A 57,671-nucleotide genomic window follows, 5' to 3' on the forward strand; every position below is an offset into this window, starting at 1 on the left:
GTGCATGCCCTTGCCCATGAACGAGTAGGCACCGGCGGCCAATGCGATGTCTTTTCTCAGGGCGGATTGCTCATTGAATGGCGCCAGGAGGCAGTGGCTCAAGCCGTAATTTTTGAGTGATTGCCGGGCTTGATCGGTGTGGTTTGCGTCGGCAAGTGCGAGGTATGGGCCTAGTGCGCCGAGTAGGAAGATGAACGGGTGTCGCATGAGTTTTTGACTTCCTGTCGATCATGGTTAGCCAGTGTAACTGCATGATAGCGAAGCCCCTCACCCTAACCCTCTCCCGGAGGGAGAGGGGACTGACCGAGTCGGCTGGGTGAGGTACGCCGACTTGCGACTTCTGCAGCGTACTTTGCCCGGCCACGCTTGAGATCGCGGTGGTCTTTCAGGTCGACGTAAGCCGAGAGATCACCACAATCAGTCCCCTCTACCTCTGGGAGAGGGCTAGGGTGAGGGCCCGCATTTGCCCGCTCAGCCGCCAACCCCTGACTTGCCGCGCGGTAAAAGGTAAACTTTGCGCCCTTCGCAGGAGCAGCCATGAATTATCGTCACGCCTTCCATGCCGGCAATCACGCCGATGTGTTCAAACACCTGACCTTGACCCGTCTCATCGCCCTGATGTCGCGCAAGGAGCAGCCGTTTGCCTATCTCGACACACACGCCGGCATCGGTCTGTATGACTTGCAGGGCGATCAGGCCAATCGCACCGGCGAGTACCTGGAAGGCATCGCGCGTTTGTGGGAGCAGCCGGATCTGCCGGCGCTGACCGCCGACTACATGAAGGTGCTGCACGAGATGAACCCGGATGGCCAGTTGCGCTATTACCCGGGTTCGCCGGAGCTGGCGCGACGCCTGACGCGGCCGCAGGATCGGCTGATGCTCAACGAGAAGCACCCGGAAGACGGCGTGCTGCTCAAGGACAACATGGCCGGTGATCGTCGGGTCAAGGTGCATCTGGGTGAGGGCTGGCACGTGCCGCGGGCGATGTTGCCGGTGCAGGAGAAGCGTGCGGTGATGTTGATTGATCCGCCGTTCGAGCAACTCGACGAGATGCAACGTTGCGCGGCGTCGTTGAAAGAGGCGATTGGCCGGATGCGCCAAACGGTGGCGGCGATCTGGTACCCGGTGAAGGACCAGCGTGCGCTGCGTCGTTTCTATCAGGATCTGGCCGGGACCGGTGCGCCGAAGTTGCTGCGGGTTGAGTTGCTGGTGCATCCGCTGGACACGCCGAACAGTCTGAATGGCTCGGGGATGGCGATTGCCAATCCGCCGTGGGGGCTTGAGGAAGAATTGCGTGAGCTGCTGCCGTGGTTGTCGAAGAAGCTTGGGCAGACCCAGGGCGGGTGGCAGATGGACTGGTTGATTGCCGAGAGCTGATTAACGGCAAGATCAAAAGATCGCAGCCTGCGGCAGCTCCTACAGTGGAATGCGTTTTCCCATGTAGGAGCTGCCGCAGGCTGCGATCTTTTGCTTTCAGGCTTTAGTTACCCGCCAAACTCGCTGGCATGCACACGCCGGTGCCGCCAATCCCGCAATAGCCTTCAGGATTCTTTGCCAGGTACTGCTGGTGATACGCCTCGGCGAAGTACACGGTCGGCGCCTGTTCGATTTCGGTGCTGATTTCACCCAGACCGGCCTTCGACAGTTCAGCCTGATAGGTCGCCTTGCTCTTCAGCGCCGCATCCAGATGCGCAGGCGAGGTCGCGTAGATCACCGAGCGGTACTGCGTGCCGATGTCGTTGCCCTGACGCATGCCCTGCGTCGGGTTGTGCAGTTCCCAGAACATCGCCAGCAACTCTTCGTAGCTGACTTTATCCTTGTCATACACCACCAGCACCACTTCGGCGTGGCCGGTGAGGCCCGAGCAGACTTCTTCATAGGTCGGGTTCGGCGTGAAACCACCGGCATAACCGACCACCGTGCTGACCACGCCTTCACGCTGCCAGAAGCGGCGCTCGGCGCCCCAGAAGCAACCCAGACCGAAAATCGCAAAGTCGACGTCCTGGAAAAACGGGCCAAGCAGCGGGGTTTCTTCGAAGACGAAGTGCTTTTCAGGCAGGGTCATCGCGGTTTCGCGGCCAGGCAGAGCTTGTTCTTTAGTCGGGAGCACGTTTTTGTTCACCAGAATTTCCGAGCGCAGAACCATGATCGTTCCTCTCAGTCAGGATGGGATGTAAAAAGTCAGACCGCCAGTGTGCCCAATGATGCCCGACTCCGCACTACCCAATGTAGGAGCTGCCGCAGGCTGCGATCTGTTGATCTTGTCTTTAAAAAACAGGATCAAAAGATCGCAGCCTGCGGCAGCTCCTACATGAGGGGGGCGGGGGTTAGAGGCAGAGTGGGCCGCGCGGGTAGCGCTTGAGGGCCTGGATCAGTTCGGCGCCGGGGATTGGCCGGTCGAACAGGTAGCCCTGGCCGACGTCGCAGCGGTGCCGGCGCAGGAACGCCAATTGCTCGGCGGTCTCGATGCCTTCGGCCACGACCTTGAGCTTCAGGTTGTGTGCCATGGCAATCACCGCAGAGGTGATTTCCATGTCGTCCTGGTTGTCGGGGATTTCGTGGATGAAGCTGCGATCGATTTTGATGATGTCGATCGGGAATTTCTTCAAATAGCTCAGCGACGAATAACCGGTGCCAAAGTCATCCATGGCCAGGGTCAAACCCAGACGCTTGAGCTGATCGAGCTGCAAGTGCGTGTCTTCGGTGGCTTCGAGCAGCAGGCCTTCGGTCAGTTCCAGTTCGAGCAGATTGGCCGGCAGCGCTTCTTCCTTGAGGATGTTGGCGATAGAGGCGACCAGGTCCGGGTCGGAGAACTGCTTCGGTGAGAGGTTGATCGCCACTTGCAGATTGCCCATGCCCGCAGCGGTCAGCGCTTTGCTCATGCGGCAGGCCTGGCGCGCGATCCACTTGCCGATCGGAATGATCAGGCCGGTCTCTTCGGCGACGCTGATGAACTGATCCGGGCGGATCATGCCGCGTTCCGGGTGGTTCCAGCGCAACAGCGCTTCCATGCCCAGCAGACGACCGCTGCGCAGGCACAGTTTGGGCTGGTAGAACACGTCCAGCTCATTCTGGGTCAGGGCGCGGCGCAGGTTGTTCTCGACGAACAGTTTGTAACTGGCCTCGGCGTTCAGCGCCTCGGTGAAGACTTGCACCTGATGTTTGCCGTTGGCCTTGGCCTTGTGCAGCGCCAGACCGGCGTTGCGCATCAGGGTTTGCGGGTCGCGGCCGTGCAGCGGCGCGCAAGCCAGACCGACCGAGCCGGTGACGCTGATCAACTGGTTATCGACGAACATTGGTTTATCCAGCGTCGCCAACAATTGGTTGGCGATCTGCTGACCGGTCGCCAGATCGGTGTCGTCGAGCAGCACGGCAAATTCGTTACTGGCGAAACGCGCGAGGCTGCCGCTCGGACTAAGGCTGTTGCGCAGACGTCGGGCCAGGCTGATCAGCAGTTTGTCGCCGGTCTGGTGGCCGAGGCTGTCGTTGATCCGCTTGAAGTTGTCGATGTCGACCAGCAGCAGGCTGATCGGGGTATCGCTATCGCGGGCGAAGCGTTCGTCCAGATTGCGGATAAACGCCGGGCGGTTACCGAGGTTGGTCAGGTTGTCGGTGTAGGCCAGGCGCTCGATACGCTGCTGCGCCAGTTTGGTCTGGGTGATGTCTTCGTAAATGCCGATGTAGTGCGTCAGCTCACGGTTATCGCCATACACCTTGGAGATCGACAACTGGCCCCAGTACGGTTCGAGGTTCTTCCGGCGGCTCTTGAATTCGCCCTGCCAACTGTTGCTCTTGGCTAGCGCCGAGGGCGCGTCGAACAACAGTTCGCTGAGGTTCTCCAGGGCCGGCAACTCGGACAGGCGCTGACCGTGGACTTCCTCGGTGGTGTACTGGGTGATCGCGGTGAAGCTCGGGTTGACGTACTCGACCACGCCGTCGCAATTGACCAGCAAAAACGCGTTGGCGCTTTGCTCGACCGCACGCTGGAACAGGTGCAGGGCGCTGGTGGCGGTGCGGCGGTTGTGATTGTTGATGACTTGCGCGAACTGGTCGGCCAGCTCGCCGGCAAAGGCGATTTCATCGGACTGCCAGGCGCGGGTGACGCCGGTCTGCTCCAGGCACAACACGCCGACCACTTGGCCGTCGACACGGATGCTGGCGTCGAGCATCGCGTTGACGTCGCGCGGGCGCAGCGCCTCGGCCATCTCGCGAGTGCGCGGGTCGCGCATCGCGTTGTGCGCGTCGATCGCACGGCTGCTGTGCAACGCTTCCATGTAGTCGGGGAAACTGCTGATGTCGATCACGTCCGGCAGCAGGTATTCCTGCGTCGCGCGGTGGTACGCCGAGATCGGCACCAGTTGCTGGCCTTCGAGATTCCACAGGCTGGCGCAGTCGATTTCATAGATATCGCAGGCGCAGCGGGTGATCAGTTCGGCGGCTTCTTGCAGCGAATTGTGCGTGCTGTAGCGCTGACGGGCGAGCAGCAGAATCAAGTCCTGCTGGGCGCGCACGCGTTCCAGATGTTGCAGTTGCTCTTGCTGGGCGCGCTGGTTCAGCTCCAGGGCGATTTGCAGACGTGAATTCTGTGTTTCAAGGTCGACGGAAGGCAACGGCGACGCTTCATCCAGCGCCTCACCGACGGCCAACAAGTAGCCGCGCAGCAAATGGCGGTTATGTTGTTTATAGGCTTCGCCGAGTTCAAGGATGCTCAGTGCGCCGGCCGGGGTGTGCAGGGTGTAGCGCACCAGATAATGCGGGCTGGCGCCGAGTTGTTGCTGGATGGTGTCGTGCAGCTGATAGCGCGCTTCCGGCTCCATCAGGCTGGCGTAGGGGGCGCCGACCAGAGCGCACAGCTCGACAGCCGGTTGCCCGAATTGGCGTTCGCAGTTGGGGTCGAGGAACAGCATTGCCCAACTGGCTTCATTCAAGCGCTCGAAACGCAGCATGCCGAGCCGCGAGGGCACAGGCAACTGCGTCACTACCTCGGCCGCCATACGGCTGGCGGCATCGGGTTGGCTCTTCATGAAGGGAACTCGCTTGGAAATATGCTGAACGCGCCGGGCTCTCGCCCTCTTAAACGTTGCCTGCGGCAAGGTTGCATCATTGCGGCACTGACTGACAAGAGACATGAAGGCCAAGTGCTATAAGAATGTGTCGGCTGCGCTGAACATTTCTCCAGCGTGGGGGTGAAAAGAGCAAAAGATCGCAGCCTGCGGCAGCTCCTACAGGGCAACGGACCCCATGTAGGAGCTGCCGAAGGCTGCGATCTTTATGGCTTAGCGAAGCTTTATGGCAATTGACTGCAATTGTTTGCCATCACGATCATGGTAATTGATCAAAATATGATCAGCCTCAACCACCATGTGCGCAAAGTTATCCTCACTGATCACTTCGCTGGTCAATTCATGCGAATAGTCGCCTGCCGCCGTGCGTACCAGCGGTTGATCGAGGACAAACGTCGACGCCTTGGCGTACGGCAACAGTTTGCTGTTGCACAGCGGCGAAGACACCACGGTGTGAATTTCGAAATCAGCATCTTCGCTATGACTCAGCCGCGACGTCAGCGAACCGTGCACATCACCGGAAACCACCACGACATTTTTGATGCTGTGCGTGCGCACCGTTTCCAGCAGGCGCAGGCGCTGCTGGGCAAAGCCTTGCCAGGCATCGTCGCCATTCAGTTGGCGATCCGGGAAGAACATCACGCTGGTCACGACGAATTTGACCCGCGCCGTGCTATTGATCAGCCAATCGCACAAGGCCTGTTCCTGGGCTTCATCGAGGATGCGTGGTTCATCGCTCGACAGGTCGCGTCGGGTGCGCGTGTCGGTCACAAACCATTCGATATCGCCTTCGCTGAATTGATACCAGTAGTGCTCAAGCGAAGCATGATCAAGTTGCCCGTTAGTTGTCAGTGCGTACGCCGGGCTGTGGCTGACTTGATATAACTCATATGCGGCCATGGCATTGCGATATAACTCATCGTCTGCAGCGTCTGCATTCGCCGGCCAGTTGTCTTCGATTTCGTGATCGTCGAGGATCATGTAAGTTGATGTGCCGGACATCAGTCGTTGTATGCCTGGTTGCGAAAACGCTGCACGGTACTTGCACAGAATGTCTTTATAACTTCGGTCGGGGGCGATCAGGTTCAAGTCATCGGCATAAATCTGGTCACCGCTCATGACCGTTGCGCTGATCGGTGGTTGTGCGCCCTCGATCAATTGATTGATCGACGTGAAGATCCGGTCTCCCAGTAATGGCAGGATCGGTACGCCTGCTGTCAGTCGCAGATAGCGGCAAGATCCAAGAATATAAGCCCGTGCCTGCAAGGGCTTGCTGCATCGAGTGCGCAAGCGATAGAGCTCGCGGGGCCATTGCAGCGGCAGTTCTGCAACGCTGTCGACGGTGTGTACCGGGCTCATCGGGCAGAACCAGCCGGTTTGAAACTCATACTCGGTGTCCTCCTGCAAATCATTCAAGATGAACACGTCGGATAGATCGCGTGATTCATCAAGTTTGATAAACAGGGCGTTTGACCATTGCGCTGTATTACTGGCCCGATAACGCAGGCCGGCAAAGACTTGCAAGTTTTTTTGCAGTTCGCCACGGATAAATATGCGTGCGTGGTTAGTTGTCGTGTGGCCGATTATCGGGCCGACAGTGGGTTTTAACATGTTCGAATCCATTCGAATGAGTGACAAAGAATATATAAGTGGCAGACAAATAAGTAAGTTGTTCTGGTGGTGGCAAGACTAGTTGTCGGTGGGATAAAAAGAATGGCGCGAAGTTGACTGGAGCTGTAGCCGAAGTCAGCGGCTTATGTGGGAAAAGCCCCCGTCAGTAATCTTCAGGCAAAAAAAAGCCCCGCCAAACTGACGGGGTTGAGGTACGAGCGTGTGGCGCTCGAAAACGTGAAACGCAAGCGGCCCGCCGTTGCCGGAGGGCCGCTGGGGATTACAGCAGGATGGTGCGGATGTCCGCCAGCAGGCCGCCCAGGCGCTGGGTGAAGCGTGCGGCAGCGGCGCCGTTGATCACACGGTGATCGTAGGACAGCGACAGCGGCAGCATCAGTTTCGGCTGGAAGGCTTTGCCGTCCCAGACTGGCTGGATGGTTGCCTTGGAAACACCGAGGATCGCCACTTCCGGCGCGTTGACGATCGGCGTGAAGCCGGTGCCGCCAATGTGGCCGAGGCTGGAAATGGTGAAGCAGGCGCCTTGCATGTCGTCAGCGGTGAGCTTCTTGTCGCGGGCTTTGGCGGCCAACGCAGCGGCTTCGGCTGCCAGTTGCAGCAGGCTCTTCTGGTCGACGTTCTTGATGACCGGTACCAGCAGGCCATCCGGAGTGTCGACGGCGAAGCCGATGTTCACGTATTTCTTGCGGATGATCGCTTTGCCGCTTGGCGCCAGCGAACTGTTGAAGTCCGGCAGCTCCTTGAGCATGTGCGCGCACGACTTGAGCAGCAGCGGCAGGATGGTCAGCTTGACGCCGGCCTTCTCGGCAACGGCTTTCTGCGCCACGCGGAACGCTTCCAGCTCGGTGATATCAGCCGAATCGAACTGAGTCACGTGCGGGATGTTCAGCCAGCTGCGGTGCAGGCTCGATGCGCCGATCTGCATCAGGCGAGTCATCGGCACTTCTTCGATTTCGCCGAAACGGCTGAAATCGACGACCGGAATCGGCGGGATGCCCGCGCCACCGGTTGCGCCAGCAGCAGCGGCGGGGGCTTCCTTGGCCTTCTGCATCATCGCTTTGACGTAAACCTGCACGTCTTCTTTCAGAATACGACCGTGCGGGCCACTGGCACCGACAGCGTTCAGCTCGACGCCGAACTCACGAGCCAGTTGACGCACGGCTGGGCCGGCGTGAACTTTGGCGCCCGGCTTGGCAGGGGCGGCTGGAGCGGCAGCGGGTGCAGGCGCAGCGGCAGCCGGAGCAGCAGCGGCAGGAGCACTTGGAGCAGCAGCGGCGGCAGCCGGAGCCGGGGCAGCAGCAGGGGCCGCGCCTTTGACTTTCAGCTTGAGGATCAGGTCGCCGGTACCGACTTCGTCATCCAGCTTGATGGAAACACTTTCCACCACGCCAGCGGCAGGCGATGGAATTTCCATGCTCGCCTTGTCGGATTCCAGGGTGATCAGCGACTGGTCGGCTTCAACGGTATCGCCAGCCTTGACCAACACTTCGATGATCTTGGCTTTGCCGGCCGAGCCGATGTCCGGAACGTGGATGTCCTGAACGCTGTCAGCAACCGGAGCGGCTGGCGCGGCCGCCGGAGCAGGCGCAGCGGCAGCGGCCGGAGCAGCAGCCTGAGCCGGAGCGGCCGCAGCAGGGGCCGCAGCACCCGCCACTTCCAGATCCAGAATCAGGTCGCCAGTGCCGACTTCGTCGTTGAGCTTGACGCTGATGGCCTTGACCACGCCAGCGGCAGGCGACGGGATTTCCATGCTCGCCTTGTCGGATTCCAGCGTGATCAGCGATTGATCAGCTTCGACGGTGTCGCCGACCTTGACCTGAATCTCGATGATCTGCGCCTTGCCCGAAGAACCGATGTCCGGCACGTGCACTTGCTGAACCGAAGCGGCAGCAGGGGCAGCGGCTGGCGCGGCAGCAGCAGGAGCGGCGGCCGGTTTTTCTTCAGCCTTTTTAGCCGGTGCAGCAGCCGGAGCAGGGGCCGCTTCAGCGGCGCCCTCGACTTCCAGCTCAAGCAGTTCGTCGCCTTCTTTCAGACGGTCGCCCAGCTTCACTTTCAGGCTTTTGATGACGCCGGCTTTCGGGGCCGGCACTTCCATGCTGGCCTTGTCCGATTCCAGGGTCAGGATGCTCTGGTCGGCTTCGATACGGTCGCCGACCTTCACAAACAGTTCAATTACTTCACCTTCACCGCTGCCGATGTCAGGTACGCGAATGAGTTCGCTCACAAAATGTCTCCTCAGCAGTCCAGTGGGTTGCGTTTTTCCGGGTCGATGCCGAACTTGGTGATGGCTTCAGCCACAACCTTAGGTTCGATATCACCACGGTCAGCCAGTGCTTCCAGGGCTGCCAACACCACGAAATGACGGTCAACTTCGAAGAAATGACGCAGTTTCTTGCGGCTGTCGCTGCGGCCGAAACCATCGGTGCCGAGGACTTTGAATTCCTTCGACGGTACCCACTGACGGATCTGCTCGGCGAACAGTTTCATGTAGTCGGTAGAGGCGATGACCGGACCTTTACGGCCGTTCAGGCACTCTTCGACGTAGCTCAGCTTAGGCTTCTGGCCCGGCTTCAGACGGTTGCTGCGCTCGACAGCGAGGCCGTCGCGACGCAGTTCGTTGAAGCTGGTAACGCTCCACACGTCAGCGCCAACGTTGAACTCTTCACGCAGGATCTTCGCCGCTTCACGGACTTCACGCAGGATGGTGCCGGAGCCCATCAGCTGTACGTGGTGCGCCGCATCGCGGGTGTCTTCTTCGAGCAGGTACATGCCTTTCTTGATGCCTTCTTCGGCACCGGCCGGCATGGCTGGCTGCTGGTACGACTCGTTCATCACGGTGATGTAATAGAAGATGTCCTGTTGCTCTTCGGTCATCTTCTTCATGCCGTCCTGAATGATCACCGCCAGCTCGTAGCCGTAGGTTGGATCGTAGGTGCGGCAGTTCGGGATGGTCGCGGCCAGCAGGTGGCTATGACCGTCTTCGTGTTGCAGGCCTTCACCGTTCAGGGTGGTACGGCCGGCGGTGCCGCCGATCAGGAAGCCACGGGTACGGCTGTCGCCAGCGGCCCAGGCCAGGTCGCCAATACGCTGGAAGCCGAACATCGAGTAGAAGATGTAGAACGGCAGCATCGGCTGGTTGTGGCTGGAGTACGAAGTACCGGCAGCGATGAACGAGCTCATGGCGCCTGCTTCGTTGATGCCTTCTTCAAGGATCTGACCTTTCTGGTCTTCCTTGTAGAACATCACCTGGTCTTTATCGACTGGCTCGTAGAGCTGGCCGACGGACGAGTAGATGCCGAGCTGACGGAACATGCCTTCCATACCGAAGGTACGGGCTTCGTCCGGGATGATCGGAACGATGCGCGGGCCGATTTCCTTGTCCTTGACCAGTTGCGCGAGGATTCGCACGAAAGCCATGGTGGTGGAAATTTCACGGTCGCCGGAACCGTCAAGGATGGCCTTGAGAGTGTCCAGGTCCGGAGTCGGTACGCTGAAGCTTTGTGCGCGGCGCTGTGGAACGAAACCGCCCAGTGCAGTGCGACGCTCGCTGAGGTAGCGGGCTTCGGCGCTGTTTGGCTCTGGCTTGAAGAACGGCAGGTTCTCCAGCTCTTCGTCCTTGACCGGGATGTCGAAACGATCGCGGAACAACTTCAGGCTGTCGACGTCGACTTTCTTGGTGTTGTGCGCAGTGTTTTTCGCTTCGCCGGCACCGGTGCCATAACCCTTGATGGTCTTGGCGAGGATAACGGTAGGTTGTTCTTTGTGGTTGACCGCTTCGTGGTACGCCGCATAGACCTTGTACGGGTCGTGGCCGCCACGGTTGAGTTTCCAGATCTCGTCGTCGGACAGATCAGCAACCATCGCCTTGAGTTCTGGCGTGTTGAAGAAGTGCTCGCGAACGAACGCGCCGTCTTTGGCTTTGTAGTTCTGGTACTCGCCGTCGATGACTTCGTCCATACGACGTTGCAGGATACCGTCGACGTCTTTGGCCAGCAGTGGGTCCCAGAAACGGCCCCAGATGACTTTGGTCACGTTCCACTGAGCACCGCGGAACACGCCTTCGAGTTCCTGGATGATCTTGCCGTTGCCGCGAACCGGGCCGTCGAGGCGCTGCAGGTTGCAGTTGATGACGAAGATCAGATTGTCCAGCTTCTCGCGGCCGGCCAGGGAGATCGCGCCCAGGGATTCCGGCTCGTCGCACTCGCCGTCGCCCAGGAAGCACCAGACTTTCTGTTTGCCCGGCTGGATGAAGCCGCGGTGTTCCAGGTACTTCATGAAGCGTGCCTGGTAGATCGCCTGGATCGGACCCAGACCCATCGATACGGTCGGGAACTGCCAGAAGTCAGGCATCAGCCAAGGGTGCGGGTAGGACGACAGGCCCTGACCGTCGACTTCCTGGCGGAAGTTGTTCATCTGGTCTTCGGTGATGCGGCCTTCCATGAACGCACGGGCGTAAACGCCTGGCGAGGTGTGGCCCTGGAAGTAGATCAGGTCGCCGCCGTGTTCGTCGGTCGGGGCCTGGAAGAAGTAGTTGAAGCCGATGTCATACAGGGTCGCACTGGAAGCGAAGCTGGAGATGTGACCACCGAGGTCGGAATCTTTCAGGTTCGTACGCATTACCATGGCCATCGCGTTCCAGCGCACCAGCGAGCGAATGCGGCGTTCCATGAACAGGTCGCCAGGCATGCGTGCTTCGTGGGTTACCGGGATGGTGTTGCGGTAAGGCGTGGTGATGGCGTAAGGGAGCTGCGAACCGCTACGGGTTGCGAGTTCACCCATACGGGTCATCAGATAGTGAGCACGGTCTTCGCCTTCTTTGTCGAGAACCGATTCCAGGGCGTCCAGCCATTCCTGGGTTTCGACGGGATCGAGGTCTTGCATGGCTTGCTCCAGGGCGGAAAGGCTTCCAGAATCGGTTGCCTGAGTTTGCGACTGGCCTTGTGGGCAGACGATTTAAAATTCTTGGATTGCCGACAGGTTGTTCCGGCGGCGTGTAGTTTTACTACAAATCTTCCGGCATTTCAGCCTTTCGGATGTATAGACGAGTAGTAAAACTACAGATGAAAGGCTTGTGGCCTCCGACTGCGTTGTGAGAATAATCGTTAAGGTTGGTCGATTACCATCCGTAAAAGGTGAAACTTTGATGCTGGATGCTAAAGAAGAAGAAATTTCAGCTATTTCTAACTTTTGTTCGACAGTCCTTCACGTAGCGGGTTTTCAACATTCACTACAAGCGGCCATTTACACGCCGATCAAGGATAGACCATGACCCTGCCCGTGCTTGCCGAACTGCCTGCCATTCTCCTGCCGTTGGTCACTCGATCCGAGCAGTCGTTCCGTACGGCCGTCGCCGAGCTGGAAAACGATCACGGCTTCGCCAACTGGACGCCAGAGCGCTGGGCGCAGTTCGCCCGCGTCACCGCTGCCAGCGAGTTTGTCATTGAACAGAGCGTTCGTGACCCTTTGATGTTGCTTGCGCTGGTGCAGTCCGGCGAACTCGACCGACCGTTCGCACCGGGTGAATTGTGTGCGCAGATTTCCTTTGCGGTGAACGCGGCACAGACCGAAGACGAACTCGGTCGCGCCCTGCGTCGCCAGCGTGCACGCCATCAAGTGCGGATCATCTGGCGTGATCTCAACCGTCAGGCCGATCTGGTGCAGACCTGCCGCGACCTCTCGGACATGGCCGACGCCACCATCGACCAGGCTTATCAATGGCTGTACAGCCGCCATTGTGAACAATTCGGTACGCCAACCGGCCGCCGCAGCGGTGAGCCGCAGCAAATGGTCATCCTTGGCATGGGCAAGCTTGGCGCGGTCGAATTGAACCTGTCTTCCGACATCGATTTGATTTTCGCCTACCCCGAAGGCGGCGAGACTGTGGGCGTGAAGCGCTCGCTGGATAATCAGGAATTCTTCATTCGTCTTGGCCAGCGCCTGATCAAGGCGCTGGATCCGATGACCGTCGACGGCTTTGTGTTCCGCGTCGACATGCGCCTGCGCCCGTACGGCTCGTCCGGCGCGCTGGTGCTGAGCTTCAATGCGCTGGAGCAGTATTACCAGGATCAGGGCCGCGACTGGGAACGCTACGCGATGATCAAGGCGCGGGTAGTGGCTGGTGATCAAGTCGCGGGTGCGCAGTTGCTCGACATGCTGCGCCCGTTCGTTTATCGGCGATACCTGGACTTCTCGGCGATCGAGGCGCTGCGCACCATGAAGCAGTTGATCCAGCAAGAAGTGCGGCGCAAGGGCATGGCCGACAACATCAAGCTGGGTTCCGGCGGGATTCGTGAGGTCGAGTTTATTGCTCAGGCCTTCCAGTTGATCCACGGTGGCCGCGACTTGAGCCTGCAACAGCGTCCTCTATTAAAGGTGTTGAGCACGCTGGAGGGGCAGGGTTATCTGCCGTCGGCGGTGATCAGCGAATTGCGTGAAGCCTACGAATTTCTGCGTTACACCGAGCACGCGATTCAGGCGATTGCCGACCGCCAGACGCAGATGCTGCCGGACGGCGCGCAGGATCAGGCGCGCATTGCCTTTATGCTCGGGTTTGCCGATTGGGATGCTTTCCACGAGAAACTGATGTTCTGGCGCGGCCGCGTCGCTTGGCACTTCGCGCAGGTGATCGCTGATCCCGACGAGGAAGAAGGCGCCGAAAGTGAAGTGGTGGTCGGCGGTGAGTGGCTGCCATTGTGGGAAGAGGCGCAGGACGAAGAAGCGGCTTGCCGGCAGTTGGAAGAGGGTGGTTTTGCCGATGCCAGCAAAGCGCTGAAAGCGTTGGCCGGTTTACGTGGCAGTCCGCAATTGCGCGCGATGCAGCGGTTGGGGCGCGAGCGTCTTGATGCGTTTATTCCGCGCCTGTTGGCGCAGGCGGTCGAGCATGCCAATCCGGATCTGGTGCTTGAGCGTGTGTTGCCGTTGGTGGAAGCGGTCGCTCGGCGTTCGGCTTATCTGGTCTTGCTGACGGAAAACCCCGGAGCGCTGCGCCGCTTGCTGACGCTGTGTGCGGCGAGCCCGTGGATCGCAGAGCAGATCACTCGCTTCCCGCTGCTGATGGATGAATTGCTCAACGAAGGGCGCTTGTTCAAGCCGCCCTTGGCGCCAGAGTTGGCCGCCGAGTTGCGTGAGCGTCTGACGCGAATCCCCGAAGACGACCTCGAACAACAAATGGAAGCCCTGCGCCACTTCAAACTGGCGCACCGCTTGCGCGTCGCCGCCTCGGAAATCGCCGGCAGCCTGCCGTTGATGAAAGTCAGCGATTACCTGACCTGGCTGGCCGAAGCGATTCTCGAGCAAGTACTGGCCCTGGCCTGGCGCCAGACTGTGGCCAAACACGGCACGCCGCTGCGCACCGACGGCACCTTGTGCGATCCCGGCTTCATCATTGTCGGTTATGGGAAAGTCGGCGGGCTGGAACTGGGGCATGGTTCCGATCTGGATCTGGTGTTTATCCATGACGGCGATCCACAGGCGGAAACCGACGGCGCCAAGCCGATTGATGGCGCGCAATTCTTTACCCGGCTGGGCCAGCGGATCATTCACTTGCTGACGGCGCAGACCAACTCGGGTCAGCTCTATGAAGTGGACATGCGTCTGCGGCCGTCCGGTGCTTCGGGGCTGTTGGTGAGTTCGCTCGGCGCGTTTGCCCGCTATCAGGAAAATGAAGCGTGGACGTGGGAGCATCAGGCCTTGGTGCGTGCGCGGGTGCTGGTCGGCAGTCAGGATGTCGGTCAGGCGTTCGAGAAGGTTCGTGCGCAGGTGTTGGGCAAATCCCGTGATCTGGCCAAGTTGCAACAGGAAGTCAGCGAGATGCGCGCGAAGATGCGCGACAACCTCGGCACCAAGAGCACCGCGGCCGGCACCGCGGCGAATGCCTTCGACGCCACGGCGCCGTTCGACCTCAAGCAGGACGCCGGAGGTATCGTCGATATTGAATTTATGGTGCAATACGCGGCCCTGGCGTGGTCGCACAGCCATCCGCCGTTGCTGCGCTGGACGGATAACATCCGCATCTCGGAAGAGCTGGAGCACGAAGGGCTGATGCCTGCCGAAGACGCCAGCCTGTTGCGCGAGGCCTACAAAGCCTACCGCTCCGCCGCCCACCGGCAGGCCTTGCAGAAGGACCCGGGGGTGATTGCAGGCGACCAGTTTGTCGAAGAACGGCGACAGGTGTTGCGGATATGGAAAGAGATGGGGCTAAGCTGAAACACGGATGTGTGGACGAATGCAAAACCCTGTGGGAGCTGGCTTGCCAGCGATAGCGGAGTATCAGGCAACATTGATTTTGGATGTGCCGGCCCCATCGCGGGCAAGCCCGCTCCCACAGGGATCTGCGTTGAAACGTAGATGTTGGAACGTATGCAAAACCCTGTAGGAGCTGGCTTGCCAGCGATAGCGGCGTGTCAGGCAACATTGATTTGGATGTGCCGGCCCCATCGCGGGCAAGCCCGCTCCCACAGGGATCTGCGGTGAAATGCAGATGTTGGAACGAATGCAAAATCCTGTGGGAGCTGGCTTGCCAGCGATAGCGGCGTGTCAGGCGACATTGATTTTGGATGTGCCGGCCCCATCGCGGGCAAGCCCGCTCCCACAGGGATCTGCGTTGAAACGTAGATGTTGGAACGAATGCAAAACCCTGTGGGAGCTGGCTTGCCAGCGATAGCGGCGTGTCAGGCAACATTGATTTTGGATGTGCCGGCCCCATCGCGGGCAAGCCCGCTCCCACAGTGATCTGCGTTGAAACGTAGATGTTGGAACGAATGCAAAACCCTGTGGGAGCTGGCTTGCCAGCGATAGCGGAGTATCAGACGACAATAATGTTGAATGTGAAGACCCCATCGCGAGCAGGCTCGCTCCCACAGTAGATCTACAGTGTTTGTAGAATTCTCGAGGCGGGGAGGCGTAAATGCCTCCCCGGTTCGTTTTTGGAAACCACATGAATATTCTGATCGTTGGGCCCAGTTGGGTCGGTGACATGGTGATGGCGCAGACACTGTTTCAGTGTCTCAAGCAGCGCCACCCGCAATGCGAAATCGACGTGCTGGCCCCCGAGTGGAGCCGGCCAATCCTTGAACGCATGCCCGAAGTGCGCCAGGCCTTGAGCTTCCCGCTCGGCCACGGCGCGCTGGAACTGGCGACGCGTCGGCGCATCGGCAAATCCCTGCGCTGTCAGTACGATCAGGCGATCCTGCTGCCGAACTCGCTGAAATCAGCGCTGGTGCCGTTTTTCGCCGGCATCCCGAAGCGCACCGGCTGGCGCGGCGAATTCCGTTACGGCCTACTCAACGACGTGCGCACCCTCGACAAAGAGCGCTATCCGTTGATGATCGAGCGTTTCATGGCCCTGGCCTATGAAGCGAACGTCGAGCTGCCGAAGCCCTATCCGCGCCCAAGCCTGCAAATCGACCCGGTGACCCGCGAAGCCGCACTGGCCAAATTCGGCCTGTCCCTCGATCGTCCGGTGTTGGCCCTGTGCCCCGGCGCCGAGTTCGGCGAGTCCAAACGCTGGCCGTCCGAGCACTACGCCAAAGTCGCCGAAGCGCGTATTCGCGAAGGCTGGCAGGTCTGGTTGTTTGGCTCGAAAAACGATCACGCGGTCGGCGAAGACATTCGCGCCCGGTTGATCCCTGGCCTGCGCGAAGAATCGGTCAACCTCAGCGGCGGCACCTCGCTGGCCGAGGCCATCGACCTGATGTCCTGCGCCGACTCGGTGGTCTCCAACGATTCTGGTCTGATGCACGTTGCCGCCGCCCTGAACCGTCCATTAGTGGCGGTCTACGGCTCGACTTCGCCGGGTTTCACTCCGCCGCTGGCCGAGCACGTTGAAGTCGTCCGTCTGGGTCTCGATTGCAGCCCGTGCTTCGACCGTACCTGCCGCTTCGGCCATTACAACTGCCTGCGCCAGCTGATGCCGGACGCGGTCAACGATGCCTTGCAGAAATTGCAGGGCTCCGTGGTCGAGGTTCATTAAGTTGCGGGTACTGCTGATCAAGACTTCATCGCTGGGCGACGTGATTCATGCGTTGCCGGCGCTGACCGACGCCGCCAGGGCGATCCCCGGGATCAAATTCGACTGGGTCGTTGAAGAAGGCTTCGCCGAGATTCCGACCTGGCACCCGGCCGTTGGCAAAGTGATTCCGGTGGCGATCCGCCGCTGGCGTAAAAACCTCTGGAAAACCATCACCAGCGGCGAGTGGAAACGCTTCAAGCAAAGCGTTCGCGCCAACAAATACGATTTGGTCATCGATGCCCAAGGCCTGCTGAAAAGCGCCTGGCTGACCCGCTACGTCAAAGCGCCGGTGGCCGGGCTCGACAAAGGTTCGGCCCGCGAGCCGATGGCCGCGCGTTTTTACGATCGCAAACTCGCCGTGGCCCGTGGCCAACATGCCGTCGAACGCGTGCGCCAACTGTTCGCCATCGCCCTCGGTTACGACCTGCCAAAAGGCCTGGGCGACTACGGCCTCAACGTCGAGCGTCTGGTCGAACTGCCACGCAAAAACGCATTCGTAGTGTTCCTGCATGGCACCACGTGGGACACCAAACACTGGCCGGAAAGCTATTGGCGCGAACTGACCGAACGCGTCGGTTACCTCGGCGTCGGCGTCAAACTGCCGTGGGGTAATCCGCAGGAAAAGGCCCGCGCCGAACGCATCGCCGCCGGTTTCAAACATGCCGAAGTGCTGCCGAAACTCAATCTGGCCGGCGTCGGCAAAGTCCTCGCCGGGGCGCAAGCCTGCGTGGCGGTGGACACCGGCCTCGGCCATTTGGCGGCGGCACTGGACGTGCCGACCATTTCGCTGTTCGGCCCGACCAACCCGGGCCTGACCGGCGCTTACGGCAAACTGCAGATTCATCTGGCCAGCGACTTCCCGTGCGCGCCGTGCCTGCAAAAGAAATGTACCTATCAACCGACCGCGCAGGATGCCCGTCAGTTTGACCTGAAGCGTGAACAGCCTCTGTGCTTCACGCGTCTGAACCCCGAGCGTGTCGCCAGCCGACTGAGCACGTTGTTAATGGCTGAGGAGCTGCGCTGATGCAATTGGCATTCGTCCTGTACAAATATTTTCCGTTCGGTGGCTTGCAGCGCGACTTCATGCGCATCGCCCTCGAATGCCAGAAACGCGGGCATCAGATCCGCGTCTACACGCTGATCTGGGAAGGCGACGTGCCGCCCGGTTTTGAGGTGCTGGTGGCGCCGGTCAAAGCCTTCTTCAATCATCGTCGCAACGAAAAACTCAGCGCATGGATGGCAGCGGATCTGGCCAAGCGCCCGGTTGATCGCCTGATTGGCTTCAACAAGATGCCAGGGCTGGACGTCTATTACGCCGCCGACGGCTGCTTCGAAGACAAGGCGCAGAACCTGCGCAACTCGCTGTACCGTCGCTGGGGCCGCTATCGCCACTTCGCCGAGTACGAGCGCGCGGTGTTCGCCAAAGACGCGAAGACTGAAGTGCTGATGATTTCCGAAGTGCAGCAGCCGCTGTTCATCAAGCATTACGACACGCCGCTTGAGCGCTTCCACTTGCTGCCACCGGGCATCGCTCAGGATCGTCGCCGTCCAGCGGATGCTGACGAAATCCGCGCAGGTTTCCGCGCTGAATTCAACCTGAAGGATGACGAACTGCTGCTGGTGCAGATCGGTTCCGGCTTCAAGACCAAGGGCGTCGATCGCAGCCTGAAAGCGCTGGCCGCATTGCCCGCTGAACTGAGAAAGCGCACCCGGCTGTTTGTAATCGGCCAAGATGACCCCAAATTATTCCAGATGCAGAGTGCAACTTTAGGTCTGGGCGATAACGTGACGTTCCTCAAAGGGCGCAGCGATATCCCGCGTTTCCTGCTCGGCGCCGATCTGTTGATCCACCCGGCGTACAACGAAAACACCGGTACCGTGCTGCTTGAAGCGTTGGTCGCTGGGTTGCCGGTGTTGGTCAGCGCAGTCTGCGGTTACGCCCATTACATTGCCGAGGCCGACGCCGGGCGAGTGCTGGACGAACCGTTCGATCAAGCGCAGCTGACGCACTACCTGACTGAAATGTTGAAGGACGACGCTGCACGCGCGGCCTGGAGCCGCAATGGTCTGGCCTTCGCCGAGACGGCCGACCTCTACAGCATGCCGCAACACGCGGCCGATGTGATTCTGGCGGAGCACGCTTAATGAAGTTGATGCTGGCTGAACCGTTCAAAAGCCTTTGGGCCGGACGCGACCCGTTCGCCGAAGTCGAAGGCTTGCAGGGCGAGGTATACCGCGAGCTGGAAGCACGCCGGACACTGCGCACGGAAGTCGACGGCAACGGATTCTTCGTCAAGATTCACCGTGGCATCGGCTGGGGCGAAATCTTCAAGAACCTGCTGACCGCCAAGCTGCCGGTACTCGGCGCGGGTCAGGAGTGGAAGGCTATCCAGCGTCTGCAGGAAGTCGGCGTGCCGACCATGACCGCCGTCGCGTACGGCGAGAAGGGCAGCAACCCGGCGGATCAGCACTCGTTCATCGTCACCGAAGAGCTGGCGCCTACCGTCAGCCTTGAAGACTTCAGCATCGACTGGGTCAAGCAGCCGCCGGAGCCGAAACTCAAGCGCGCGCTGATCGCCGAAGTCGCGCGCATGACCGGCATGATGCACCGTGCCGGCGTCAATCACCGCGACTGCTACATTTGCCACTTTCTGCTGCACACCGATAAACCGGTGACCGCAGACGATTTCAAGCTTTCGGTGATCGATCTGCACCGTGCCCAGACCCGCGCGAAAATCACGCAGCGCTGGCGCAACAAGGATCTGGCCGCGCTGTACTTTTCCGCGCTGGACATCGGTCTGACTCGCCGCGACAAGCTGTGTTTCCTCAAAGGCTATTTCCAGCAACCGCTGCGGCAGATTCTGGCGGAAGAAGCGCCGTTGCTGAGCTGGCTCGAAGGCAAGGCCAACAAGCTCTATGCGCGTAAACAGCGCTACGGGGATGCGCTCTGATGGCGGGCTGGATTCTGGAGCCGCAATACAGTGAACTCGCCGAAGATTTTGGCAGCCTCGAAGCGGTGTTCGCCCTGCAAGGCGAACGGCTGACTCGCGATCCACTGTCCGAAGTCGTCCGTGTCGAGCGTAACGGCGTCAACTATTACGTCAAACGCTACGTCGGCGCCGGTAAAGGCTTGCGCCGTTACCTCGGCAAGCCGCGGGTGAAGATGGAATGGCAGAACCTCAAGCGCTTTGCCAAGTGGGGCATTCCCACCGCCGAAGTGGTGGCCTGGGGCCTGGAGCGACGTGGCGCGGCGTACGACCGTGGCGCGATGATCACCCGCGAATTGCCGCGCACCGAAGACCTCTCGGCGCTGGCCGAGCGCAACGATCCCAAGCTCAAGGATCGCGCCTGGGTCGATGGCGTCAGTCGGCAACTGGCCGCTTACACGCGGACCATGCACGATCACCGCTTCACCCATAACGATCTGAAGTGGCGCAACCTGCTGATCGACGATCAGGCGCAGTTGTTTTTGATTGACTGCCCGAACGGTGATTTCTGGCGCGGTTTCTGGCTCAAGTACCGCATCACCAAGGATCTGGCCTGCCTCGACAAGGTCGCCAAATATCATCTGTCGAGCACCCAGCGCCTGCGCTTCTATCTGCAATACCGTGGGCGTGATCGCCTGAATGCCGCTGACAAGAAGCGCATTCGCCACGTGGTGAGATTTTTCGAGGGACGCGAATGACTGATTTTCTGGCCGCTGAAGACCGTGCGCTGCTTGAGCGCCATGGCCTCGGCACCTTCGACGCGCTCTGGGCCAAACAGCTTGAAGCGGTGGACGAGCCGAACACCGATGGTGGTGGCTGGAGCAGCGTGTTTCGCCTCGAACTGGAAGGTCACGCTTATTACCTCAAGCGCCAGAGCAACTACCTGACGCGCACCTTGCACGCGCCATTTGGCGAGCCAAGTTTTGCCCGCGAATTTCGCAACATCAGCCGCTACAACACGCTGGGGATTCCGGCGTTGCAAGCGGCGTTCTTCGGGCAGCGCAAGGTCGACGGTGAAGTCCGCGCGATCCTGCTGACCCGCGCCCTTGATGGCTGGGATGATCTCGATTCGTTGTTGCAGCGCTGGTCGGAACTGACCGCCACGCAGCAATCGGCGATCCTCAAGGCCTGTGGGCAACTGGCGCGGCTGCTGCACGGCTTGCGTCAGGTGCACGGTTGTTTTTACCCGAAACATATTTTTTTGCAGGCCGACGGCGCTGAATATCGCGCGCAGTTGATCGACCTGGAAAAGACCCGGCCCTTGTTGTTCGGTCAGCGCGACCGGGTCAAGGATCTGGAGCCGCTGCTGCGCCGTGCGCCGCAGTGGAGCGAGGCGCAACTGCGCGAATTGCTCGCGGCCTATGTTGATCAACCGAGCGACAGTTCGCTGGTCGACAGTTGGGTTACGCGTCTGACCGCAAGACGCAGTCGCAAGGAGACCCGCTGATGCAGTTGTCCGACCTGAAAAACGCCGGGCGCACGCCAAGTATGCCGTTGACGATTGCCCTGGCCGATGCCGCCGGGCCTGCCGATTTGCAGCTGCTAAGTCTGCTGCGGGTGCTGCCGGGGCAGCGTTATGTCGGTGCCGGTGTTTGGCGCGGTCGGCCGGTGCTGGCGAAATTGCTGGTCGGCAGCAAGGCGGCGCGGCATTTTCAGCGTGAACTCAATGGCGTGAAGCTGCTGGCGGCGCAAGGCCTGACCACGCCGCTGCTGTTGGCCGATGGCTTGAAGGAAGGCGAGGGCGGCTGGCTGCTGTTCGAATTCCTTGAAGATGCTGAAAGCCTTGGCGATGCCTGGCAACAGGTCGAGTCGTTGCCGGTGCTGGCGGATGAACAATCGGCGGTGTTGGGCGACGCGCTCGGCGCGATTGCGCAGTTGCACAGCAAGGGCCTGTGGCAGGAAGACCTGCACCTGGACAATCTGCTACGTCACGGCGGTGAGTTGTATTTGATCGACGGTGCGGGCATCTGCCCGGAAACCGCTGGTCAGCCATTGTCGCGGCAGAAAGTGCTGGAAAACCTCGGGGTGTTTTTCGCCCAGTTGCCCAAGGCGCTGGAGCCGTTTACCGAAGAATTGCTGGTGTATTACCTGCTGAGCAACGCCGAGCACGCGCTGCCGCTGGAAGCGTTGCAGAAGCAGATCGACAAGGTGCGCACCTGGCGTCTGCGCGATTACCTGATCAAGGTCGGTCGCGAGTGCACGCTGTTTGCCGTGCAGCGCGGAGCGTTCGCCTTGCGCGCTATTCGTCGCGAAGAAGAGGCGGCGATGGTGCCGGTGCTGGAGCAGGCCGATGCGCTGCTCGATCAGGGCCATTTGTACAAGACCGGTGGCGCCGCGAGTGTCGGCAAGGTCGACGTGGCCGGGCGCAAACTGGTGATCAAACGGTACAACATCAAGAATTTCGCACATTGGCTCAAACGCTTCTGGCGCCCAAGCCGCGCCTGGCATTCGTGGCGTGAAGGCAATCGCCTGGCGTTCCTCGGCATCGCCACGCCGAAGCCGCTGGCGGTACTGGAAAAACGTTTCCTGTGGCTGCGCAGTCGTGCCTACCTGATCACCGAATACCTGCCGGGCCCGGACATCATCGAGCGCTTTGCGCCGTATGTTGAAAACGGCGAGGCGCCGGAATCCGAGTTGCAGGCGCTGGATCAGTTGTTCGCGCGCCTGATCGCCGAACGCATCAGCCATGGCGATTTCAAAGGCCACAACCTGTTCTGGCAGGACGATCGCTGGGCGCTGATCGACCTCGACTCGATGTGCCAACACCGCTCCCTCGGCAGCTTCGCCCCGGCCTACGCCCGCGACCGCGCACGCTTCATGCGCAACTGGCCAGAAAGCAGTGCGCTGTATCAAGTGATAGATCAGCGTTTGCCGAAAAGTATTGATCGAGTCTGAAGATTTAAAAGATCGCAGCCTTCGGCAGCTCCTACATTTGGAATGCGATTTCCTGTAGGAGCTGCCGAAGGCTGCGATCTTTTGATCCTCACCGCTGTTCGGCAAATAGCTCTGGGTCATTCCCGCCACGTTTACGCTATAATCCCGCCCTTTAGCTGTCTCTCGCCCGGTGCGAGGGCACATCAATTTTCAAGGCGCATCGCGCCTGCATGCAGACTAAAGAGGCTAGACCCCTGTGGCATTGACGATTCTTGGCCTGTCCGGCGCCCTTAGCCATGACCCTTCAGCCGCCTTGTACATCGACGGCAAGTTGGTGGCGGCGGCTGAGGAAGAGCGCTTCGTACGCGATAAGCATGCAAAGAACCGCATGCCCTACGAATCGGCGAAGTTCTGCCTTGAGCAGGCTGGCATCAAGCCGTCCGACGTTGACGTGGTGGCGATTCCGTTCGCACCGATCAGCCTGTTCGGCGAGGCGCGCTGGCACTACGCCAAGCGCTACTGGTACGCACCGGATCGCGCTCTTGACGCGATTCTGATGGGCAACCGTCGCTACAAGCGCTATCGCAACAAGATCGTCTGGTGCCTCGAGCAACTGGGTTTCGATCCGAAAAAGATCAAGATCGAGCCGGTCGAGCACCACTTGGCTCACGCCTCCAGCGCCTACCACTGCTCGGGTTTCCAAGAGAAAACCGCGATCCTCGGCATCGATGGCAAGGGTGAGTACGCCACGACCTTCTTCGGTTATGGCGAAAACGGCAAGATCCACAAGATCAAGGAATTCTTCGATCCGGACTCCCTCGGCGGCCTGTACGGCGCGATCACCGAGTTCCTCGGTTTCGAGATGCTCGACGGTGAGTTCAAAGTCATGGGCATGGCGCCGTACGGCGATGCCAGCAAATATGACTTCTCGCGTCTGGCCTCGTTCGAGAACGGCGAGCTGGTGATCAACACCGACTACGCCAACGTGATCGGCCTGCGTCGCTACAAAGAGAAGGGCAAAGGCTTCTACTTCTCGCCGAAGCTGATCGAATGGCTGGGCCCGAAACGCGAAGGCGACATCGCTGACGAGCCGTACATTCACTACGCCGCGAGCATGCAAGCGCTGTTCGAAAAGATCTCGCTGCAGATGATCGACCACTACCTGGGCGACATCCTCAAGGAAACCGGCAAACTCGCGTTCGCCGGCGGCTGTGCCTTGAACGTCAAGCTCAACCAGAAAATCATCGCCCGCGATGACGTTAAAGAATTGTTCGTACAACCTGCGTCCGGCGATGCCGGCACCGCTGTTGGCGCCGCCGCTTACGTGTCGCACGCCCGTGGCGTACCGGTCGAGAAGATGGAACATGTCTACCTCGGCCCGTCGTACAGCAACGAAGACGTGATCGCCGCGTGCGCCCGTCACGAGAACAAACCGACCTGGCGCAAGCTCGACAACATGCCTGAGCAGATCGCCAAGATCATGGTCGATGGCAACCCGGTGGCCTGGTTCCAGGGCCGCATGGAATTCGGTCCGCGCGCACTCGGTGGTCGTTCGATCATCGGCTGCCCGAGCATTCCTGGCGTGGCTGACCGCATCAACCACCAGATCAAGTTCCGCGAGCGCTGGAGGCCTTTCTGCCCGTCGATGCTCGACACCGTTGCGCCACAGATGATCAAGATCGATCACCCGGCGCCGTTCATGACCTTCACTTTCGAAGTGGCGGATGAGTGGAAAACCCGTGTGCCGGAAGTCGTCCACGAAGACGGTACGTCCCGTGCCCAGGTGCTCAAGCGCGAATACAACCCGCGCTACTACGACATGATGAAAGCGCTCGAAGTCCTCACCGGCAACGGTGTGTCGCTGAACACCTCGCTCAACCGTCGTGGCGAACCGATGATCTGCTCGCCGACCGACGCGCTGAACATGTTTTTCGGTTCCGATCTGCAGTACCTGATCATGGAAGACATTCTGGTGGTCAAAGAGGGCGCAAACGCTTATGACTCGCTCGGCTGAACGCCATGTGCTGCAGTTCTGTCACGGCTATGACGGGCCGTTCCTCGACTGCGCACGGCAGTACGCCAGCCTGTTCGCGGGCACCGGTTATCGAGTGACCACGGTCTTTCTGACCGGGGCCGCCGATAGCGAGGTGGCCGCAGCGTGTGCCTCCGATGAAGTGTTGTTCATGGAATACAGCTCCAAGGCCATTCGTGGCCTGAAGCTGGGCGCCATCGGCGATCTGCGCAAGATCGCCGCTTCACGCAATTTCAGTTTCTGCATCGCCCATCGTTTCAAGCCGATCTACATCGCCTTGCTCGGCACGTCGCTGCCGGTAATTGGCGTGCACCACGCGTTTGGTGATTACCAGCGCCGTACGCGCAAGCTGTTTGCGCACATTTTCCGTAAACGTCTGAGCCTGCTCGGTGTGTCCGACGCGGTGCGTGACGACATGCGTCGTTGCCTGCCGAAGTGGCCGCAAGCGCGAATTCAGACGCTGTACAACCGTATCGATCTGCCTGCCCTGCAATTTGCCCAGGTGTCCGCCCGCGAAGCTCGCGAGACGCTCGGTCTGGCGGCGGATGCGTGGATTGTCGGCAACGTCGGTCGACTGCACCCGGACAAGGATCAGGCGACATTGCTGCAAGGTTTCGCCGCCGCGCTGCCGGGGTTGCCCGAGAACAGCCAACTGGTGATTCTCGGCAAGGGTCGGCTGGAACAGGATCTCAAAGAGCTGGCGCTAGAGCTGGGTATCGGCGATCGCGTGCTGTTCCTCGGTCAGGTGCCGGACGCACGCAATTACTTCCGCGCCTTCAATGTTTTCGCGCTGAGCTCCGATCACGAACCGTTTGGCATGGTGCTGCTGGAGGCCATGGCCGCCGGCGTACCGTTGCTGGCCACGGCGTGTGGCGGGGCGAAGGAAGTGGTCGAAGGCGTGGGCATTCTGTTCCCGCTCGGCGATGCCGAACACCTTGCCCAAGGCCTGCAACATTTGGCCGGTATGGATGATCAACAGCGCCATCAGTGCGCCGAGATGATGCTCGACCGTCTGCGTGAGCAATTCTCCGACCGTGCGGTGCGCGACACCTTCTGGCGTCTGCCGCAAGTTATCGATCTGGCACCGAGGGGCTGATGCTCAACCGATTCCAAGGCTGGCGCGAACGTGGCTGGTCGCCCGTTGACGCCTCGACCTATGCAACCACCTGGCAGCGTTTTGGCGGCAGTGTCGCCACGCATCCGTTGGTGGTTGAGCGTCTGGCCGATCTGGCTGGCATCCCGGTGCGCTATCTGGCCTGGGAGCAGCAAGGCGAAATCAAAGCGGCGATCCCGACCTGGGGCCGCGATCTGGCTCTGTCCAAGGACGTGCTCAAGCGCAACGGCAAAAAAGGCCTGTTCGATCTTGGCAATGCCGAGCTGATCCTGCCGGCCGCCGTCGATGCCCAAGCCCCGCTGCGCCATCGCGCGCGCTACCTGTCGGCGCTCAATGAAACCCGCTTCAGCGGCATGAAGTTGCAGACCGAGCAACTGGCCATGGCCCGCACCCCGGAAGAACTGTCGAAGAAGTTTCGCTACAACCAGCGCCGCGAATTGCGTCTGCTGGAAGAGGCGGGCGGCGTGGTGCGTCCTGTCAGCGACTTCTCCAGCGTCGAGCTGGCGGCGATCTACTGCGATCTGTTTCAGCGCCGCTGGGGTTTCCCCGCTACCGGCGCAGCGCGTATGGCTGATGTCATCGAGCTGCTGCGCGAGCTGCTGATCGGTTCGGTGATCTTCCTCAATGATGCGCCGATCGCGATTCAACTGGTGTACCGCGTTGAAGCGCCGGAGTGGATCAGCGTCGAGTACATCAATGGCGGCGTTGACCCCGAAACCCGTGAATTCAGCCCCGGCAGCGTGTTGAGTTTCCTCAATACGCAAAGCGCCTGGGAGCATGCGCGCGCGCTGAACAAGCCGTTGCGCTTTTCCTTCGGTCGCGCCGACCGTGAATACAAGGATCGCTGGTGCAATCCTGTGCCGGTGTTCACCGTATGAGCCCGCCCATGAGCCGCAAACAGCAACTGCTCAAGCGCCACCGGCGTAATAAACGTATCGGCCTGCTGATCGCATTGATCGTGTTGATCGCGATCGGTGTGCTGGTCGCCTGGTGGTTGCCGCTGCTGCTGGCGGTGGTCGGCTGGATCGCCCATGAAGCGTGGTTCGCCGATCACCTGTTTTATTCGCCGAAAGACGATTACCAGTACAGCTTTCCACCGTATACACCGCAGCCAAAGGTGCATCTGAACGGCGAGCAATTGCGCCTGGACGAAGGCGTGATGCTGGTGGATGACGCCACCCTGATTCTCTCGGTGCAGGTCAAAAGCACGTGGCTGGGACGCTTCTTCGACCCGCGCATCGAGCTGGTGGGCGGCACGAATCCTGACGCGCAAACCTTCGAACGCGGCGTCAACGGCCTGCGCTATCTGAACCTCAGTGGTCAGGCGCAAGCCTTGTCGCAAGGCGGGCTGCGCTTGCGCGGGCGCTTCTGCCGCTTATCGGGCGAAGCGGTTCTGTGGGCGCTGGAGCAAGCGGACTATCGTCGCTCGCGAGTGATGGTAATCGCCCCGCACGCCGACGACGCCGAACTCGCGGCTTACGGCTTGTACAGCCAGGCCGATGAAGCCTGGATCGTCACCCTGACCGCCGGCGAAATCGAAGCCGAGCATTATCAGCAGATGGGCCTGAACAAGGTCGAAGCCGCGCGGCTCAAGGGCCGGTTGCGCGCCTGGGACAGCCTCGCCGTGCCGCGCTGGGCCGGTGTGCCGGCGGAAAACTGCGTGCAGCTCGGTTATTTCTGTCTGCAACTGGCAGCGATGCAGGCGGCGCCGAATCAAGCGATGGCTTCACGCGAAGCCGATCTGAGCGATACCCGCCTGTTCCGCCAGTTGAACCCGTTCAGCTTGCCGAGCGATGTCGATGGCGCGCCGACCTGGAACAATCTGCTGGCCGACCTGCGCGAAGTGCTGCTGCGCGCACGTCCGGACGTGATCGTCCTGCCGCATCCGACGCTTGATCCGCACCCCGATCATATTTGCAGCCAACAAGCCGTGTTGCAGGTGCTCAGCAGCCTCGACTGGCAGCCAACACTGCTCGGTTACGCCAACCATCTGCACGACAACGATCGCTGGCCGATGGGCAATGCCGGTGACGGCATCGCGCTGCCGCCGGCTTTCGACGCCGCCGTACCCATGCAGCCGTTGTGCCTGCCACTGACGGTTGAGCAGCAACGTGACAAGGCCATGGCGCTGGGCATGATGCATGACTTGCAGCCGCCAGCACCGTTCAAGCGCCGTTTGCGCCGCGTGATCCAGCGTTTGCTGGCCGGTCGCAAGCCGTCGGTGTACGGCGAAAACGAATTTTTTCGAAAAGCGGTCAGACGCCAGGAATTGCTTTGGCTGCTGAAACCGGGTGAATCAGGCGTCAATCGGGGAGAGTTATGAGTCAACGGTCGAAGGTGCTGCAGTTGCAGCCTGACTACAACGTCAAAGCCCATGATTTCGCCGACCTTGCCGAGCAGATCGTCAAGGCGCTGCCGTCGGATCGTTATGAGATCACCGCTGCGTTTCTGCGTGGCAAACCCGCACCTGGCGAGCCGGTCAGCCGCGCCGATCGTTCGGTGTATTTCGAGTTTTCCGACAAATCCCTCAAAGGCATGCGCCTGCGCGCGATGTGGGAGCTGTACAAGTTCTGCCGCCGCGAGAAGTTCGACGTGGTCATCTGCAACCGCTTTAAACCGGTGAACATGATGCTCACCCTGAATCGCTGGTTGAAGGTGCCGCTGTGCATTGGCATCTCCCACGGTTTTGGCGAGTACGACCGCTTCTATCGTCGTCGTCAGACTCAGCGTTTGATCGACCGCCACTGGCGCTTCGTCGGTGTCTCACCGGCGGTTAAACAATACCTGCTGGACTGCGATTGCGGGTTCACCGACCAGAACACTTACGCCATCACCAACGCCATCGATATCGAACAGGCCGAAGGCTTGCAGCACAGCCGCGAAAAAGCGCGCGAGCTGCTCGGCATCGACCCGGATGTGCGCCTGATCGGTGCGCTGGGGCGGCTGGTCTCGGTCAAGGGCCATACCTATCTGTTGCAGGCCTTTGCCGCGCTGAAAGACAAATACCCGAACACCCAGTTGGCAATCATCGGTGCCGGGCGCCTGCAAGCGCCGCTGGCCGCCGAGATCGAGCAACTGGGCCTGAGCGGTCGCGCGCACTTGCTGGGTTTCAAGGAAAACGCCCTGCAATACGTGCGTGCCTTTGATCTCTGGACGATGCCGTCGCTGGCCGAAGGTTTGGGTCTGGCCTTGCTCGAAGGCATGAGCGGGCACTTGCCGGTGATCGCCTCGAACGTGCCGGCGATGTTGCCGCTGATCGAAGGCGCTGGCGGTCTGGCAATTACGCCCAAGGATGTACCGAGTATTGTCGCGGCGCTGGATCAGTACCTCGCGTTGTCCGATGACGAACTCAAGGCCAAGGGCGAACAAGCCTACCGCTATCTGCAGGAACAGCATGACATCGAGGTGTTCCGTCAGGAGTATCTGGACCTGATCGACTCTGGCCTGGAACAAGCGCGCAAGGTGCAGCCATGAGCGAACAGGAAGCCATGAGCGAAGCCAATGCCCTCGTCACCGTGATCATCGCTTCGTACAACCACGGCCCGTATATCGAGGAAAGCATTCTCAGCGTCCTCAAACAGACCTACCAGAACATCGAACTGCTGGTGATCGATGACGGCTCGACGGATGACAGCGTCGAGCGCATCAACGCCTTGCAGGCGCAGTACGGTTTCGATTTCCGTGTGCAGCAGAATCAGGGCCTGACCAACACGCTCAATGGCGCCATCGCGCGCGCGAAGGGCAGCCTGATCGTGCCGTTCGGCTCAGACGACATCATGTACCCGGAGCGCATCGCGACTCAGGTGGCGTACATGGACGGCAAGCCAGAGGTCGGGATTTGCGCCGGCAACATCGAGTTGATGGACGCCGATGGCAATCTCTACCCGGAAAAACGCCAGCGTCGCGATGTGCCGTTCCGTCGCCTCGACTTCGATGACATGTTCCTTGAGCGCAAGCCTTACCCGCCGGCCCCGACCTTGATGATCCGCCGCGAAGCGCTGGACAAGGTTGGTGGCTTCGATCCGACGATTCGCCTCGAAGACCTGTACATCGAATTGAAGGTGACCCGTGCCGGTTACTTCATCGACGGCTTGAACGTGGTGATGGCGCGCTATCGCAAGCACGCCACCAATTCGTACAAGAATCACCGCTTCATGATCGAAAGCATCCTGCGCATCTATGCGTTGTTCAGCGATCATCCGCTGTACGACGAAGTGCGTTACAAGGCGCTGAATTCGATGTTCCTCAAGACCGCTAACCGCAATCGCAAGCTGGCCCGCGAGCTGCTGGCGCAGATCCCGTTCAAGGCGTGGAACAAGAAGACCTGGCGCGGTCTGGGGCGTTTGCTGTTTTCGCCGCTGGAAAAGGACTGAAGCCGCTGCCGCTCGCGATCAGCGAGCGGCTTTCTCCGACAGGCGCTTTTCGCCTTTCTGGCGTTGGCGCAGCCAGTGCAGGAGTTTCTTGCCGGCGGCCATTCCTGGCAGTTCGATGTACAGGAACGTCGCGCTGCTGATCACAATCAACAGGCAGGTACATGCCGCCACCAGCGGCAGGTAGACCCACGCTTCAGTAGCGTCCAGGTTCAGCATCAGCGGCAGGCGCTGCACCATCAGCCACAGTACGAAACCGTGCAGCAGATAGGTGCTGTAGCTGATCTCGCCGAGCCAGCGGATGCTGCGCGGCTTCAATACGCCGAACAGGGAATTGCCGGAAGCGACGATCACGAAGAACAACGACAGCAGAAACAGCGGCGCTGCCTTGAACGCACGATTGAACGCGGTAAAGGCGATCACCAGTGCCAGCAAAGCGATGAACCCGGCCAGACGCGTGCGGCTCCACGCCACCAGCGCGGGTCGACGAATCCAGTACGCCGCGGCGATACCGCCGAGAAAGCTGGCGAGGAAATGCTTCTTCAGCGAGTGCTCCCAGCCCACGACCTGATACAGGGCGTAAATGCCGACCAGGCACAGCACTACTTGCAGCCAACTGCCGCGATAGATGAAGACCAATCCGGCCAGCGGCAGTGCCAGATAGAAAAACACCTCATAAGCCAGCGTCCAGGTGACGTTGGAAATCAGCATGCCGGTCTGGGGGTATTGGTTGATGTCGGGTCGGTCGAAGGTCAGCCACGCCAGAATCTGCTTGAACAGTTGTACGCCGGGCTCTTTCAGTTCCCAGTTCTGCAGATGGAACACGGTGACGAAGACGATCAGCATCAGCGGCAGGTACAGCGGATACAGGCGAAACACGCGCGAAATCCCGAACGCCAGCCAGTCATGCTGTCGACCCTGGGCCAGCAGGCGATTCCAGAACAGAAACCCGGTGATCATGAAAAACAGCGCGACGCTGCCCTGACCCAGCATCGAGTAAAAGTTGCTCGGCGGAAACTCGAACACCCCGGTGCGCAGGAAAATCCAGGTAATGACCGAGTGGTGCACGAACACGCCAAACGCCAGGTAGCCGCGCAGACCATCGATGCTTGCATAGCGGCTTTCGCCGGAATGCTGCAGGTGACGGGCAATTTTTGGCACCGCGCGCAACAACAGCGCAGCGGATACGATCGCCAGCAGATAGGCTGCCAGCGCAATCAACGGGTTGGTTTCGTTCATCAATGAACCTGGGCCGGAGTGTTGCCGGCCAGCACTTGCTTGTGCAGATTATCCACAGCGGATTTCGACGCCATCGTGGCGTACCCCTGAAGCAGCGCTTCGAAGTGATCCTCGAACAGCCAGCGCTTGTCGACGGTGTAACGTTGCATGTGGCGCAGATTGCGCTGACGCAAGGACAGACTGAGCGGGGTAGGGTAGACCCGCAGATCGGCCAGATCAATCAGGCCGAATTCGCCATCCTCCAGCACCAGTACGTTGCCCAGATGCAGCGAGCGGAAGTACACACCCTTCTCATGCAGTTGCGCCATGAACTTGCCAAAGCGCTCGACCAGCGCCTGGCGAACCGCGGGCGCGGTGATGCTTTGCAGCACCTGGCGCAGCGTGTGGCCCGGCAACGGTGCGTAATGCACCGCGCTGCTGCCGTCGGCCAGGCGATACAGATTCAACACCTGCGGGGTAGGAATGCCCATCTGGCGCAATTGTTCGCTATTGACTGCAAAGCGTTCGGAATACGGGTTGAAGCTGCCCGAGGTGTACCAGCGGCGACGGCGGAACAGCTTGAGGAACGTGCCGTCGTTCAGGCGCAGGACTTTCGGGCCGAGGCCGTCCTCTTCAATGATTTGCGCCTCGCGACTCATGCCTTGCAGGTCGGTTGCCGAGAGCTTTTGCACCGGCAAGGTGAGCAGGCGGCGTGCGCGCTGATTGATGCTCAGTGCCGCGATCAGTGCCAGCGGGATCCACAGCAGGAACCAGTGCTCCTTGGGCCGCGAAATGATCCCGCCGCCCTCGGTCAGCCCGGCGCCGATACCGAACACCAGCAGGGTCGAGGCCATGATCAACAGCGGCTGCACACGCTGGCGCCAACTGCTGAGCAAGCCCCAGGCAAGGAAGAACAGCCACGGCAGCAGCCCGAAGATGCCGACGTAAAACAGCACGCCGAGGACAAAGCTGTGCGGTTCCTGAAAGTTGTAACCGACGCCCGGGTCGATCGCCAGACTGGCGTTGTAGCCATGGCCGATCCACGGATGTTCGCCGATCAGGTGCAGAACCTGTTGCCAGATTTCCAGCCGGTAAGAGTCGCCTCGTTCGATGATCATCTGCGAAAAAGCGGTCAGCACTGCAATGCCGCTGGCTGCCAGCGCTGCCAGCAAACCCAGCGAACGCCGATTCCAGCAGATGAAGCAGAGCCACAGCGCGGCCATGGTCAGCGCCACCAGTGGCGTTCGGGAGCCAGTGCCAATCACCGCCATGAACATGATTGCCATGGCCGGCACGCTGAGCCACATCATCTGGCGGCGCTTGCAGGTCATGGTCACGGCCAGCCAATAGGCACTGAAAAAACCGAACAGGTGCGAACTCAGCAGCGGGTTGTCGAAGGCTCCGCCACCCACCAGGCGCATGCCAGGTTCGTAGACCCGGGCGAACTGGAACAGGAAAAACGTCGTGGCAATCAGTGCGACCAGGGCGGCGGTAAACAGCAGCGGTTGCAGGATGTCATTGCGGTACCGCACCAGCAGATAAGAGCCGGCAAACAGCAGCAAGGTGTGCAGCGGCGGTTTGAACATGCCGCCGACCGGTTCTCCGCCAGGCCCCCAACTGAGGCTGAGCAAGGCCCAGGCGACAAACAGCAGAAGGGCGATGAAGATCGGCTCGCGCAGCAGCTCTTTGAGCTCGCGCGGACGCAGGCACAGGGCAATCAGCGTGGGGATGCTGAACAGCCCGTAAAACAGTTTGTGATGCAGACTTCGGCCCGGCAGGAAAAACAGCGCGCACAAGAGCAAGAGATAGCCGGTGGGAAGAATCCACAGGCTAATGAAATCGAAGACTCGATTGGACGTACTGCTGAAGCCGCGAAGTTGCATGCTGTGAGATTCAATCCTGAAGTTGATCGACCATTCGGATGATGGCTATTTGATGCTGAAAAAGTTGCTTAACAATAACAGCCTTTCGCCGATTGCCAGAACCCTGAAGAAGCTGTGCTAAAGTCAGCGTCCTTTTTATCGACTCTCGCGTGATATGACCGACTCCAGTCCTGCCGCAAGCCCTTCGAGCTTGAAAATCTACTTCCGCCTGCTCGGCTATGTCCGGCCGTACATCAGTCTGTTCCTGATCAGCATCGTCGGATTCCTGATTTTCGCCTCGACCCAGCCGATGCTTGGTTACATTCTCAAGTACTTCGTCGACGGCCTGTCGAACCCTGAAGCGGTGCTGTTTCCGACCGTACCTTACCTGCGTGACCTGCAATTGTTGCAGGCTGTTCCGCTGCTGATCATCCTGATCGCCGCGTGGCAGGGGCTGGGATCTTATCTGGGCAACTACTTTCTGGCCAAGGTTTCCCTCGGCCTGGTGCATGACCTGCGCGTGCAGTTGTTCAACAACCTGCTGGTCCTGCCCAACCGCTACTTCGACAAGCATAACTCCGGTCATCTGATTTCGCGTATCACCTTCAACGTGACAATGGTCACGGGGGCGGCAACAGATGCGATCAAGGTCGTAATTCGTGAAGGCATGACCGTGATCTTCCTGTTCGCGTCCCTGCTGTTCATGAACTGGAAACTGACGCTGGTGATGGTCGCGATCCTGCCGCTGATCGCCGTGATGGTGCGTACCGCGAGCAAGAAATTCCGCAAGCAGAGCAAGAAGATCCAGCTGGCCATGGGCGACGTCACTCACGTGGCTTCGGAAACCATCCAGGGCTATCGCGTAGTGCGCAGCTTCGGCGGTGAAATCTACGAAGAAAAACGCTTCCTCAAGGCCAGCCAGAGCAACACCGACAAACAGCTGCGCATGACCCGCACTGGCGCGATTTACACGCCGATGCTGCAACTGGTGATCTACAGCGCCATGGCGGTGCTGATGTTCCTCGTGCTGTACCTGCGCGGTGACGCGTCGGCCGGTGACATGGTGGCTTACATCACCCTGGCGGGCCTGCTGCCGAAACCGATTCGCCAATTGTCCGAAGTCAGCTCGACCATCCAGAAAGGCGTGGCCGGTGCGGAAAGCATTTTCGAACAACTGGACGTGACGCCGGAAGTCGACACCGGCACCGTCGAGCGCGATGCCGTGACCGGTCGTCTGGATGTGCGTAACCTGAGCTTCACCTACCCGGATACCGAGCGTCAGGTGCTCGACAACATCAGCTTCTCGGTGGAACCGGGGCAGATGGTCGCGCTGGTCGGTCGCTCCGGCAGCGGCAAGTCGACGCTGGCCAATCTGATTCCGCGCTTCTATCACCACGACAAGGGCGAGATCCTGATCGACGGTGTGGAAGTGGAAAACTACAAACTGCTCAACCTGCGTCGTCATATTGCTCAGGTGACCCAGCACGTGACCCTGTTCAGCGACACCGTGGCCAACAACATTGCCTATGGCGATCTGGCCGGCGCGCCGCGTGAGGACATCGAGAAAGCCGCGCGTGATGCCTATGCCATGGACTTCATCGCGCAACTGCCCCAGGGCCTCGACACTCAGGTCGGCGAGAATGGCGTGCTGCTTTCCGGCGGCCAGCGTCAACGTCTGGCGATTGCCCGTGCATTGCTCAAGAACGCGCCGCTGCTGATTCTCGACGAGGCCACCTCGGCCCTCGACACCGAGTCCGAGCGTCATATTCAGGCGGCACTCGATCAAGTCATGAAGGGTCGCACCACGCTGGTGATCGCGCACCGTCTGTCGACCATCGAGAAGGCTGACCTGATTCTGGTCATGGATCAGGGCCGTATCGTCGAGCGTGGCACCCACGATGAGCTGCTGGCGCAGAATGGCTACTACGCACGTCTGAACGCCATGGGCCTCGATGCCCCGGCTGAAGACATCGCCTGAGAATGTTCACGCGGCCCTGTAGGCGCTGCCGAAGGCTGTGATCTTTTGATCTGTTTTTCTAGAAGCAAGATCAAAAGATCGCTGCCTTCGGCAGCGCCTACAGGGAAAATGCGTGGCAACTGTGGGACGTTGTTTGTATCCAGACCTTTACCCTTCCTGACCAAACCGGAATAAAACCGGGCACCGCGCTTGTTAAGGTTGCTGAACGAACTTTGACATCTATCGAGTGGGCCATCCCCCTCGCGCGGGTACTCTCATGTTGCAACGCTATTTGTGGAAACTGCTGCCCAAACCGCAACGGGCGTTTTTGCTTGGGCGTCTGTCGGTGGTTGACCGGCAAGTGGTCAACAAATCGATGTCGGCCAGCCTGAGGTTCCCGAAGGCTTTCCAGCAGCACGCGTGCCTGTTCATCCACGTGCCCAAGTGCGCCGGCAGCAGCGTCTGCGAGGCCATGTTCGACGGCTGGCGCCCCGGGCATTTGCCGTTGTACTGGTACGAAGAGCAATTCCCCAGGCAGTTTTCGACCACCTTCAAGTTTGCCTTTGTGCGTGACCCGCTGGAGCGGGCCTACTCGGCGTATGCGTTTCTGCGCGGTAACGAGTTGAGTGGTCGCGATCACGCCGCGCAGCAATTGGTCCGGCAGTTTCGCGACTTCGATGACTTCGTCGCACGCTGGTTGCATCCCGAAAACATCACGCGACAATTGCACTTTGCCGCGCAAACTGACTTCCTCACCGATTCCCTCGGGCATCTGGCGTTGGACTTCATCGGCTATCAGGAGCATCTGCAGCGCGATTTTCATTTGGTCTGCGAACATTTGGGCGTGGCGGGCCGGTTGCCTCACCTCAACAGTTCTCGACAACGCCAGCCGATGCCTGCGCGACAATTCTGCACGGCGCTCACCCGGCAACGGGTACGTGAGGTTTACGCCCGTGACTATGAATTATTGGGCTACGAATAAGGGGCAAGGTGTTTGCAACTGTCGTTCAGCGTGTGGCGGGTGCTGTGCTCAAAAAATGAGCAGAAAACCCACCTGTTTCATCCTGTTGCAGCCTGCGCGCAAGCCGGCGCCAACCCTGTGTTAATATCGCGCCCCTGTTCATTTTGTATGTGGGTTGCTCCATGAAGTTGTCCATGCCGCGATTCGATCAAGCCCCTGTCTTGGTGGTCGGCGATGTCATGCTCGACCGTTACTGGCATGGTGGTACCTCACGGATTTCCCCTGAGGCGCCGGTGCCGGTCGTTAAAGTCGAGCAAATCGAAGACCGTCCGGGCGGCGCTGCCAACGTTGCCTTGAACATTGCCGCGCTGGGTGCGCCGGCGTCGCTGGTCGGTGTGACCGGTGATGACGAAGCCGCCGACAGCCTGAGCAACAGCCTCAAGGGCGCGGGTGTGCGTGCGCTGTTCCAGCGCATTGCGCATCAACCGACCATCGTCAAACTGCGGGTCATGAGTCGCCACCAGCAATTGCTGCGTATCGACTTTGAAGAACCGTTCGCCACCGATGCCCTGGCCCTGGCCTCGCAGGTCGATGACCTGCTGGAAGGCATCAAGGTGCTGGTGCTGTCGGACTACGGCAAAGGCGCGCTGAAAAACCATCAGGTGCTGATCCAGGCCGCACGTGCCAAAGGCATTCCGGTGCTGGCCGATCCGAAGGGCAAGGACTTTTCGATCTACCGTGGCGCCAGCCTGATCACGCCGAACCTCAGCGAATTCGAAACCATCGTCGGCGGCTGTGCCGATGAGCACGAGTTGGTGAGCAAGGGCGCGACCCTGATGCACGACCTCGAGCTCGGCGCGCTGCTGGTGACCCGTGGCGAACACGGCATGACCCTGTTGCGCCCGGATCATCCGGCGCTGCACTTGCCGGCACGTGCCCGTGAAGTGTTCGACGTCACCGGTGCCGGCGATACCGTGATTTCGACGTTGGCGGCAGCAATTGCAGCGGGCGAAGAACTGCCTCACGCGGTGGCGCTGGCCAATCTGGCGGCCGGCATTGTTGTTGGCAAACTCGGTACGGCAGCGATCAGTGCCCCGGAACTGCGCCGCGCGATTCAGCGTGAAGAAGGTTCTGAGCGTGGTGTGCTGGGTCTGGAGCAACTGCTGCTGGCGGTTGACGATGCCCGTGCGCATAACGAGCGGATCGTCTTCACCAATGGCTGCTTCGACATCCTCCATGCCGGCCATGTGACCTATCTGGAACAGGCGCGCGCGCAAGGCGATCGCCTGATCGTCGCGATCAACGATGACGCCTCGGTCAGCCGTCTGAAAGGGCCGGGTCGTCCGATCAACAGTGTCGACCGGCGCATGGCGGTACTCGCCGGCCTGGGCGCGGTGGATTGGGTGATCAGCTTCCCTGAAGGTACGCCGGAGAACCTGCTGCGCGAGGTCAAGCCGGATGTGCTGGTCAAGGGTGGGGATTACGGCATCGAGCAGGTGGTCGGCGCGGATATCGTGACCGCTTACGGCGGTACGGTGAAAGTGCTGGGGCTGGTGGAAAACAGCTCGACCACGGCGATTGTGGAAAAAATCCGCAAGTCCTGATGAAGGGCAATTGTGGCGAGGGGATTTATCCCCGTTCGGCTGCGCAGCAGTCGTGAAACCGGTCACCGCGATTAATCTCACCGCGGTCACAGGTTTTGGGGCGGCTTCGCCACCCAACGGGGATAAATCCCCTCGCCACAAGGTTATGTGAAGATTTCAAATCGCTTTGCGCGGTACGATTTTTTTCAGCAGTTGCCTGGCCTTGCCGCGCAACCGCGCCAGACCAGTCGCCTTCTCCGGCGGCGTCAGTCCCTGCTGATGCAACCAGTCCTTCCAGCGAATCCGCTCATCACGCACCAGCCAGCCCTCCTGGCGGGCAAAGCTTTCCGCCAGATACAAACCGCGAGTGCTCGCCGGGTACAGTTGATCCTTTTTCAAGGTGTACAACTCGGGCAACGGTTGGCCGTCCTGCAACGGCATCAGATAAAGATCCGGCCGCTTGCGATCCAGTCGCGCCACCAGTTGATCACCTTCCAGTCGTTCATCGACATGAAACAGGCTGAGGGATTTGGCTTCCTTGGGCACGTCCAGGCGCAGGTCGTAGATCAATTGCAATGATGCGGTCGGCAGATGCACATAGGCGCGTGGTCGTTCCAGCAATTGCAGATTGGCGCAGCGCACCGGCCGTGCAGACCCGGACAACGGGGTCAGGCGAAACGGCAAGGCCTCACGATAATGCAGGGCAGATGAGTAGGGCGCCGGCAGCCAGGTGTCGTTGAAACGCCCGCCGAGCCAGCCTTCAGGCGTTTCCAGCAAACACTCTTCAGCAATTTCCTGAATTGCCGTGTGCAGCGGAATGTTCAACTCGTGCGCCGGTACGTAGCCGGAAATCAGCTTGAGCACCACGTCGCCGCGATCTTGCCGGCGCTGGCGCACCAGCACCCAGTAATCGCGATTCTGCCAATGCAGGGTCAGGCGCACCGACACACCGAGGTTGGCCAACTCCAGCGAGAAGCGCTCGGCATCGGCGACGCTCACCGGTTTGCGCCGCTGCAAGGTCTGGGCGAAGTTCAGCGGCATGCCGACGCTCTGGTAGGTCAGGCCTTCGGGCGTGGCTTCGACGAACAGCGGCAGGGTCTTGAAGTTGCTCGGGTTCTTTCTGATGAGCGTGCGCGGCATATCGGCTCCTGCTTAAGGCCGCGAAGCGGCGTCAGTGACCACGCAGGACCTGGGCTACGGTCGCAACGTTGTGGGCGAGGTGCAGCGGATTGATCGTGCCGACAATAGCACTGGCCACGCCAGGCTGCGCGAACAGCAACTCAAAACTGGCGCGCACCGGATCTACGCCCGGGCTCAGACAAACGTGACCGCTGGCCAAGGCTTTTTTCACCAGAATGGCTTTGCCGTGGGCAGCAGCATAGTCAATGACAGCTTTCTCGTTTTGTTCGTTCAGATTGTAGGTGACCATCGCGCAATCGCCCTGCTCCAGTGCTTTCAGGCCACCCTCGACGGTTTTGCCGGAAAAGCCGAAGCCGCCAATCTTGCCCTCGGCCTTGAGCGCGGCGAGTGTCGCGTAAACCTCTTCGTGCTCGAGGATCGCCATGTCGTTGCCGTCGGAATGCACCAGCAGCAGATCGATAAAATCCGTTTCCAGACGTTTCAGGCTGCGCTCAACCGACATGCGCGTGTGCGCAGCGCTGAAGTCGTGGTGCGACACGCCATCGGCAAACTCCTCGCCGACCTTGCTGACAATCACCCAGTCCTGACGCTGACCGCGCAACAGAGGGCCGAGGCGTTCTTCGCTGCGACCGTAGGCCGGGGCGGTGTCGATCAGGTTGATGCCCAGTTCGCGCGCCTGGCGCAGCAACATCCGCGCTTCGTCGTCAGCGGGGATCTGAAAACCGTTGGGGTATTTCACGCCTTGGTCGCGGCCGAGTTTGACCGTGCCCAGGCCCAGCGGCGAAACCGTCAGGCCGGTGCTGCCCAGTGGGCGGTGGAAGTCGTGCAGGGTTGGAAGGCTCATGGCAGCAATTGCTCCCAGGCGGGAACGCCCATCGGTGGTTTCGGCAAGGCCGGCAATGGTTCGCTGGCTTGGGGCTGGATGCCGTCGCGCTCAAGAGAAGCGATCACGCGGTCAGCGAAGTCCGGCGCCAGCGCCAATTTGGTCGGCCAGCCGACCAGCAACCGGCCCTGCTCGGCGAGGAAGGCGTTATCGGGGCGTGTCAGCCCGGTTTGCAGCGGTTCGGCGCGGTCGACGCGCAGGGTTGCCCATTGCGTGGTGCTGAGGTCGATCCACGGCAGCAACTGGGCGATTTCCTTTTGCGCGGTGGCGATCTGCTCGGCCGGCTCACGGTGTACGCCTTCGCTTTCGGCGATGTCGCCGCCCATGTACCAGACCCACTGACCGTCAGCCGCCGGGTGCGTGGTCACGGTGATGCGCGGTTTGGTGCCGCCACCCAGACAGTGCGCGTACAGCGGTTTCAGGCCCGGGCCTTTGGCGATGATCATGTGCAGTGGCCGGCGCTGCATGGCCGGCTGGCTCAGGCCGAGGTCTTCAAGCAATTGCGCGGTACCGGCACCGGCGCTGAGGACGATGCGCTGGGCGCGGATCTCGCGGCCGTCGACTTTCAAACCGACCAGCACGCCCGCTTCCAGCAGCGGCTCGATGGTTTGCCCGGCGAGCAGGCCATCACCGGCCAGATCGGCCAGGCGCTGAATCAGGCTCGGCACATCGACCACCAGCTCGGCGAGGCGGTAGACCTTGCCTTTGAAGCGTTTGTCTTGCAGGGCTGGCGGTAATTGCTCGCCCTTGACCTGATCGACGCGGCCGCGCACGGCTTTGCTGGCGAAGAAACTGGTGAGGTTGCCGGCGAGGGTGCCGGGCGACCACAGGTAGTGAGCTTCGGAGAGCAGGCGCACGCCGGACAGGTCCAGCTCGCCGTTGCCGGCCAGCGCTTCACGCCAGCGGCGCGGCATGTCAGCGATGGCTTCCGAGGCGCCGGTCAGCGCACCGTGCAGCGCGTACTTGGCGCCGCCGTGGATGATGCCCTGCGACTTCACACTCTGCCCGCCGCCGACGCTGGCGCTTTCCACCAGCACGGTCGAAAAACCCTGACGGCGCAGACGCGCGTTCAGCCAGAGGCCGGCGACACCAGCGCCGACAATCAGAACGTCGGTGGAAATAACGGATGGCATGCAGCGACCTCAGGTGTTCAAGACGAGGGCGCAGTATACAGACTCGGAGTTCGGCTTCAGATGTGAAAAAAGATCGCAGCCTGCGGCAGCCCCTACAGAGAATGAGTTTCCCTGTAGGAGCTGCCGCAGGCTGCGATCTTTTTCCTTAATGGCCGGCGGTTTTCGAGAACAGCTGGATGACGACGACGCCCAGCACGATCAAGGCCATCCCGAGCATCGCCGGGATATCCAGTTTCTGCCCGTAAATGAACAGCGCCGCAACACTGACCATCACGATGCCCATGCCGGCCCATACCGCGTAGGCCACGCCGACCGGAACGGTGCGCACCACCAGGATCAACATCCAGAACGCGATGGCGTAGCCCACGATCACCACCAGCAGAGGCAGCGGCGTGCTGAAGCCTTTGACCGCTTTCATCGAAACGGTGGCCATGACTTCGGCGCAAATAGCGATGGCAAGGTAGGCGTAGGCGTTCATGGGTATTCCTCAAGTGGAGCGTTACTGTCTGAGGTCGGTATTTTAGTGATTCTTCAGATGCGGTAAAGTCATTACCTATCTGTTTGAAAGATGGGTTGGGCCAGCAGTATGCAGTGGAATCTAGATCAATTACGCACATTTATCGCGGTCGCCGATCAACGCTCGTTCTCCGCTGTGGCGCGTCAGCAGCGCAAGGCGCAGTCGGCGATCAGCAGTGCTGTCGCGATGCTCGAGGACGATCTGGGCGTCAGCCTGTTCGAGCGAAGCAGCGGGCGCCAACCTAGCCTCACTGAAGCAGGTGAAGCGTTACTCGAAGAAGCGCGGGAAGTGCTGCGCCAGTGCGAACGCCTCAACGGCCGGGCCATGGCGATGATGCGTGGTCAGGAAGCGCAATTGCGCGTGGCGCAGGATGAAGCGATGCCGTATCAGGCGCTGGTGGAAAGCTTCGGCGCCCTGGCCGAACAATTTCCCAGCCTCGAAGTGCAGCTGACCAGTGCCGCCCAGGGCGAAGTCGCGCGCAAACTGGTCGAGCGCCGTGCTGACCTCGGCCTGCTGTTCTATCACGATGAAATCCCCGAAGCGCTGGAGCGCCGCGTGCTCGGTAGCGTGGAAATGGTCACCGTCTGCGGGATCAATCATCCGTTGGCGACGCAGAGCTACGTCACATGTCAGCAGATGGCGCAACACCGGCAACTGTTGATGTCGACGCAAACCAGTGTCTACCCCGGCAACGAGCCCGCCAGCCCGCAAGTGTGGCGCGCCGACAGTTTCTACGTGATGGCCGAATGGCTGGTGCGCGATCTCGGTTGGGCGTGGTTGCCGCGCCACGTCGTGCAGTACTCGGCGTATCAGGGGTTGATGGTCGAACTCGACAGCGAATGGACGCCGCCGGCGCTGGTGGTGGAACTGGTCTGGCGTCGTGACGAGCCGCTTGGCCCGGCGGCGCGTTGGCTGGCGGAGCGTTTTGCCGTGCACTTGCGGGCGATCGGCGACAAAAGTCGATAAACTCCGCCGCCATGAATAGAACTCTGTACACCGCGCTGTTTTACCTGGGGCTGCCATTGGTGGCGATTCGGCTGTGGCTGCGGGCGCGCAAGGCGCCGGCGTATGCCAAGCGGATTGGCGAACGTTTCTCCTACGGCATGCCGACGCTGCAACCCGGCGGCATCTGGGTGCACGCGGTGTCGGTGGGCGAGAGCATCGCTGCGGCGCCGATGATCCGCGCTCTGCTGCAACGTTATCCACAACTGCCGATCACCGTAACCTGCATGACACCGACCGGTTCGGAACGCATTCAGGCGCTGTTCGCCAATGAGCCACGCATCCAGCATTGCTACCTGCCGTATGACTTGCCGTGTGCGGCGGCGCGGTTTCTTGATCGCGCACAGCCGAAACTGGCAGTGATCATGGAAACCGAACTGTGGCCCAACCACATTCACCAGTGCGCCAAGCGCGGGATTCCAGTGGCGCTGGCCAATGGGCGCTTGTCCGAGCGTTCGGCACGCGGTTATGGGCGGTTCCGCAAACTGACCGCGCCGATGCTCGCCGAGATGAGTTTTTTTGCGATTCAGACTGAAACTGAAGCCCAGCGCTTCCGTGATCTGGGTGCTCGCCCGGAGACGGTTGAGGTCACAGGCTCTATCAAGTTCGACCTGGCCATTGACCCCGCGCTGCTGCAACGTGCCGCTGAATCGCGTGGGCAATGGCAGGCGCTGGAGCGTCCGGTGTGGATCGCCGCCAGCACCCATGAAGGCGAAGACGAAGTGGTGCTCGATGCCCATCGCCGTTTGCTGGCCAATCACCCGGATGCGTTGCTGATTCTGGTGCCGCGTCATCCTGAGCGTTTCAACTCGGTGTTCGAACTGTGTCAGCGCGAAGGTTTTGCCACGGTGCGACGCTCGACCGGGGCGAATGTCGATGCGCAGACTTCTGTACTGCTCGGCGACACCATGGGCGAGTTGCTGTTTCTGTATGCCTTGGCTGACAGCGCATTTGTCGGCGGCAGCCTGGTGGCTAATGGCGGGCACAATTTGCTGGAGCCCGCAGCCTTGGCGAAACCGGTGCTCAGCGGCCCGCACCTGTTCAACTTCCTCGACATCGCCGCACAGTTGCGCGAAGCCGGGGCGTTGGCAGAGGTCGATGATGCCGAAGGGCTGGCGGTGGAAGTGCAGCGTTTGTTCGAATTGCCGCGTGATGCGCAGCGCATGGCCGAGGCCGGGCTGGCGGTGATGCGCCGCAACCAGGGCGCGTTGCAGCGTTTGCTGGATGGTTTGGCGCGGCTGATCAAATAGTTGCTTGGAATATTACTGTGGCGAGGGGATTTATCCCCGATCGGCTGCGCAGCAGTCGTAAATCCTGTTTGCCAGATCTGACTGAATCACCGCGGTGAATGGTTTTGGGGCTGCTACGCAACCCATCGGGGATAAATCCCCTCGCCACAGGGGATTCATTCCAGATTGTTTACGGGCGGGCCTTGAGTTGTTCTTCTGCAGCCTTGGCCAGATCCGGCGGGAGGAAATCCTTGTCCGGATTGTAGTCGGCTTTCAGATAGCGTCGCAGGTCTTCCAGATCTCCCGGGTTCAACGTCCCCGCCGCCTGTTTCAAGCGCAGGTTGTCGAGAATGTAATCGTAGCGAGTGTTGTTGTAGTTGCGCACCGAGGTGTACAGCTGACGCTGCGCATCCAGCACGTCAACGATGTTGCGCGTGCCCACCTGATAACCGATTTCCGTGGCTTCCACCGCGCTCTGGTTGGAGATGATCGATTGCTTGCGCGCCTGCACCTGCTCGACGTCGGTGTTCACCGCGCGGTGCAGATTACGGGTGTTCTCAACGATCTGCCGACGCAGCGATTCGCGCTGCTGCTCGCTCTGATCCAACTGCGCGTACGACTGACGTACTTGCGAGCTGGTCAGCCCGCCGCTGTAGATCGGGATGTTCAATTGCAGGCCGACGGTGGTCTGCTCGACGTTGCCACCGTAAGGCGCACCGAACGAGTTCGGGTTGGCGAAACCGAGGGCGTCGTTGTCACCCTTTTCGTATTTGGCCACAGCATCGAGGGTCGGCAAGTGACCGGCCTTGCGCTGCTTCAATGTCTCTTCCGCCGAGCTGACGGCGTAGTTACTGGCCAGCAAATTGAGGTTCTGGCGCGCCGCCGTATCGACCCACGATTTAGCATCGTTCGGCGCTGGCGGCAAAATCGGCAGCGAGTGGACGATGCCCTGAATCGAGTTGTACTGACGGTTGGTCAGGGTGATCAGCGCTTCGAACGCGTCATCGACCTGGCGCTGCGCCACGATGCGGTTGGCCCGTGCAGTGTCGTAACTGGCTTGCGATTGCAGGACGTCGGTCTTGTCCGACAGGCCGACATCGAAGCGTTCGTTGGACTGGTCGAGCTGGCGCTTGAACGCGGCTTCTTCAGCCTTGGTCGAGGCCAGATTGTCCTGGCTGCGCAGCACGTTGAAATAGCTTTCGGCCGATTGCAGGATCAGGTTTTGCTCAGTCGCCGACAGTTGCAGCGCGGCTTGCTCGTTGACGTCCTTGGCAGCCTGGTACTGGAACCAGCGATCGGCGCGGAACAGCGGCTGGGCGAGGGTCGCCTGATACGAGTGAGCGCTGCGGTTGGCGACGGCCGAAGGCTGATCGATCGAGGTGCGCACATTGGCGGTTTCGGCGCCGCCCGACAGGTTCGGCAGCAAGCCGGCGCGGGCCTGTGGCACCACTTCTTTCTGCGCGCCGTACTGGGCGCGGGCGGCGGCCAGATCGGCGTTGTTGTCGACCGCTTCCTGATAGACGCTGACCAGATCGGTTTTGGTCGACAAGGGCGCTTCTGCTGCCCAGGCCATTGCGTTGGACGCACAAGACACGGCAACAGCCAGTGAGAGTTTGCGCAGCATGAGGCGATCCCTAGCATTAATATTATGGAAGTAATCCGGGCGCCAAAGGTAAGGCGCAGGCCCCACAGCGTCAAGGCGTGACGGGGCAAAGCGAGTGTAGTTGCGCATTTGCATGACAACAATCGGCCAAGCCCCTGTATTTGCGCCATTCATCATGGTGATTGCTGCGGTGTTGGCGTTCTTTGCCGGTTGTGTCTAGACTGGCCGGGTTCTTGTCGGGGTGCCTTGCTATGAGGCTGAGATCGAATAATTTCGGATCCCGTTGAACCTGATCAGGTTAGCGCCTGCGTAGGGAACAAGATTTCTCGTCACCCGGCGAGTCCTCTTGTGCTTCGTCCGGGAAATTGTTCGACAATCGAACGCTCGACGACGATGCACAGCACCAGTCCTGGTGCGTCCGTGCCTTTCAGGTTCTGCTCCGACAATCCACTGCCTGGATGCTGTCTGGAGAGCCCGTGATGACTACAAAATCAAAAAACGCGATCAACCTGAGTGACTCGGCCAAGGTCGACGAGCAATCGGTCAAGCCGTTCACCCGTTCGCAAAAAGTCTACGTTCAGGGCTCCCGCCCGGACATCCGCGTGCCGATGCGCGAAATCAGCCTCGACGTGACGCCGACCGACTTCGGCGGTGAAATCAACGCGCCGGTCACCGTTTACGACACCTCGGGCCCGTACACTGATCCGAACGTAGTGATCGATGTGCGCAAAGGTCTGGGCGATGTGCGTTCGGCGTGGATCGACGACCGTGGCGACACCGAGCGCCTGCCAGGCCTGAGCTCGAACTTCGGCCAACAACGTCTGGCCGATGCCGAGCTGACCAAGTTGCGTTTCGCCCACGTCAACAACCCGCGTCGTGCCAAGGCCGGGGCCAACGTCAGCCAGATGCATTACGCCCGTAAAGGCATCATCACCGCCGAGATGGAATACGTCGCCATCCGCGAAAACATGAAGCTGCAAGAGGCCCGCGCTGCCGGCCTGTTGACGCAACAACACGCCGGCCACAGCTTCGGCGCGAGCATCCCGAAAGAAATCACTGCCGAATTCGTCCGCGAAGAAATCGCCCGTGGCCGCGCGATCATTCCGGCCAACATCAACCACGTCGAACTGGAACCGATGATCATCGGCCGTAACTTCCTGGTGAAGATCAACGGCAACATCGGCAACAGCGCGCTGGGTTCTTCGATCGAAGAAGAAGTGGCGAAACTGACCTGGGGCATTCGCTGGGGTTCGGACACCGTGATGGACTTGTCCACCGGTAAACACATTCACGAAACCCGTGAGTGGATCATCCGCAACTCGCCAGTGCCGATTGGCACCGTGCCGATTTATCAGGCGCTGGAAAAAGTAAATGGCGTCGCCGAAGACCTGACCTGGGAGCTGTTCCGCGACACGCTGATCGAGCAGGCCGAGCAGGGCGTCGACTATTTCACCATCCACGCCGGCGTACTGCTGCGCTACGTGCCGCTGACCGCCAAGCGCGTGACCGGCATCGTCTCCCGTGGCGGTTCGATCATGGCCAAGTGGTGCCTGGCGCACCACAAAGAGAACTTCCTCTACACCCACTTCGACGAAATCTGCGAAATCATGAAGGCCTACGACGTCAGCTTCTCGCTGGGCGACGGCCTGCGTCCGGGCTCGATTGCCGACGCCAATGACGAAGCGCAATTCGGTGAACTGGAGACCTTGGGCGAGCTGACCAAGATCGCCTGGAAGCATGACGTGCAATGCATGATCGAAGGCCCGGGCCACGTGCCGATGCAGTTGATCAAAGAAAACATGGACAAGCAGTTGGAGTGCTGCGACGAGGCGCCGTTCTACACCCTCGGCCCACTGACAACTGACATCGCACCGGGTTACGACCACATCACCTCGGGTATCGGTGCGGCGATGATCGGCTGGTTCGGTTGCGCGATGCTTTGCTACGTGACGCCGAAGGAACACTTGGGCCTGCCGAACAAGGATGACGTGAAGACCGGGATCATCACCTACAAGATCGCGGCGCATGCGGCGGACTTGGCCAAAGGGCATCCGGGCGCGCAGATCCGCGACAACGCCTTGAGCAAGGCGCGTTTCGAATTCCGCTGGGAAGACCAGTTCAACCTGGGGCTTGATCCGGACACCGCGCGTTCGTATCACGATGAAACCCTGCCGAAGGACTCGGCCAAGGTCGCGCATTTCTGTTCGATGTGCGGGCCGAAATTCTGCTCGATGAAGATCACTCAGGAAGTCCGCGAATACGCGGCCAACCAGCGGATCGACGCGGTCGACGTGGACGTCGCCCAAGGCTTGGCGGAACAGGCCGAGCGGTTCAAGAAGGAAGGCAGTCAGCTGTACAAGAAAGTTTGACCCCGTACTGATCGTTCCCACGCTCCGCGTGGGAATGCAGCCCGTGACGCTCCGCGTCACTGGACGCGGAGCGTCCCTAGAGGCATTCCCACGCAGAGCGTGGGAACGATCACACAACAACAAATGTCCCTCTGAGATAACACCCTTGAGCATTCAACCCAGCACTTATTCCCCCGACCTCGCCGTGCCCGCCGACAAGCGTGTATTCGGCGGTCGCGATCTGTTTTCCCTGTGGTTCTCCCTCGGCATCGGCCTGATGGTCTTGCAGACCGGCGCCTTGCTCGCGCCGGGTCTGGGCCTGTCCGGTTCGTTGTTGGCGATTTTCCTCGGCACGTTGGTCGGCGTGCTGTTGCTGGCCGCCGTTGGCGTGATCGGCAGCGACACCGGCCTGTCGTCGATGGCGGCGCTGAAGCTCAGCCTCGGCAGCAAAGGCGCAAGCCTGCCGGCGCTGCTCAACCTGCTGCAACTGATCGGTTGGGGCTCGTTCGAAATCATCGTCATGCGTGACGCCGCCAGCCTGCTCGGCACCCGCGCGTTCAGCGAAGGTTCACTATGGTCGAACCCGGTGTTGTGGACGTTGTTTTTCGGCGCGCTGGCCACCTTGCTCGCGGTCAGCGGCCCGCTGACTTTCGTCCGGCAGATCCTGCGCAAGTGGGGCATCTGGCTGCTGCTGGCAGCGTGCATCTGGCTGACCTGGAACCTGTTCGCCAAAGCCGATCTGGCGGATCTCTGGTCGCGTGCCGGTGACGGTTCGATGCCATTCGCCGTGGGTTTCGACATTGCCATCGCGATGCCGCTGTCGTGGCTGCCGCTGATCGCCGATTACTCGCGTTTCGGCAAGCGTGCGAAAAATGTCTTCGGTGGCACTGCGGTCGGTTTCTTCATCGGCAACTTCTGGCTGATGAGCCTTGGCGTCGCCTACACCCTGGCCTTCGCACCGAGCGGTGAAGTCAATGCGTTGCTGTTGGCCTTGGCTGGCGCCGGTCTGGGCATTCCGCTGTTGTTGATTCTGTTGGATGAGTCGGAAAACGCCTTCGCCGACATTCACTCGGCAGCGGTTTCGAGCGGGATTCTGTTGCGCCTGAAAGTCGAGCATCTGGCCTTGGCCATCGGCGTGATCTGCACGCTGATCGCCTTGCTGGCGCCGTTGGCGCAGTACCAGAATTTTCTGCTGTTGATCGGTTCGGTGTTTGCGCCGCTGTTCGGCGTGGTGCTGGTGGATCACTTCATTCTGCGCAAGCGCAGTGCTCAGGCCGCAGCGGCTGCATTGCGCTGGCCGGCGTTGTTGGCGTGGCTGGGTGGCGTGAGCACCTACCATTTGCTGGCGAATCTGTATCCGGATGTCGGCGCAACCCTGCCGGCGCTGGTGCTGGCAGGGCTGTTGCAGCTAGTGCTGGGCCGGGCCTTCAGTTACGGCCAGGAAACAGCTCGGGCTTGAGAATGCCGTTCAGACGCGGGTAAGGAATCTTCAGTTCGACGTGGCCCAGCGCGTAAGGCGCAATAGTGGTCACGTCGTACTTGAGGATCACGCCGCCATAGGTCAGCGCCACGTTCGGGGTTTTCACGAACGGCCAGTTCTTCACGAACTCCGCTTCCTGATCGAGCTTGGTGCTGATCAACCAGCTGTTGTGCGCGACCTGCGCCGCCTTCCAGAACGCCTCTTCCTGACCCGGCATCAGCATGTCGGACAGGTTCAGTACCTTGTGCTGCTGGCGCGAATAGTTGATGAAACCGCGCCCCGGGGTGCCATGCGCGCCACCGGTGTCGAGGTAGCTCGACAACTCGATGATCACCAAGCCGTCATGCTGCTCGCGTACTTTCGCTTGCAGATAGCTGCTGTTGCGCGGTCCGGCGTTGGCCAGAAACTGATCGCGATAAGCCGCCAGGGTCGGCGCTACCGGAGCGTTTTTCTCGGTGCGGGTCATTTGCAGCAGACGTTTTTCGATGATGCCGTCCAGTGCAGGTTCTGCCGGGAAGCGCAGGGTGTCGATGTTCACCAGCGGGCAATCAGGGTTGGAACAGCCAGGTTTCAACTGTTCGGATGCGTCGCGAGTGGTCTCCAGCGGCGTGCGGTAGTTGGGCTGGAACAGGCTCGCGCAGGCGCCCAGAGTCAGGGCGATGGCGGCCACGGAGGCAATTTTGAAAAGCGACATGGGCGTCCTTTCGAAAGCAGGGGAAGGCAAAAAGATATCCGCTTCGACTCTCGCAGAAGCAGTCAGTTCGCCACTAAGCTAATTAGAGTGGGTTTCGCCTCCACCGTCCATCCCGCTGACGGTAAAGGGGCTGCATCAAACCGTTCGGGCGCGTTAGGATGGCGCGAAGTCGAGGTTGCCAGTCACACAGCAACCTCGTAATGGATCTGCAGTAAAGAGGATGCTCATGACTGATTTTGCCAACGCCATTCCGACCGCCGTCGATATCGTGCGGCGCGAAAAATGCTACGAGGGTTTTTACAAGCTCGACCGTGTGCACCTGCGCCATGAATTGTTTGCCGGTGGCATGAGCCGCGAGATCAACCGTGAAGTGTTCGTGCGCCACGATGCCGTGTGCGTGCTGCCCTACGATCCGCAGCGTGACGAAGTGGTGCTGATCGAGCAGTTTCGTGTCGGTGCCATGGGCAAGACCGACAACCCGTGGCTGATCGAACTGGTCGCTGGTCTGATCGACAAGCAAGAAGTGCCGGAAGAAGTTGCTCGCCGCGAGGCGCAGGAGGAAGCTGGGCTGGACATCAAGGCCTTGTGGCCGATGACCCAGTATTTTCCGTCGCCGGGTGGCAGCAACGAGTTCGTGCATTTGTACTTGGGGCGTTGCAGCACCGAAGGCGTTGGCGGCCTGCATGGCCTGGAAGAAGAGGCAGAAGATATCCGCGTCACGGTCTGGGCCTTTGAAGATGCCTTGCAGGCCGTCCGTGACGGACGCATTGCCAACGCGGCGAGCATCATCGCCTTGCAATGGCTGGCGCTGAACCGCGCCGAAGTGAGGGGGTTATGGTCGTAAACAAGTTGCGCGATCGCTATCGAGTCGACCTCGTGGGGCTGCAAGCCGCCTGCGAGGCTAACTACGCGCGTCTGATGCGACTGCTGCCGGACATGCGCAACGAACCCGAAGCGCGGCGCATTGCCGTGACCCAGGGCGAGCAGATGCTCGGCGTGCTGGCCCTCGAAGTGTTGCAGGCCTGTCCTTACACCACCACGTTGCAGGTGCGTCAGGAACACAGCCTGCCGTGGCTGCCGGTGCCGCAACTGGAAGTGCAGGTCTATCACGACGCGCGCATGGCCGAAGTGGTCAGCGCCGAACATGCACGGCGCTTTCGCGGCATCTATCCTTACCCTAACGCGGCGATGCACCAGCCGGATGAAAAGGCTCAGCTCAATCTGTTCCTGGGGGAATGGCTGAGCCATTGCCTGGCATTGGGGCATGAGTACGAAGTCGTACGCTAGTTGTGAACTGTGTCCGGTTAGGCGGTTTCCTCTTTCACTGATCCCCCAGCATAATTGCGGCACTTGATCGATTCCGTGCTTTTGCCTTGGGAGAACGCCTTGCCGAGCGTATCCACGTTGACCCCCGCCGATGCGGCGCTGCTGGTGCAGTTGTCCGACAGCCATCTGTTCGCTGAAGCGGACGGTACGCTGCTGGGCATGAACACCCGCGAGAGCCTGCAAAAGGTCATCGAGCTGGTGCTGGGCCAGCAGCCGCAGATCGACCTGATTCTGGCCACCGGGGATATTTCCCAGGACGGCACGCTGGAGTCGTACCAACAGTTTCGCCAGATCAGTGCGCAGATCGATGCGCCGGCGCGCTGGATTCCCGGTAATCACGATGAACCGCTGATCATGGCGCAGGCCGCCGTGCAGAGCTCGCTGCTGGAACCAGTGGTGGATATCGGCAACTGGCGCGTGACGATGCTTGATTCGGCTGTACCCGGCTCAGTGCCAGGGTATTTGCAGGATGATCAGCTGCAACTGCTGGCCCGCTCGCTGAGCGAAGCGCCGCAGCGGCATCATCTGGTGTGCTTTCATCATCATCCGGTGTCGATCGGCTGCGCGTGGATGGAGCCGATCGGCCTGCGCAATCCTGAAGCGTTCTTCGAGGTGCTGGATCGTTTCCCACAAGCGCGCGCGGTGCTGTGGGGGCATGTGCATCAGGAGATTGATCGCGAGCGTAATGGCGTGCGGTTGATGGCTTCACCTTCGACGTGCATTCAGTTTGAGCCGGGCAGTGAAGACTTCAAGGTCGGTGAGCAGGCGCCGGGGTATCGCTGGTTGCGCCTGTTGCCGGATGGCCGCTTGGAAACCGGCGTCGAACGCGTCACCGGATTCGCCTTCACCGTCGACTACGGCTCCAACGGTTATTGAGCGACAAATCAAAACCCTCACCCCAGCCCTCTCCCAGAGGGAGAGGGGGCCGACCGAGGTGTCTTTCGCTATCTATCGACCTGAAGCAGCGTTGACGATTGCGGATTCACAGCAAAGCGTTCAGGTCGATGTAGTTCGCAAATATCCCCCATTCGGTCCCCTCTCCCTCCGGGAGAGGGCTAGGGTGAGGGCCGCTCGTGCTGTCACACCAATTTATCGAGCCCACCCCCAATCCCGGCCCTTCTCCCTGTAAACTCCGCTATCTTTTGCCGACACTCAGGGAGCTCAAATGTCCGGTTCGATCCTCTATATCCACGGTTTCAACAGCGCTCCGGCCTCGAAAAAGGCCTGTCAGCTGGTGACGGTGATGGAGCAACTGGGTTTGAGCGACAAACTGCGTGTGCCGGCCCTGCATCATCATCCGCGCGAAGCCATCGGTCAGTTGGAGCAGGCAATCGCCGAGCTGGGCCGCCCGCTGCTGGTGGGAAGCTCCCTCGGCGGCTACTATGCGACTCACCTGGCCGAGCGCCATGGCCTGAAAGCCCTGCTGGTCAACCCGGCGGTCAGCCCGCACCGGATGTTCGACGGCTATCTGGGCACGCAGAAAAACCTGTATACCGATGAAACCTGGGAATTGACCCACGACCACGTCACGGCCCTGGCCGAACTGGAAGTGCCGGCGCCTCAGGATGCCCAGCGCTATCAGGTCTGGTTGCAGACCGGCGATGAAACACTGGATTATCGCCTCGCCCAGCAGTATTACCGCGCCTGTGCCTTGCGCATTCAGGCCGGCGGCGACCACAGTTTCCAAGGCTTTGCCGGTCAATTGCCGGCGTTGCTGAGTTTTGCCGGCATTGGTGCCGATGTGTATCAGGCAATCGATTTCACCGCACTGTGAAGTCTTGCCCCTATTTCATGAATGACTGACGACGAGACCCTATGGCCACTCCCAGCGCTAGCTCTTATAACGCCGACGCCATCGAAGTCCTCTCGGGCCTCGACCCGGTGCGCAAACGCCCCGGCATGTACACCGACACCAGTCGGCCGAACCACCTCGCCCAGGAAGTCATCGACAACAGCGTCGACGAAGCCCTGGCCGGCCACGCCAAATCGGTGCAGGTCATCCTGCACGCCGACCACTCGCTGGAAGTCAGTGACGACGGCCGTGGCATGCCGGTCGACATCCACCCGGAAGAGGGCGTGTCGGGCGTCGAACTGATCCTCACCAAACTCCACGCGGGCGGCAAGTTTTCCAACAAGAACTATCAGTTCTCCGGCGGTCTGCACGGTGTGGGTATTTCCGTGGTCAACGCCTTGTCGACCGAAGTCCGGGTGCGCGTGAAGCGTGACGGCAACGAATACCAGATGACTTTCGCCGATGGCTATAAGGCCACCGAGCTGGAAATCGTCGGCGCCGTCGGCAAGCGCAACACCGGCACCAGCGTGTACTTCGCGCCGGACCCGAAATACTTTGACTCACCAAAATTCTCCATCAGCCGCCTCAAGCACGTGCTCAAGGCCAAGGCTGTGTTGTGCCCGGGCCTGTTGGTCAGCTTCGAAGACAAAGGCACTGGCGAGAAAGTCGAGTGGCATTACGAAGACGGTCTGCGCTCCTATCTGGTCGACGCCGTCAGCGAATTCGAACGCCTGCCGAACGAGCCGTTCTGCGGTGCTTTCGCCGGTAATAAAGAAGCGGTCGACTGGGCGCTGCTGTGGCTGCCGGAAGGTGGCGACGCGGTACAGGAAAGCTACGTCAACCTGATCCCGACGGCGCAGGGCGGCACCCACGTCAACGGTTTGCGTCAGGGCCTGCTCGATGCGATGCGCGAATTCTGCGAATTCCGCAGTCTGCTGCCACGCGGCGTGAAGCTGGCGCCGGAAGACGTCTGGGAGCGCATCGCCTTCGTCCTGTCGATGAAAATGCAGGAGCCGCAATTCTCCGGCCAGACCAAAGAGCGTCTGTCGTCCCGTGAAGCGGCGGCATTCGTTTCCGGTGTGGTCAAGGATGCGTTCAGCCTGTGGCTCAACGCCAACCCGGAAACCGGTCTGGCCCTGGCTGAACTGGCGATCAACAACGCCGGCCGTCGTCTCAAGGCGAGCAAGAAAGTCGAGCGCAAACGCGTCACCGCAGGCCCGGCATTGCCGGGCAAACTGGCGGATTGCGCCGGGCAGGACCCGATGCGTTCTGAGCTGTTCCTGGTCGAAGGTGATTCCGCCGGCGGTTCCGCCAAGCAAGCGCGGGACAAGGAATTCCAGGCGATCCTGCCGTTGCGCGGCAAGATCCTCAACACTTGGGAAGTCGACGGCAGCGAAGTGCTCGCCAGTCAGGAAGTGCACAACATCGCCGTGGCCATCGGTGTCGATCCGGGCGCGGCAGACATGAGTCAGCTGCGCTACGGCAAGATCTGCATCCTCGCCGACGCCGACTCCGACGGTCTGCACATTGCGACCTTGCTGTGCGCGTTGTTCGTCCAGCATTTCCGCCCGCTGGTGGATGCCGGTCACGTCTACGTCGCCATGCCGCCGCTGTACCGCATCGACCTGGGCAAAGAAATTTACTACGCCCTCGACGAAGCCGAGCGCGACGGTATTCTCGACCGTCTGGTTGCCGAGAAGAAACGCGGCAAACCGCAGGTCACCCGATTCAAAGGTCTGGGTGAAATGAACCCGCCACAGCTGCGCGAAACCACCATGGACCCGAACACTCGGCGTCTGGTGCAACTGACGCTCGGTGAAGACTACGCCGAGACCTCGGAAATGATGGACATGCTGCTGGCGAAAAAACGCGCCGGCGACCGCAAGACCTGGCTGGAATCCAAAGGCAACCTTGCCGAGGTACTGACCTGATGCAGTTTGGCTGGGCCTTGGCGGGTGCCTTGCTGCTGAGTTCAATGACCGTGTCGGCCGAGCCGATACAAGAACTGCGCCTGCTCGCCGAGCATCCGGTCGACGGCATGCGCGGCGGCAACCTCTCGGGGCTGGCGCTGTGCGGCAACGAACTGTGGACAGTGTCCGATCGCGATGACGATCAGATCTACCGTCTGAAGACGGCCGATCAGGTCTGGCAAGCCGAAACGGTGCGCATCGATGTCCCGCCCGTGCCGGACAGTGGTCTGCCGTGGGGTATCAGCTCGCGCACCTGGGCCGCCTCGTTCATCCGTGGCGGTGATCTGGATTTCGAAGGCATCACCTGCGACAACGCTGGCAATCGTTTCATCGTCAGCGAGGCCCATGCCGCCGTGCTGCAAGTGCCGCCACAAGGCCCGGCGTCATGGTTGAAAATCTCGCCGATGCTGGTGAAAGAAGCCCGCGCCAGTGGCATGTTGTTGCACTTCAATGCGCTGTTCGAAGGCTTGGCGATCAATCCGGCGGGCGATCAGTTATGGCTCGCTGCCGAGCGCGAGCGCCGGGGGCTGCTGAAGATCAAGCGTCAGCAAACGGTCTGGGATTGTGACGGTGCCTGTGTGCTGCTCAGCGAAGCCGGCGTCGAAATGCAGCCACCGCAGTTCCCCAAGGCCCGCGCCGTCACCCGCGACTTCGCTGATCTGTCACTGTTCAACGGCAAGCTGTTCACCCTTGAGCGCAATGCGTTTCAGATCTGCCGCCGCGATGCGGTGACCGCCAAAGTCGAACAATGCTGGTCGTACGCCGAAGACGCCCTACAGCCACAGCGCCTGTATTCACAAGCCTATGGCCTGGCGGAAGCCCTGGTGGTGGATGCGCAGGGGGCGTGGATCGGCATCGACAACAATGACGGCGCGCGCGCCGACGGCGAAAAGCGCCCGATCATCTGGCGCTTCGCCGCACCTGACGGTGGCTGGAGCGCCAAGCCGTGAAGGGGAGCTGCGGCAAAGTAAACCGGTGCCAAGGGCAATCCCTGCAATACTTCCGTGAGGAACATCACGAAAGTCATTGGAGTGTCAGGGATGAACATCAAGCAAGGTATTGCTGCTACTTGTGTAATCTGGTCCTCGTTCGCGTTGGCCGGGGATCCTGAATTGCATCTGCTTTCAGAACACCCTGTCGACGGTATGCGCGGCGGTAATCTGTCGGGGCTGGCCCTGTGCGGTGAGCATCTGTGGACAATATCGGATCGCGACGACGATCAGATCTATCGGCTCGATTCCCGGGCGGACGTCTGGAAGGCCGAAGCGGTGGCGATCAATGTCCCGCCGGTACCGGCCGATGCCGGGCGTACGCTGGCGATGAAGATTCATACGCTGTACCGCTCGCTGGTGCGCAACGCCGCCCTCGACTTTGAAGGCATCAGTTGCGATGACGCGGGAAATCGTTACATTCTCAGCGAAACCTATTCAGCGGTGCTGCAAGTCACCCCGCAAGGTCAGGCGTCGTGGCTCAATATTGCGCCGCAGATGGCAGAAGAGGCGCGCAAGGCAGGCATGTTGCTGCATGCCAACGCCCTGTTTGAAGGTCTGGCGATATCAGGTGTCGGCAACGATATCTGGCTGGCCGGCGAGCGGCAGAAAAGGGGCTTGGTGCACATCGCAAGATCCGTCGACAAATGGGCCTGCGCGCCAGTCTGCGTGACCCTGAGTGAAGGGGGGCTCGCGCCGCAGCCGCCGCAGTTTCCTGGCTCGACGCCGGTAGAAATGGATTTTTCCGATATTTCGCTGTTCAACGGCAAACTGTTTTTGCTTGATCGCAATGCCTTCAAGGTCTGTCGGCATGCGTTGAGTGGTGCTCAGGAGCGGTGCTGGTCATTTGCTGCCGATGCACTGGTTGCACATCGGCAATACCCCGGCCGGCATGGATTGACCGAAGCGCTGATTGTCGACGACAAGGGCGCCTGGATCGGCACCGACAACAATGGTGTTGTGCGCAACGATGGCGAGGCACGCCCGACTGTCTGGCGGTTTGCCGTCCCTGAAGGTGGCTGGAATGGCTGAACATGAGTGAGCAACCCCCGGGCAAACGCGCCGGTCGGGTGCTGATGATCATGGCCTGGTGCGCGGCGCTGTTTCTGGCGACGCGCTTTTTTGGCCAGTGGGAACAACGCCAGCAGAACCCGAACGTGGTAGTCAGTTCGGAACAGGGCGAAGGTTTTATCGAAGTGAAACTGGCCGGCAACGCCCAAGGGCATTTTGTCGCCAGCGGCCAGATCAACGGCGAGCCGGTGGAGTTCATGCTCGACACCGGCGCAACCGATGTGGCGATCCCGGCGGATCTGGCCAAACGCTTGAAGCTGGAAGAAGGTTTCGGTGTGACCCTGAGCACGGCCAACGGTCTGAGCCAGGGCTATCGGACCAAAATTGCCCGCCTGCAACTGGGCGACATCGTGCTGCGGGACGTCCGCGCACTGGTGGCGCCTGGGCTGCATGGCGATCAGGTGCTGCTCGGCATGAGCGCCTTGAACAAACTTGAATTTACTCAGCGCGGTGGCACCATGTTGCTGCGCCAGACAACGAACCGATGAGGCCTGCATGAGCAACCCCCTTGATCTCAGCCTGGACGGTGTAGAACGCCGGTCGCTGGCTGACTTCACCGAAAGTGCCTACCTCAATTACTCCATGTACGTGATCATGGACCGTGCGCTGCCGCATATCGGCGACGGTCTGAAACCGGTACAGCGTCGCATCATTTATGCGATGAGCGAGTTGGGGCTGGACGCCGATTCCAAGCACAAGAAATCCGCGCGTACCGTCGGTGACGTGCTCGGTAAATTTCACCCGCACGGCGACTCGGCGTGCTACGAAGCGATGGTGCTGATGGCCCAGCCGTTCAGCTATCGCTACACGCTGGTCGACGGCCAGGGTAACTGGG

Annotated in this window: 45 protein-coding genes and 1 riboswitch (2 of these 46 running past the window's edge); of the genes, 31 read left to right on the forward strand and 14 right to left on the reverse strand. The window is 60.5% G+C overall.

Features of this window, described 5'->3' with window-relative positions:
• On the reverse strand, positions 1-207 hold the start of the coding sequence (locus EJA70_RS04645; RefSeq protein ID WP_158829956.1) for a hypothetical protein. It extends 210 nt beyond the left edge of the window; 207 of the gene's 417 nt are visible here — the first part of the coding sequence; its start codon is at positions 205-207; its stop codon lies beyond the left edge, outside the window.
• A gap of 330 nt (positions 208-537) precedes the next feature.
• On the opposite strand from EJA70_RS04645, the gene EJA70_RS04650 reads away from it, so the two are divergent.
• Positions 538-1,377, forward strand: coding sequence for a 23S rRNA (adenine(2030)-N(6))-methyltransferase RlmJ (locus EJA70_RS04650; protein ID WP_158829957.1), 840 nt, complete (start codon positions 538-540; stop codon positions 1,375-1,377).
• 103 nt (positions 1,378-1,480) lie between these two features.
• On the opposite strand, the gene msrA is transcribed toward EJA70_RS04650, so the two are convergent.
• The 5 genes from msrA to aceE all read right to left on the reverse strand — a co-directional run bounded on the left by msrA (position 1,481) and on the right by aceE (position 11,573).
• Positions 1,481-2,146 carry a peptide-methionine (S)-S-oxide reductase MsrA gene (gene msrA, locus EJA70_RS04655; protein WP_158829958.1) on the reverse strand — a complete coding sequence of 222 codons (666 nt, stop codon included), beginning with the start codon at positions 2,144-2,146 and terminating at the stop codon, positions 1,481-1,483.
• Positions 2,147-2,327: 181 nt separating this feature from the next.
• Entirely contained in the window at positions 2,328-5,024 is a 2,697-nt protein-coding gene (locus tag EJA70_RS04660) for a bifunctional diguanylate cyclase/phosphodiesterase (RefSeq protein ID WP_008081374.1), read from the reverse strand.
• A 252-nt stretch (positions 5,025-5,276) separates the two neighbouring features.
• Entirely contained in the window at positions 5,277-6,674 is a 1,398-nt protein-coding gene (locus EJA70_RS04665; RefSeq protein ID WP_158829959.1) for an alkaline phosphatase D family protein, read from the reverse strand.
• Positions 6,675-6,954: 280 nt separating this feature from the next.
• Complete coding sequence (gene aceF / locus EJA70_RS04670; RefSeq protein ID WP_158829960.1) at positions 6,955-8,916, reverse strand: dihydrolipoyllysine-residue acetyltransferase; 1,962 nt, start codon at positions 8,914-8,916, stop codon at positions 6,955-6,957.
• Between the two features lie 11 nt (positions 8,917-8,927).
• Positions 8,928-11,573 carry a pyruvate dehydrogenase (acetyl-transferring), homodimeric type gene (aceE, locus tag EJA70_RS04675; RefSeq protein WP_008081364.1) on the reverse strand — a complete coding sequence of 882 codons (2,646 nt, stop codon included), beginning with the start codon at positions 11,571-11,573 and terminating at the stop codon, positions 8,928-8,930.
• A 384-nt stretch (positions 11,574-11,957) separates the two neighbouring features.
• On the opposite strand from aceE, the gene glnE reads away from it, so the two are divergent.
• The 14 genes from glnE to EJA70_RS04745 all read left to right on the forward strand — a co-directional run bounded on the left by glnE (position 11,958) and on the right by EJA70_RS04745 (position 30,081).
• Positions 11,958-14,897: a bifunctional [glutamate--ammonia ligase]-adenylyl-L-tyrosine phosphorylase/[glutamate--ammonia-ligase] adenylyltransferase gene (glnE, locus tag EJA70_RS04680; protein ID WP_158829961.1), complete on the forward strand. Its 2,940-nt coding sequence runs from the start codon at positions 11,958-11,960 to the stop codon at positions 14,895-14,897.
• A 730-nt stretch (positions 14,898-15,627) separates the two neighbouring features.
• Positions 15,628-16,662, forward strand: coding sequence for a lipopolysaccharide heptosyltransferase II (gene waaF / locus EJA70_RS04685; protein WP_158829962.1), 1,035 nt, complete (start codon positions 15,628-15,630; stop codon positions 16,660-16,662).
• 1 nt (position 16,663) lies between these two features.
• A complete protein-coding gene (gene waaC, locus EJA70_RS04690) occupies positions 16,664-17,725 on the forward strand; it encodes a lipopolysaccharide heptosyltransferase I (protein ID WP_064117144.1) in 1,062 nt (353 codons plus the stop codon).
• Positions 17,725-18,846: a glycosyltransferase family 4 protein gene (locus tag EJA70_RS04695; RefSeq protein WP_158829963.1), complete on the forward strand. Its 1,122-nt coding sequence runs from the start codon at positions 17,725-17,727 to the stop codon at positions 18,844-18,846. Before waaC ends, EJA70_RS04695 begins: the two co-directional genes overlap by 1 nt.
• Positions 18,846-19,652, forward strand: coding sequence for a lipopolysaccharide core heptose(I) kinase RfaP (gene rfaP, locus EJA70_RS04700; protein ID WP_158829964.1), 807 nt, complete (start codon positions 18,846-18,848; stop codon positions 19,650-19,652). Before EJA70_RS04695 ends, rfaP begins: the two co-directional genes overlap by 1 nt.
• Positions 19,652-20,386 carry a lipopolysaccharide kinase InaA family protein gene (locus tag EJA70_RS04705; RefSeq protein ID WP_158829965.1) on the forward strand — a complete coding sequence of 245 codons (735 nt, stop codon included), beginning with the start codon at positions 19,652-19,654 and terminating at the stop codon, positions 20,384-20,386. The genes rfaP and EJA70_RS04705 overlap by 1 nt, the downstream gene beginning before the upstream one ends.
• On the forward strand, positions 20,383-21,135 hold the full coding sequence (locus tag EJA70_RS04710; protein ID WP_008081349.1) for a lipopolysaccharide kinase InaA family protein: 753 nt from the start codon (positions 20,383-20,385) through the stop codon (positions 21,133-21,135). The genes EJA70_RS04705 and EJA70_RS04710 overlap by 4 nt, the downstream gene beginning before the upstream one ends.
• Entirely contained in the window at positions 21,135-22,583 is a 1,449-nt protein-coding gene (locus EJA70_RS04715) for a lipopolysaccharide kinase InaA family protein (RefSeq protein WP_158829966.1), read from the forward strand. Before EJA70_RS04710 ends, EJA70_RS04715 begins: the two co-directional genes overlap by 1 nt.
• Positions 22,584-22,818: 235 nt before the next feature.
• The gene (locus tag EJA70_RS04720; protein WP_008079282.1) at positions 22,819-24,576 is read left to right on the forward strand and encodes a carbamoyltransferase; all 1,758 of its coding nucleotides are present in this window, start codon (positions 22,819-22,821) and stop codon (positions 24,574-24,576) included.
• Positions 24,560-25,690 (forward strand): glycosyltransferase, encoded by a 1,131-nt coding sequence (locus EJA70_RS04725; RefSeq protein ID WP_158829967.1) that lies wholly within the window; start codon positions 24,560-24,562, stop codon positions 25,688-25,690. Before EJA70_RS04720 ends, EJA70_RS04725 begins: the two co-directional genes overlap by 17 nt.
• Positions 25,690-26,586, forward strand: a complete 897-nt coding sequence (locus EJA70_RS04730) for an antimicrobial resistance protein Mig-14 (protein ID WP_158829968.1) — start codon at positions 25,690-25,692, stop codon at positions 26,584-26,586. The genes EJA70_RS04725 and EJA70_RS04730 overlap by 1 nt, the downstream gene beginning before the upstream one ends.
• A gap of 8 nt (positions 26,587-26,594) precedes the next feature.
• On the forward strand, positions 26,595-28,031 hold the full coding sequence (locus EJA70_RS04735) for a PIG-L family deacetylase (protein WP_158829969.1): 1,437 nt from the start codon (positions 26,595-26,597) through the stop codon (positions 28,029-28,031).
• Positions 28,028-29,182: a glycosyltransferase family 4 protein gene (locus EJA70_RS04740; protein ID WP_158829970.1), complete on the forward strand. Its 1,155-nt coding sequence runs from the start codon at positions 28,028-28,030 to the stop codon at positions 29,180-29,182. The genes EJA70_RS04735 and EJA70_RS04740 overlap by 4 nt, the downstream gene beginning before the upstream one ends.
• Before the next feature lie 14 nt (positions 29,183-29,196).
• Positions 29,197-30,081: a glycosyltransferase gene (locus tag EJA70_RS04745; RefSeq protein WP_045123043.1), complete on the forward strand. Its 885-nt coding sequence runs from the start codon at positions 29,197-29,199 to the stop codon at positions 30,079-30,081.
• Positions 30,082-30,099: 18 nt separating this feature from the next.
• On the opposite strand, the gene EJA70_RS04750 is transcribed toward EJA70_RS04745, so the two are convergent.
• Together EJA70_RS04750 and EJA70_RS04755 are read right to left on the reverse strand one after the other, a co-directional pair.
• Positions 30,100-31,317, reverse strand: coding sequence for an acyltransferase (locus EJA70_RS04750; protein ID WP_008079271.1), 1,218 nt, complete (start codon positions 31,315-31,317; stop codon positions 30,100-30,102).
• Positions 31,317-33,179 (reverse strand): bifunctional O-antigen ligase/aminoglycoside phosphotransferase family protein, encoded by a 1,863-nt coding sequence (locus EJA70_RS04755; RefSeq protein WP_158829971.1) that lies wholly within the window; start codon positions 33,177-33,179, stop codon positions 31,317-31,319. The genes EJA70_RS04750 and EJA70_RS04755 overlap by 1 nt, the downstream gene beginning before the upstream one ends.
• Before the next feature lie 154 nt (positions 33,180-33,333).
• On the opposite strand from EJA70_RS04755, the gene msbA reads away from it, so the two are divergent.
• The 3 genes from msbA (at position 33,334) to hldE (ending at position 37,680) form a co-directional block, all read left to right on the forward strand.
• Positions 33,334-35,136 carry a lipid A export permease/ATP-binding protein MsbA gene (gene msbA, locus EJA70_RS04760; protein WP_158829972.1) on the forward strand — a complete coding sequence of 601 codons (1,803 nt, stop codon included), beginning with the start codon at positions 33,334-33,336 and terminating at the stop codon, positions 35,134-35,136.
• A gap of 256 nt (positions 35,137-35,392) precedes the next feature.
• The gene (locus EJA70_RS04765) at positions 35,393-36,097 is read left to right on the forward strand and encodes a sulfotransferase family 2 domain-containing protein (RefSeq protein WP_158829973.1); all 705 of its coding nucleotides are present in this window, start codon (positions 35,393-35,395) and stop codon (positions 36,095-36,097) included.
• Between the two features lie 161 nt (positions 36,098-36,258).
• Positions 36,259-37,680, forward strand: coding sequence for a bifunctional D-glycero-beta-D-manno-heptose-7-phosphate kinase/D-glycero-beta-D-manno-heptose 1-phosphate adenylyltransferase HldE (hldE, locus tag EJA70_RS04770; RefSeq protein WP_158829974.1), 1,422 nt, complete (start codon positions 36,259-36,261; stop codon positions 37,678-37,680).
• 156 nt (positions 37,681-37,836) lie between these two features.
• On the opposite strand, the gene EJA70_RS04775 is transcribed toward hldE, so the two are convergent.
• From EJA70_RS04775 to EJA70_RS04790, 4 genes are all read right to left on the reverse strand, one after another.
• Positions 37,837-38,799 carry a metal ABC transporter ATPase gene (locus EJA70_RS04775; protein ID WP_158829975.1) on the reverse strand — a complete coding sequence of 321 codons (963 nt, stop codon included), beginning with the start codon at positions 38,797-38,799 and terminating at the stop codon, positions 37,837-37,839.
• Between the two features lie 31 nt (positions 38,800-38,830).
• Positions 38,831-39,643, reverse strand: coding sequence for an aldo/keto reductase (locus EJA70_RS04780; RefSeq protein ID WP_158829976.1), 813 nt, complete (start codon positions 39,641-39,643; stop codon positions 38,831-38,833).
• Entirely contained in the window at positions 39,640-40,815 is a 1,176-nt protein-coding gene (locus tag EJA70_RS04785; protein WP_158829977.1) for an FAD-binding oxidoreductase, read from the reverse strand. Before EJA70_RS04785 ends, EJA70_RS04780 begins: the two co-directional genes overlap by 4 nt.
• A 145-nt stretch (positions 40,816-40,960) precedes the next feature.
• Entirely contained in the window at positions 40,961-41,293 is a 333-nt protein-coding gene (locus EJA70_RS04790; protein ID WP_008079257.1) for a multidrug efflux SMR transporter, read from the reverse strand.
• Positions 41,294-41,401: 108 nt separating this feature from the next.
• Between EJA70_RS04790 and EJA70_RS04795 the strand changes: the two genes are divergently transcribed.
• Together EJA70_RS04795 and waaA are read left to right on the forward strand one after the other, a co-directional pair.
• Positions 41,402-42,298 carry a LysR family transcriptional regulator gene (locus tag EJA70_RS04795; RefSeq protein WP_158829978.1) on the forward strand — a complete coding sequence of 299 codons (897 nt, stop codon included), beginning with the start codon at positions 41,402-41,404 and terminating at the stop codon, positions 42,296-42,298.
• 11 nt (positions 42,299-42,309) lie between these two features.
• A complete protein-coding gene (gene waaA, locus EJA70_RS04800) occupies positions 42,310-43,584 on the forward strand; it encodes a lipid IV(A) 3-deoxy-D-manno-octulosonic acid transferase (protein WP_158829979.1) in 1,275 nt (424 codons plus the stop codon).
• Positions 43,585-43,753: 169 nt separating this feature from the next.
• Here the strand turns inward: waaA and EJA70_RS04805 are convergent, their stop codons facing one another.
• The gene (locus EJA70_RS04805) at positions 43,754-45,187 is read right to left on the reverse strand and encodes a TolC family outer membrane protein (RefSeq protein WP_158829980.1); all 1,434 of its coding nucleotides are present in this window, start codon (positions 45,185-45,187) and stop codon (positions 43,754-43,756) included.
• A 206-nt stretch (positions 45,188-45,393) separates the two neighbouring features.
• Positions 45,394-45,499: riboswitch (TPP riboswitch) on the forward strand.
• A 146-nt stretch (positions 45,500-45,645) separates the two neighbouring features.
• On the opposite strand from EJA70_RS04805, the gene thiC reads away from it, so the two are divergent.
• Positions 45,646-47,535 (forward strand): phosphomethylpyrimidine synthase ThiC, encoded by a 1,890-nt coding sequence (gene thiC, locus EJA70_RS04810; RefSeq protein WP_158829981.1) that lies wholly within the window; start codon positions 45,646-45,648, stop codon positions 47,533-47,535.
• A 145-nt stretch (positions 47,536-47,680) separates the two neighbouring features.
• On the forward strand, positions 47,681-48,973 hold the full coding sequence (cytX, locus tag EJA70_RS04815; RefSeq protein WP_158829982.1) for a putative hydroxymethylpyrimidine transporter CytX: 1,293 nt from the start codon (positions 47,681-47,683) through the stop codon (positions 48,971-48,973).
• Here the strand turns inward: cytX and EJA70_RS04820 are convergent.
• Positions 48,942-49,688 (reverse strand): RsiV family protein, encoded by a 747-nt coding sequence (locus tag EJA70_RS04820; protein ID WP_158829983.1) that lies wholly within the window; start codon positions 49,686-49,688, stop codon positions 48,942-48,944. The genes cytX and EJA70_RS04820 overlap by 32 nt on opposite strands.
• Before the next feature lie 226 nt (positions 49,689-49,914).
• On the opposite strand from EJA70_RS04820, the gene EJA70_RS04825 reads away from it, so the two are divergent.
• From EJA70_RS04825 to parC, 9 genes are all read left to right on the forward strand, one after another.
• Positions 49,915-50,532, forward strand: a complete 618-nt coding sequence (locus tag EJA70_RS04825) for an NUDIX domain-containing protein (protein ID WP_158829984.1) — start codon at positions 49,915-49,917, stop codon at positions 50,530-50,532.
• The gene (locus EJA70_RS04830) at positions 50,523-50,975 is read left to right on the forward strand and encodes a DUF1249 domain-containing protein (protein ID WP_008079245.1); all 453 of its coding nucleotides are present in this window, start codon (positions 50,523-50,525) and stop codon (positions 50,973-50,975) included. Before EJA70_RS04825 ends, EJA70_RS04830 begins: the two co-directional genes overlap by 10 nt.
• A 99-nt stretch (positions 50,976-51,074) precedes the next feature.
• Positions 51,075-51,890: a 3',5'-cyclic-AMP phosphodiesterase gene (cpdA, locus tag EJA70_RS04835; RefSeq protein WP_158829985.1), complete on the forward strand. Its 816-nt coding sequence runs from the start codon at positions 51,075-51,077 to the stop codon at positions 51,888-51,890.
• A 289-nt stretch (positions 51,891-52,179) separates the two neighbouring features.
• Positions 52,180-52,788: a YqiA/YcfP family alpha/beta fold hydrolase gene (locus EJA70_RS04840; RefSeq protein WP_158829986.1), complete on the forward strand. Its 609-nt coding sequence runs from the start codon at positions 52,180-52,182 to the stop codon at positions 52,786-52,788.
• 41 nt (positions 52,789-52,829) lie between these two features.
• Positions 52,830-54,737 (forward strand): DNA topoisomerase IV subunit B, encoded by a 1,908-nt coding sequence (gene parE, locus EJA70_RS04845; RefSeq protein ID WP_158829987.1) that lies wholly within the window; start codon positions 52,830-52,832, stop codon positions 54,735-54,737.
• Complete coding sequence (locus EJA70_RS04850; RefSeq protein WP_158829988.1) at positions 54,737-55,726, forward strand: esterase-like activity of phytase family protein; 990 nt, start codon at positions 54,737-54,739, stop codon at positions 55,724-55,726. The genes parE and EJA70_RS04850 overlap by 1 nt, the downstream gene beginning before the upstream one ends.
• 96 nt (positions 55,727-55,822) lie before the next feature.
• Positions 55,823-56,797, forward strand: a complete 975-nt coding sequence (locus EJA70_RS04855; protein ID WP_371924504.1) for an esterase-like activity of phytase family protein — start codon at positions 55,823-55,825, stop codon at positions 56,795-56,797.
• Between the two features lie 2 nt (positions 56,798-56,799).
• Positions 56,800-57,324: a TIGR02281 family clan AA aspartic protease gene (locus EJA70_RS04860; protein WP_008079235.1), complete on the forward strand. Its 525-nt coding sequence runs from the start codon at positions 56,800-56,802 to the stop codon at positions 57,322-57,324.
• A gap of 7 nt (positions 57,325-57,331) precedes the next feature.
• On the forward strand, positions 57,332-57,671 hold the 5' portion of the coding sequence (gene parC, locus EJA70_RS04865) for a DNA topoisomerase IV subunit A (RefSeq protein ID WP_008079233.1). The gene runs 1,925 nt beyond the window's last position; 340 of the gene's 2,265 nt are visible here — the first part of the coding sequence; it begins with the start codon at positions 57,332-57,334; its stop codon lies beyond the right edge, outside the window.

This window comes from Pseudomonas sp. PB103 (assembly GCF_009764635.1).
Classification (GTDB): Bacteria; Pseudomonadota; Gammaproteobacteria; order Pseudomonadales; family Pseudomonadaceae; genus Aquipseudomonas.

Coding starts and splice junctions, on each gene's coding strand:
- EJA70_RS04650 (WP_158829957.1), top strand. CDS start 538: ATGAATTATCGTCACGCCTTCCATGCCGGCAATCACGCCGATGTGTTC.
- msrA (WP_158829958.1), bottom strand. CDS start 2,146: ATGGTTCTGCGCTCGGAAATTCTGGTGAACAAAAACGTGCTCCCGACT.
- EJA70_RS04660 (WP_008081374.1), bottom strand. CDS start 5,024: ATGAAGAGCCAACCCGATGCCGCCAGCCGTATGGCGGCCGAGGTAGTG.
- EJA70_RS04665 (WP_158829959.1), bottom strand. CDS start 6,674: ATGTTAAAACCCACTGTCGGCCCGATAATCGGCCACACGACAACTAAC.
- aceE (WP_008081364.1), bottom strand. CDS start 11,573: ATGCAAGACCTCGATCCCGTCGAAACCCAGGAATGGCTGGACGCCCTG.
- glnE (WP_158829961.1), top strand. CDS start 11,958: ATGACCCTGCCCGTGCTTGCCGAACTGCCTGCCATTCTCCTGCCGTTG.
- waaF (WP_158829962.1), top strand. CDS start 15,628: ATGAATATTCTGATCGTTGGGCCCAGTTGGGTCGGTGACATGGTGATG.
- EJA70_RS04695 (WP_158829963.1), top strand. CDS start 17,725: ATGCAATTGGCATTCGTCCTGTACAAATATTTTCCGTTCGGTGGCTTG.
- rfaP (WP_158829964.1), top strand. CDS start 18,846: ATGAAGTTGATGCTGGCTGAACCGTTCAAAAGCCTTTGGGCCGGACGC.
- EJA70_RS04705 (WP_158829965.1), top strand. CDS start 19,652: ATGGCGGGCTGGATTCTGGAGCCGCAATACAGTGAACTCGCCGAAGAT.
- EJA70_RS04710 (WP_008081349.1), top strand. CDS start 20,383: ATGACTGATTTTCTGGCCGCTGAAGACCGTGCGCTGCTTGAGCGCCAT.
- EJA70_RS04715 (WP_158829966.1), top strand. CDS start 21,135: ATGCAGTTGTCCGACCTGAAAAACGCCGGGCGCACGCCAAGTATGCCG.
- EJA70_RS04725 (WP_158829967.1), top strand. CDS start 24,560: ATGACTCGCTCGGCTGAACGCCATGTGCTGCAGTTCTGTCACGGCTAT.
- EJA70_RS04730 (WP_158829968.1), top strand. CDS start 25,690: ATGCTCAACCGATTCCAAGGCTGGCGCGAACGTGGCTGGTCGCCCGTT.
- EJA70_RS04735 (WP_158829969.1), top strand. CDS start 26,595: ATGAGCCGCAAACAGCAACTGCTCAAGCGCCACCGGCGTAATAAACGT.
- EJA70_RS04740 (WP_158829970.1), top strand. CDS start 28,028: ATGAGTCAACGGTCGAAGGTGCTGCAGTTGCAGCCTGACTACAACGTC.
- EJA70_RS04745 (WP_045123043.1), top strand. CDS start 29,197: ATGAGCGAAGCCAATGCCCTCGTCACCGTGATCATCGCTTCGTACAAC.
- EJA70_RS04750 (WP_008079271.1), bottom strand. CDS start 31,317: ATGAACGAAACCAACCCGTTGATTGCGCTGGCAGCCTATCTGCTGGCG.
- EJA70_RS04755 (WP_158829971.1), bottom strand. CDS start 33,179: ATGCAACTTCGCGGCTTCAGCAGTACGTCCAATCGAGTCTTCGATTTC.
- msbA (WP_158829972.1), top strand. CDS start 33,334: ATGACCGACTCCAGTCCTGCCGCAAGCCCTTCGAGCTTGAAAATCTAC.
- EJA70_RS04765 (WP_158829973.1), top strand. CDS start 35,393: ATGTTGCAACGCTATTTGTGGAAACTGCTGCCCAAACCGCAACGGGCG.
- hldE (WP_158829974.1), top strand. CDS start 36,259: ATGAAGTTGTCCATGCCGCGATTCGATCAAGCCCCTGTCTTGGTGGTC.
- EJA70_RS04775 (WP_158829975.1), bottom strand. CDS start 38,799: ATGCCGCGCACGCTCATCAGAAAGAACCCGAGCAACTTCAAGACCCTG.
- EJA70_RS04780 (WP_158829976.1), bottom strand. CDS start 39,643: ATGAGCCTTCCAACCCTGCACGACTTCCACCGCCCACTGGGCAGCACC.
- EJA70_RS04785 (WP_158829977.1), bottom strand. CDS start 40,815: ATGCCATCCGTTATTTCCACCGACGTTCTGATTGTCGGCGCTGGTGTC.
- EJA70_RS04790 (WP_008079257.1), bottom strand. CDS start 41,293: ATGAACGCCTACGCCTACCTTGCCATCGCTATTTGCGCCGAAGTCATG.
- EJA70_RS04795 (WP_158829978.1), top strand. CDS start 41,402: ATGCAGTGGAATCTAGATCAATTACGCACATTTATCGCGGTCGCCGAT.
- waaA (WP_158829979.1), top strand. CDS start 42,310: ATGAATAGAACTCTGTACACCGCGCTGTTTTACCTGGGGCTGCCATTG.
- EJA70_RS04805 (WP_158829980.1), bottom strand. CDS start 45,187: ATGCTGCGCAAACTCTCACTGGCTGTTGCCGTGTCTTGTGCGTCCAAC.
- thiC (WP_158829981.1), top strand. CDS start 45,646: ATGACTACAAAATCAAAAAACGCGATCAACCTGAGTGACTCGGCCAAG.
- EJA70_RS04820 (WP_158829983.1), bottom strand. CDS start 49,688: ATGTCGCTTTTCAAAATTGCCTCCGTGGCCGCCATCGCCCTGACTCTG.
- EJA70_RS04825 (WP_158829984.1), top strand. CDS start 49,915: ATGACTGATTTTGCCAACGCCATTCCGACCGCCGTCGATATCGTGCGG.
- EJA70_RS04830 (WP_008079245.1), top strand. CDS start 50,523: ATGGTCGTAAACAAGTTGCGCGATCGCTATCGAGTCGACCTCGTGGGG.
- EJA70_RS04840 (WP_158829986.1), top strand. CDS start 52,180: ATGTCCGGTTCGATCCTCTATATCCACGGTTTCAACAGCGCTCCGGCC.
- parE (WP_158829987.1), top strand. CDS start 52,830: ATGGCCACTCCCAGCGCTAGCTCTTATAACGCCGACGCCATCGAAGTC.
- EJA70_RS04850 (WP_158829988.1), top strand. CDS start 54,737: ATGCAGTTTGGCTGGGCCTTGGCGGGTGCCTTGCTGCTGAGTTCAATG.
- EJA70_RS04860 (WP_008079235.1), top strand. CDS start 56,800: ATGAGTGAGCAACCCCCGGGCAAACGCGCCGGTCGGGTGCTGATGATC.